This is a genomic window from uncultured Anaerobiospirillum sp. (assembly GCF_902485895.1).
GTDB lineage: Bacteria > Pseudomonadota > Gammaproteobacteria > Enterobacterales > Succinivibrionaceae > Anaerobiospirillum > Anaerobiospirillum succiniciproducens.
Genome location: NZ_CABTML010000028.1, coordinates 57,672 through 115,342, shown reverse-complemented (window position 1 = coordinate 115,342; position 57,671 = coordinate 57,672). Strand labels below are relative to the sequence as shown.

31 protein-coding genes (1 of these 31 only partly in view) are annotated in these 57,671 nt (G+C 43.2%); 21 read left to right on the top strand and 10 right to left on the bottom strand.

Annotated elements, in window-relative coordinates; translation table 11 throughout:
- On the bottom strand, positions 1 to 170 hold the 5' portion of the coding sequence (gene ycaO, locus RDO37_RS02875) for a 30S ribosomal protein S12 methylthiotransferase accessory factor YcaO (RefSeq protein ID WP_308498034.1). Its footprint begins 1,606 nt before the window's first position; only the first 170 of its 1,776 coding nucleotides appear in the window; the start codon lies at positions 168 to 170; the stop codon falls past the left edge of the window.
- A gap of 652 nt (positions 171 to 822) precedes the next feature.
- Between ycaO and RDO37_RS02870 the strand changes: the two genes are divergently transcribed.
- The 4 genes from RDO37_RS02870 to RDO37_RS02855 all read left to right on the top strand — a co-directional run bounded on the left by RDO37_RS02870 (position 823) and on the right by RDO37_RS02855 (position 6,289).
- Entirely contained in the window at positions 823 to 2,235 is a 1,413-nt protein-coding gene (locus tag RDO37_RS02870; RefSeq protein WP_308498033.1) for a hypothetical protein, read from the top strand.
- 113 nt (positions 2,236 to 2,348) lie between these two features.
- The gene (gene asd, locus RDO37_RS02865; protein WP_308498032.1) at positions 2,349 to 3,491 is read left to right on the top strand and encodes an aspartate-semialdehyde dehydrogenase; all 1,143 of its coding nucleotides are present in this window, start codon (positions 2,349 to 2,351) and stop codon (positions 3,489 to 3,491) included.
- Between the two features lie 240 nt (positions 3,492 to 3,731).
- The gene (locus tag RDO37_RS02860) at positions 3,732 to 4,991 is read left to right on the top strand and encodes a hypothetical protein (protein ID WP_308498031.1); all 1,260 of its coding nucleotides are present in this window, start codon (positions 3,732 to 3,734) and stop codon (positions 4,989 to 4,991) included.
- 767 nt (positions 4,992 to 5,758) lie between these two features.
- Positions 5,759 to 6,289 carry a VC2046/SO_2500 family protein gene (locus RDO37_RS02855; RefSeq protein ID WP_308498030.1) on the top strand — a complete coding sequence of 177 codons (531 nt, stop codon included), beginning with the start codon at positions 5,759 to 5,761 and terminating at the stop codon, positions 6,287 to 6,289.
- A 331-nt stretch (positions 6,290 to 6,620) separates the two neighbouring features.
- On the opposite strand, the gene RDO37_RS02850 is transcribed toward RDO37_RS02855, so the two are convergent.
- From RDO37_RS02850 to RDO37_RS02825, 6 genes are all read right to left on the bottom strand, one after another.
- Complete coding sequence (locus tag RDO37_RS02850; protein WP_308498029.1) at positions 6,621 to 10,736, bottom strand: S6 family peptidase; 4,116 nt, start codon at positions 10,734 to 10,736, stop codon at positions 6,621 to 6,623.
- A 16-nt stretch (positions 10,737 to 10,752) separates the two neighbouring features.
- Positions 10,753 to 10,983, bottom strand: coding sequence for a hypothetical protein (locus tag RDO37_RS02845; protein ID WP_308498028.1), 231 nt, complete (start codon positions 10,981 to 10,983; stop codon positions 10,753 to 10,755).
- A 782-nt stretch (positions 10,984 to 11,765) separates the two neighbouring features.
- Positions 11,766 to 15,863 (bottom strand): S6 family peptidase, encoded by a 4,098-nt coding sequence (locus RDO37_RS02840; protein ID WP_308498027.1) that lies wholly within the window; start codon positions 15,861 to 15,863, stop codon positions 11,766 to 11,768.
- An 856-nt stretch (positions 15,864 to 16,719) separates the two neighbouring features.
- Positions 16,720 to 17,364, bottom strand: a complete 645-nt coding sequence (locus tag RDO37_RS02835) for a Smr/MutS family protein (RefSeq protein ID WP_027938903.1) — start codon at positions 17,362 to 17,364, stop codon at positions 16,720 to 16,722.
- Between the two features lie 65 nt (positions 17,365 to 17,429).
- The gene (locus RDO37_RS02830; RefSeq protein ID WP_308498026.1) at positions 17,430 to 18,575 is read right to left on the bottom strand and encodes a cobalamin biosynthesis protein; all 1,146 of its coding nucleotides are present in this window, start codon (positions 18,573 to 18,575) and stop codon (positions 17,430 to 17,432) included.
- A 262-nt stretch (positions 18,576 to 18,837) separates the two neighbouring features.
- Positions 18,838 to 19,545, bottom strand: coding sequence for a 5'-methylthioadenosine/adenosylhomocysteine nucleosidase (locus RDO37_RS02825; protein WP_027938902.1), 708 nt, complete (start codon positions 19,543 to 19,545; stop codon positions 18,838 to 18,840).
- A 1,556-nt stretch (positions 19,546 to 21,101) separates the two neighbouring features.
- Here RDO37_RS02825 and glgC point away from each other — a divergent pair.
- The 5 genes from glgC to RDO37_RS02800 all read left to right on the top strand — a co-directional run bounded on the left by glgC (position 21,102) and on the right by RDO37_RS02800 (position 34,904).
- Positions 21,102 to 22,421 carry a glucose-1-phosphate adenylyltransferase gene (gene glgC / locus RDO37_RS02820; protein WP_303073580.1) on the top strand — a complete coding sequence of 440 codons (1,320 nt, stop codon included), beginning with the start codon at positions 21,102 to 21,104 and terminating at the stop codon, positions 22,419 to 22,421.
- Positions 22,422 to 22,640: 219 nt separating this feature from the next.
- Positions 22,641 to 24,812 (top strand): dGTP triphosphohydrolase, encoded by a 2,172-nt coding sequence (gene dgt / locus RDO37_RS02815; protein WP_308498025.1) that lies wholly within the window; start codon positions 22,641 to 22,643, stop codon positions 24,810 to 24,812.
- Positions 24,813 to 25,392: 580 nt separating this feature from the next.
- The gene (locus tag RDO37_RS02810; protein WP_308498024.1) at positions 25,393 to 26,613 is read left to right on the top strand and encodes a 1-acyl-sn-glycerol-3-phosphate acyltransferase; all 1,221 of its coding nucleotides are present in this window, start codon (positions 25,393 to 25,395) and stop codon (positions 26,611 to 26,613) included.
- 592 nt (positions 26,614 to 27,205) lie between these two features.
- Positions 27,206 to 31,999 carry an autotransporter outer membrane beta-barrel domain-containing protein gene (locus tag RDO37_RS02805; RefSeq protein WP_308498023.1) on the top strand — a complete coding sequence of 1,598 codons (4,794 nt, stop codon included), beginning with the start codon at positions 27,206 to 27,208 and terminating at the stop codon, positions 31,997 to 31,999.
- 1,258 nt (positions 32,000 to 33,257) lie between these two features.
- Positions 33,258 to 34,904 (top strand): phosphoethanolamine--lipid A transferase, encoded by a 1,647-nt coding sequence (locus tag RDO37_RS02800; protein WP_308498022.1) that lies wholly within the window; start codon positions 33,258 to 33,260, stop codon positions 34,902 to 34,904.
- 369 nt (positions 34,905 to 35,273) lie between these two features.
- On the opposite strand, the gene thiI is transcribed toward RDO37_RS02800, so the two are convergent.
- The 3 genes from thiI to RDO37_RS02785 form a co-directional block, all read right to left on the bottom strand.
- Complete coding sequence (gene thiI / locus RDO37_RS02795) at positions 35,274 to 36,734, bottom strand: tRNA uracil 4-sulfurtransferase ThiI (RefSeq protein ID WP_027938897.1); 1,461 nt, start codon at positions 36,732 to 36,734, stop codon at positions 35,274 to 35,276.
- 294 nt (positions 36,735 to 37,028) lie between these two features.
- On the bottom strand, positions 37,029 to 37,796 hold the full coding sequence (locus tag RDO37_RS02790; RefSeq protein ID WP_281710777.1) for a peptidylprolyl isomerase: 768 nt from the start codon (positions 37,794 to 37,796) through the stop codon (positions 37,029 to 37,031).
- Positions 37,797 to 38,267: 471 nt separating this feature from the next.
- Positions 38,268 to 39,059 (bottom strand): hypothetical protein, encoded by a 792-nt coding sequence (locus RDO37_RS02785; protein WP_308498021.1) that lies wholly within the window; start codon positions 39,057 to 39,059, stop codon positions 38,268 to 38,270.
- A gap of 702 nt (positions 39,060 to 39,761) precedes the next feature.
- Here RDO37_RS02785 and RDO37_RS02780 point away from each other — a divergent pair.
- The 12 genes from RDO37_RS02780 to RDO37_RS02725 all read left to right on the top strand — a co-directional run bounded on the left by RDO37_RS02780 (position 39,762) and on the right by RDO37_RS02725 (position 57,246).
- On the top strand, positions 39,762 to 40,616 hold the full coding sequence (locus tag RDO37_RS02780) for an aldo/keto reductase (protein ID WP_281710779.1): 855 nt from the start codon (positions 39,762 to 39,764) through the stop codon (positions 40,614 to 40,616).
- Positions 40,617 to 40,953: 337 nt separating this feature from the next.
- Positions 40,954 to 42,297: an FtsX-like permease family protein gene (locus RDO37_RS02775; protein WP_308498020.1), complete on the top strand. Its 1,344-nt coding sequence runs from the start codon at positions 40,954 to 40,956 to the stop codon at positions 42,295 to 42,297.
- Between the two features lie 151 nt (positions 42,298 to 42,448).
- Positions 42,449 to 43,225: an ABC transporter ATP-binding protein gene (locus RDO37_RS02770; RefSeq protein ID WP_303073589.1), complete on the top strand. Its 777-nt coding sequence runs from the start codon at positions 42,449 to 42,451 to the stop codon at positions 43,223 to 43,225.
- A 176-nt stretch (positions 43,226 to 43,401) separates the two neighbouring features.
- Positions 43,402 to 44,880 (top strand): FtsX-like permease family protein, encoded by a 1,479-nt coding sequence (locus RDO37_RS02765; RefSeq protein WP_308498019.1) that lies wholly within the window; start codon positions 43,402 to 43,404, stop codon positions 44,878 to 44,880.
- Between the two features lie 359 nt (positions 44,881 to 45,239).
- Positions 45,240 to 45,794: a DJ-1 family glyoxalase III gene (locus RDO37_RS02760; RefSeq protein ID WP_308498018.1), complete on the top strand. Its 555-nt coding sequence runs from the start codon at positions 45,240 to 45,242 to the stop codon at positions 45,792 to 45,794.
- Between the two features lie 661 nt (positions 45,795 to 46,455).
- The gene (pheS, locus tag RDO37_RS02755; protein WP_044121181.1) at positions 46,456 to 47,439 is read left to right on the top strand and encodes a phenylalanine--tRNA ligase subunit alpha; all 984 of its coding nucleotides are present in this window, start codon (positions 46,456 to 46,458) and stop codon (positions 47,437 to 47,439) included.
- Between the two features lie 173 nt (positions 47,440 to 47,612).
- Entirely contained in the window at positions 47,613 to 49,991 is a 2,379-nt protein-coding gene (pheT, locus tag RDO37_RS02750) for a phenylalanine--tRNA ligase subunit beta (protein ID WP_308498017.1), read from the top strand.
- 805 nt (positions 49,992 to 50,796) lie between these two features.
- Entirely contained in the window at positions 50,797 to 51,051 is a 255-nt protein-coding gene (xseB, locus tag RDO37_RS02745) for an exodeoxyribonuclease VII small subunit (RefSeq protein ID WP_044121179.1), read from the top strand.
- 220 nt (positions 51,052 to 51,271) lie between these two features.
- On the top strand, positions 51,272 to 52,225 hold the full coding sequence (locus tag RDO37_RS02740; RefSeq protein ID WP_273326081.1) for a polyprenyl synthetase family protein: 954 nt from the start codon (positions 51,272 to 51,274) through the stop codon (positions 52,223 to 52,225).
- Between the two features lie 597 nt (positions 52,226 to 52,822).
- Entirely contained in the window at positions 52,823 to 54,925 is a 2,103-nt protein-coding gene (dxs, locus tag RDO37_RS02735) for a 1-deoxy-D-xylulose-5-phosphate synthase (protein ID WP_308498016.1), read from the top strand.
- A gap of 94 nt (positions 54,926 to 55,019) precedes the next feature.
- Complete coding sequence (locus tag RDO37_RS02730; protein ID WP_027938887.1) at positions 55,020 to 55,514, top strand: YajQ family cyclic di-GMP-binding protein; 495 nt, start codon at positions 55,020 to 55,022, stop codon at positions 55,512 to 55,514.
- A gap of 88 nt (positions 55,515 to 55,602) precedes the next feature.
- A complete protein-coding gene (locus RDO37_RS02725; RefSeq protein ID WP_308498015.1) occupies positions 55,603 to 57,246 on the top strand; it encodes an AmpG family muropeptide MFS transporter in 1,644 nt (547 codons plus the stop codon).
- The last annotated feature ends 425 nt before the right edge of the window (positions 57,247 to 57,671 follow it).

The window sequence follows — 57,671 nt, the reverse complement described above, 5'->3', positions numbered from 1 at the left end:
TTGGAGTAAATGGCTGGACACTTAGCTAAAGAAAGGTGAACTGACCACAGGTCAGGCAGTGGGTTTAACCAGGTGTCTTCAATCATTTCAAGCTTGAGCTGAGCTGCAATTTGCTTAAAACGACTGAGAGAATCTTCTAAAGATGCATCTTTGCCTGCAATTGTTGTCATAAGAACCCTGAAGAGAATGAAACGATAAGGCACCTTACCTAAGTGACTGACTAAACAGAACTAACAGTGTTATGTGTAGGTGCAAATAAAGAAATCTTTGAATAAGTAAGCGCAGTTGTCGATAGCTTTAGCAATGAGGCTTTATGAAACCAGAGAAGATAGGTAGCTAACTATTTGCCAATGCCAAAAACATTTTTCAATGAAAAAGTTTGTAAGACCAAGGGGCAGCAAAAACAGTTAATACCAAAGCGTAGATAGTAACAACTTGTCTAGAAATCTACTTGTGTTTAGGTGCCAAGAGAGCAGATAAATAAGCCCAAAATACCTTGTCAAAGACATGCTAAAACTAGCTTTTGCCTTACTCAAAACGACCTAAGATCATAGCATATTAGCCCTGTATTTTTGTTAAAAACAGCAAACAAATGCTGTTTTGCCATCAGCTATAAGTTTTATTTGGTAGCTATCTAACTAAGCCTTGATATCAACACCTCCATGCAAATGCCTAATTAAACATACTTTTTTGTGAGCAAAACGATGCTCTTTTGCATAAAGGTGCTGCATCAGTACTTCCTAAGCTAGTTCTATGTATATCTTTGGTACAATGGCTTGCCGTTATAAATTATTTTCCATCAGAAAGTATCAGGGGTTTCAGATGAGTCATACCGATAAAAGCGTGACAGACAATGAGATCAAGCAAAATGATGACGCTATTAGCACTAGCGATGTGGCTCAAGCTGAGGGTCAAGATGCAGTTGCTGCTAAGGTAGCTACAAGTGCTAGCACCACTGACTCAGTTGCATCTGTAAATGAGAGCGCCCAAGAGCAGTCTGAAAAGAATACCGATACTCTCGAGTCATCAGCTTCTACTGATGAGAAAGCGGCAGATACTTTAGCATCTGATGATTCAGCAGCTGAAGATCAAGTCGCTGCAGATACAGCCGAGGCTACTTCACAAGATGAGGTCGTAGCCGAGGATGCTTCAGAAGATAAGGATGTTGCATCAGATAAGGATGTAGCAGCAGAGGATCTAGCCATAGAAGACAAGGCATCTGATGCAAGTGCTGTTAATGAAACTGAAAGTGAGGCTGCTACCTCGGCATCAGCTTCTGCATCTGCATCGGCTGCAGTATCAGCCTCTAGCGTAGCATCAGCAAAAGATGGCTCTCATGAGGCAAGCGGCGTGAAGTATAAAGGAGAGGATGTCCCTAAGTTTAAGATGGGTGATGACGTCTCTGCTTATACTGGTAGACCACGTATTACTGAGGAGGAGAATAGAGCTTTAGCTGGAGGCAATCGCTTCTTCCATAAGGCTTTAGATACTGCCGCCCGTGCTCGTGGTGAATCCTATGAGCCATTTAGACTGCCTCCACATATGAGAGCAGCCCTAGCTAATATTGATGCTGAATCTGCGCAAGAGCGTATGGAAGAGAAAAAGCGTCAAGCTGAAGCTGAGGGTAAAGTTCTCACTGATGAAGAAATTAAAGAGAAAGAGGGCGCTATTGAGTCTTTCCATAAGCTTTCTTCTGAGGAGTTTGAAGAGCTGCAGAAGCTAAGAAGCGAAAAGGAAAGTATCAGTGCTGGTGGTGCTCGCTTCTATGGCAAATATCAGGCACTCATCGAAAAGCAGCAAGAGCGTCGTGCCATTGCTCAGGCTAAGGTAATGCGTAACGTTAAGATCATCGGCGTAGTCGCATTAGGTTTAGTAGGCTACATGGCTTATAGCGAGTTCTTTGTTGACCGTAAGGCTGAAACCATCGAAAGCTTAAAGGCTGCATTGCCTTTAACTATTGATCAGCATACTTCTATGGTTCGAATCGATGATCGAACTGAAGATTTTAAGATCTACTTTGAAAAAGATCCTGCAGCTTATGCAGGTTTAGATGAGCACCAAAAAGAGGCAGCGCTGGATCAAGTTCAGAAAAATGCACCTGGCTTGTGCAAAAATCCATTGCTGCACAGTATTATCTCATCAGGACGCAAAGTAACTGTATTATTAGAGGCCACTGACAGAAGTTTCTTCCGCCAATACAGCATTGATAAGTGTCCAACTTCTAACCCACAGTAGTTAAAGTTTAGCTACGCTTAAGTGTTACACCACTTGCTAAACTAATCTAGTTAACTGCGAGCTTTAAAGGACGCTGACATTACTGAGGCGGTCTATTTTGAGGTTCACATTTCATGTTAAAGCTAGGTTTAGTTGGTTGGCGTGGTATGGTTGGCTCTGTTCTCATGGATAGAATGAGAGCTGAGGGCGATTTTAATCTTTTCGATAACTACTTCTTCACCACTTCACAGGCAGGTCTTGCAGCACCTGCTTGTGTCAACTTAAAGTCTGATGTTCTTTTAGATGCCTACAGCATTGAGGCTTTAAAAGAGATGGACATCGTCTTAACCTGCCAGGGTGGTGATTACACCAACAAGGTATATTCAGAGCTCATGAAGGCTGGCTTTAAGGGCTATTGGGTAGATGCAGCTTCTGCCTTAAGAATGGCAGATGACGCAGTAATCATTCTTGACCCAGTAAACAAAGGTCTAATTGATCGTGCCTTAAATGACGGTATTAAGACATTCGTTGGTGGTAACTGCACCGTAAGCTTAATGCTCATGGCTATGGCAGGTCTGTTTAAAGCAGATCTCATTGAGTGGGTTTCTTCATCTACTTATCAGGCCGCATCTGGTGCGGGCGCTAAGAACATGCGTGAGCTTTTAGTTCAGATGGGCCAGCTGCACGATTCTGTAAAGGCCGAGCTTGCTGATCCAGCTGCCAATATTCTGGATATTGAGAAGAAAGTTCGTGCCACTATGAACTCAGAGTCTTTTGAGACTCAGTGCTTCGGCGCTCCTTTAGCTGGTTCCGTACTGCCATGGATTGATAAGCAGCTTGATAATGGTCAGTCTAAAGAAGAGTGGAAGGGCATGTCTGAGACCAATAAGATCTTAGGTCTTCCACCTGCAACTATTCCTGTTGATGGTAACTGCGTACGTATTTCATCCATGCGTTGCCACAGCCAGTCTTTGACTATCAAACTCAAAAAGACCGCCTCTGTCAGCGAGATTGAGTCTTTAATTGCCGCTCACAACAGCTGGGTAAAGGTTGTTCCAAACGAAAAAGAGATTACCTTAAAGGAGCTCACCCCTGCATACGTATCAGGTACCTTAACTGTACCAATCGGTCGTATCCGCAAGATGATGATGGGCGATAACTACTTATCTGCATTCACCGTAGGCGATCAGCTCTTATGGGGTGCAGCAGAGCCTCTGCGTCGTATGCTGCGTCTTATCGTTGATGCAACTGAGTGCAGTGGTTTTTGCGTTAAGTAATCGCCTATATACAAGGTAATTAGCACCTTACGCTTCAAAAAGATTTCAGCACTTAATCTAAAGGGGTTGTCTAGGAATAGACAGCCCTTTTTTACGCTCTTTGTAATCACAATAACGTAAAGGAGCGTATTGAATATTTAGTAAAAGCTACTAAAAGATAGAAATCTAAACCTTAGCTAAGGTTTAGTTTGTATACTATCGTCATGCTACCAAAACTTATGCTTGCTAAAGGAACTTACCATGTCTAGTAGCTTACGCAATTTATCCGTCTTATCTGCATTAGGCTGCAGTGCTGCCATACTTTTAAGTGCATGTGGCGCTGACAATATCTCTGTTGTTAGGGATGGATACTTAGACTTTGATGCTAAGAGGAGTATTGGTGAGGCTTTCTCAATGTGTGCTTATACCAAAGAGGGTAGTTGGCATGAGCGTACTTTAAACGGTATTGATGTGCCAGCAGTGGTATATACCGCGACTGTGCCTAATGAACTGGTCGTATCTTGGGTGATACCTGAAGCATCAGATGACAAGAAGCAAGCAGTTGTTAAACAGCTCAACAAAAGTGGCTTTACTCTTCAAACTGAGTTTGCCTTTAACGTCTTTAAGAATAACAGTTTTGATCTGACATACGCTCAGCTCAAGTTTAACGGCCAAGTGATCGCTGCAGATAAGCCAAATCAAGATTTGCTCATTCAAAAGGTCTTCAACAATGAAGACATTACCTCTATGCAAGTACATAGCAAGGCAGCAGATGCTTTCCACTATGCTATGGCTAAAGCGCTGATCAATGAGGATGTACGTTTAGCTAATGTGGTTGGCCCAAACTCACGCACCTTTAGCTCCACATTAACCTTGAACGAGCAGCAAGTGCAAAATGCTTTTGCTCCTTTAGTCTTAAGCGAGATCACTAAGCTTAGTGGTGATGATAAAGAGTTAAAACTCACTTTAAAGATGACAAGTAATGTCTTTAATATTAATGACATGGCTTTAAATGAGTACGGTAAGACTTTGTATGAAGATAATTTCGGCATCTTTGGTGGCACTAAGCTCAAGTCTAGCGATGAGATCACCACCCTCATCAGTGAGTATGACTATATGCCGCTGCTCAAGAGAGATATGACACTTACCAACGCGCCATCACCTAACGATAAGTCATCATTAGTTGCACTAAGTGATCTTGAGCTTGGCGATCTGATATTTACTGATGAGCATGAAAATGAAGTGCGTGTAGATTTATCTGGTGATCAAGCTTCATTAATCGTAAGCCCTGATGTATCAGGTCAAAGAGCTCTGCTTGAGTACTTAGATAAACAACAAGAGTTAATTGGATACACTTCTGTAGCTTACCCGATCATAGTGGGTGCATCATACATCAGTCAGCTTACTGGCATTGATTCACAAGAAAGTAAGGCCAAGAATCTCATTGAGCTACGTAATAAGCTCATGAAAGAAGACGGCTCACAGGCTCCAGAAGCGTTAAAGCAGTCCTCTCAGATCTAGACAAACAGTTGACTGAGCAATGTCTAGCTAGCAAGAGTAGGATTAAGCCATAAGTCACATTGAAGCAAGCCCAAGTGCATTTTATGCCTTGGGCTTTGCTGCTCTTATAGCTAGGCTAAAACCACTTGCCTTGAGCGGGCGATGACGCACATGCCAAGCCCAGATCCAAGTAAGAGGGAGGACGAACATGCCAAGCCCATCCCCAAGTAAGATGTAGATGAGCAAACCAAGCCCAGCCCCAAGTAAGATGGTAGCTTGGTAATCACCTGTGATCTTAGTGATGAGGCTAAGAAACATTACATTGAACATAAGAACTATAAAATAGCAGTGGTGATCTTGATGCAGCAGGGAAAAAAACGGTGATCTTTGAGACGGTGCTGGTTTATAAATTGGCTTATTTATCATGTTTGTGTGGTAAGGCTGCGTGATCTTTTGAGGCTGTATAGATGCACCTTTATGCTAATGGCAAAGCCGTGATCTTTGATCTTTGGTAAAGCTTAGAAAAAATGTTTGCTAAATTTTTTGCCAAAATTTGCCGCCATAAAGCCCATGTATATGGCAAATTGTGACCGAAACCGGAAACTTTTGTCACGGTGGTACTAAATATCTAAAAATGTATCCGTTAGAATAGTTAGGAAGACTCGTGTCTTCTTAGCAAACTAGAGCTTAGGACTTTAGTTAAAGCAACTACAGCTGCTAGCAACTCAGATACGTGCTGCAACACTGTGAGTGTGCTTAACAGCTTTATACTTAAAAGGGCTAAGACCATGATTTCAAAAGAACTACGTGACGTCTACCTTGTAGACGAACTGCAGCTAGGTCAAAGACTCAATGAGTCGCTGCACGAGGGTGATCAGACTGACTTTAACCTCATGTTAGCTATGTTATCCCCTGATGTAACCGATGCTGCTTGGACTCGTGGCCCAGATGAGGGTCAGGCTCCTGAAGATTTAAGAGCAAAGTTCTGTCTATTACCTGAGGTACGTAAGTATGCTCAGAGCGATGACTTCGAGCGCGGACAAGAGTTTGCCGACATTATTCATGGTCATGAAGATGCCGAGATTGGTCGTTCACAGGTTTTCTTAGCTGAATGCTTAAGACAAGAGCCTCTCGTACCATTCAAGCGCGACTTAGCACCTGAGGTATATGCTGAATTAGCACCTTTAAAGAGAGAGAAGGTTAGAAAGCAGTTTGCAGGTGAAATTCTGCAGTATGAAACCTTCCAAGGCTCAGGTCAGAACATGGATGTTCTTGCTGAAATTAAGCACTCCAAGGTTCTTATCGACTCTAAGGTCTAATCTAATTCTAGACAAATAGCCCTGTGTCTAAAGTAGTGGGTTGATGCCCACCAAATAAAAAAAGAGTACTGATCGTTCATGATCCGTACTCTTTTTTCGTTTTAGGCCGCCTAAATATCTCCACAGCGCCTGATATCGCACCGACTGCCATTAAATGAATGTAATGGCTGTACTTGTGCAAGGTCAAGGCAAACGAGCTAGGCCTAGCACTCAAATACAAGAGCACTAGGTTTAGTGGCGCAATACAAGATTGCAAGGCCTAGCGCTGCGAGGCAAGCCTAGAGAATCTAGGCTTGCTGTGGCTGTGGTTTGTGGGCCTTAGGCTTGTTGTTTAGAAGATCCAGCGGACACGGGTGCTTGCGTTAATGCCCTTGGAGCCGTTAGTGCTGGCGGTGGCACCTAAGCCTAAATCAAGCAGGATATCCTCACTGACACGCTTGGTGATCATGGCATTAGCTGCAAAGCGTACATCGTCCTTCTCGTTGATGCCGTAAGTGATGTAGCCATCGGAGTTCTTAAGGTTAATACCGATGCTGTCAGCTGAGCTGTAGATGTTCTTCTTAGCAGTAAATTGTAAGAGGTAACCCATATCCTCATTAAAGCCTTCAATCTCAAGACCAGCACCGAAGTCAACGGTGGTGTCATTGAGGCTGTCGCGCTTAAAGTACTGAGACTCGCTATTTGAGGTGTGGCTCCAACCAAAGTCAGCTAATAACATTGGCTTAATGCTCAGGTTGCCAGTTCTAAAGTGATACTTAAAGTAGTTGGAGCTCATTAAGATCCAGCTATCCTCGTCAAACTTTTGCTCACCGATGAAGATATCAGGAGTGAAGGTACGATCATTCTTTAAGTAACCTGCAGTCAGATAAGACTGGAACTCAAAGCCTTCCTTTTGCTCGAAAGACAGATAGCCAGTAGCGCTGTACATGAGGCCTTCATCTTTAGAGCCCACATCTTCCTTATTGAGGCTAGTTACGCTACCAGCAATACCTAAAACTAAGCGCTGTTTGTCAAAGCTAAAGAGGTGGTCATAACCTAAGTTAGAGCTCAATACGTTCTCTTTGAAGGTACCGTTCTTCTCAAGACCGCCGCTGAAATCCACATAGATGGACTGGTTAGCCATTTGGGCATCAGAGATCTTGGACATCTCCATGAAATCACCGACACCAGCTACTGGCGCATACTGAGCCACGCTCTTGTAAGCTGCACGACGTAAGGAGGCTAAACGAGAGTCGACCACATTACGAATAGGCTTAACGTAGCTGTCTGGATTGATGGTCTTAGCAGTTTGATCGAAGATCTTTTCAGTACGATCTGCAATCTTGTTTAAGGCCTCAACACCTGCATCCACATCAGCCATGGATAAAGCATCAATTACGGCAGCCTCTTGGAACTTGTCCTCAGACTTATCATTGTTCTGTACGATAGCGTTAATGATAGCCTTTTGAGTGTCTGATTTAGCCTCTTGCATGTACTGATAGCCAACTGGGCTGTAGAAAGTATCATCATCTAAGAGACGATCATCCTGCATCGCAGCAAAGCCATAGCCCATGCTTCTAAAGCCGGCATTAGACTTTTTCACATAGCGGTTATCAGTCAGAGTAAATACGACCTTATTGCCCTCAATCTTGCTGTTTGCACCCACGGCCTCACCCTTAAGAGTGAAGGCAATGTCATGGCTTGAGCGCTCATCTTTAAGCTCGTTGGCCTGAATTAAAGTATGCTGCTTGTTGAGGCTTAAGTTAGCAATCGACAGGAAGTCGTTAGAAAACTCTGCAGTAACCTTGGAGTTTTGCTTTAATGTAAGGTTGTTAACACTCAGTCCCACCCACTCATGAGCACCTGGCAGTGGCTTATTTGGGTTAACGTCGCTCATGTGGAGCAGCTTATTAACGGTGATGTTGGCGCTCTCAGCTTTCTGCATGCCTGCAACATTGAGAGTATCGATGTTGATCATGCCGTTGTCGCTAGACTCTAAATTGCCATCATGCAAGTTCCACTGATCAACAAAGACATTAGCATTTCTATTAGCTGCTAAAGTGCCTTGTACAGACAGTCCAGGCAGTCTAACTGTGGCGTTAGTTACGTCCACGTTCTGCATGGTAAGGGTAGCTTTTTCATCTTTTTCAATGACCACTTCATTTTTAGCTTGGCTGATAAAGACATTGCCAAGTTCTAATGAGGAAGTGTCCTTAACATGGATACCCTTGTCGAGGATACGAGTAAGGCTGTTCTTATCCACGGCTGTAAACTTAGAGCCATGTGATAGATCAAAGCTTGCGGCCATCATCTTCATGTGAGAGGTGATGGTGGAGTTGTCAGCCTTGATATCACCCTCAAAATAGATGCTTTCATCTAAGATGGATTCACCTTCTTTGAGGTCTTGTCTAAAGTCAAAGCCAGTTACGTTGTCGCCAGCGTAGTTGTCACGGAAAGTCTTGATGTTGCCACCAAATTGAATCTTAGAGTCTTTAGCATCAATATTGGTAAAGAGATTAGTGTTGCGACCCACAGCTAAAGCAGCACCATCAAGCTTTAAGTTATCGAACATGAAGGTGCGTTGCTTCCAATCAGGCTGACTAAAGTCATTGCGCTGATTGTTGCTCATGTAGTGAGAGTTGTGCTTGTTATTAGCCTCGTTCTCTTTGTTCTTGATGTCGCTTACATAGTCTTTAGCACAAGGGATTTGGAATTGGCCTAGATTGCACTTCGCCTCACCAAAAGTTGCATGAGTAACAGGCAGACCTTGCATGGTGATCTTGGCATTCTTAACTGAGATATCGCCCTTGATCATCACGTCGCCATCTAAGATGAGGTTGCGCTTATTGTGCAAGGTCTCATCGTCGACCTTATCGTTAAACTCATGCTTAACGTTGAGGTTGCCGTTAAAGTTGCCGTGATAGGCGTAAGGTGCCTTTAGGTTAAAGTTAATGTCAGCGCGAGTGCTCTCATTGGTGTTGGTGATAGTCGCACCGTCATCTGCTGCAGCGATCTGCTCAAAAGTTAAGCTATGGCCATTAACGTCTAAGGTACCGCCATGACGCGCAAAGTAGATACCGTTGCGGCCGTTATCAGTATTTAAAGCCTTGTCATGATCGAGCTTTACAGTGGCGTAGCCATTGGTCATGTGAATGTTGTTAAAGCTCTTTTCAGCCTTAAGCACCACAGTACCATCGCCAACCTTGAGGTTGTTGCCCTGAGTGACGTTAACATTCATGGTGCCTTGGCCAATCTTATGGAGATTGTCACCCTCAACACCCTTCACGTTCCACTCTAAGGTTGATCCCTTGCCAATGTCGATACCAGCGCCCTTGTAAGAGAAGCTCTCGCCTTTGACTACATAATTGTTGTCCTTATCAAAGATAAGGCCGCCAATACCTAAATGCAGGTCTTTAGTGAGGTTAATGGTACCGCCACCAGTAAAGGAGAGATCTTTGCGATCTTCAAACTGACCAGCGATCCCTCCAATGGTGTACTTGTGGATATCGTTACTATCAAAAGTCAGCTCGCCCTTGTTAAGCGCAATAGAATGAGTATGTTTTTGCTTAAGCTCATCAACGGCTTTTTGATTCCACTTAGCATAGATGAACCAAGTAGCTTGGCTATTGCCAGCAATGCCATGCAGAGCACCAGCTGATACCCACTGTTGGTTTTGATTGTCCCAAATCATGACACCTGAGCCACTATCACCGGTGGTGGTGATATTGCTAAGGGAGGTCATGTTTTCAAAATTAATCCACTCTGAGCCTTTGCCTAAGCCCTTAAGAGTGTAGAAAGAGGCACCTAAAAGTTCTGGACGGTATGAGATGTCCTTATAGTCTACTCTACCGTTCTTATCTTGGATTGACAGCATGCCAGCACCAGCACGGTAGGCAATAACTTGCTTTTTGCCATCAATCATGACGCCATAGCGGTCGACGAAATCCTCATAGCTTAAGGAAGTGTCTATTCCACCAACGCCACGAGTTTCAACCACGAACTTATCTAAGCGTACAGCAGAAAAGTCAGCGCTCTTAATGCCGTAGTCGACTGAGACTTCACCTGCTTGTGCAGTGTAGGTAGTGTTGCCCCATGATGGATTTAGTACAGAGTGATGCCATGGGCCGAATTTCTTATTGTGGGTAGCTGTAACCATGTAGGCACCACCAATTGAGGTGACTGAACCTTGGTTAGAGACAACACCCATATCAGGGTAAGGTACATTAGGCAGCTTTAGAACAGTGCCGTCTTTACGCTTGATCTCAAGACCGGTAGCGCCACGCTCAAACATGCCTTTGTTTTGCGCCATATCTAAGTAGTCGCGCATCCAGTGATTTTGGATGTTGACCTGCAGCGCATTAGCGTCATTAACGGTGGCAACTAATAAAGTAGGAAGAATTAAGAGCCATGGTTTAAAAGGTAGTTCTGGCTTAATACGGACGTATTGTGTCTTAGGAGCGGTCTTCATATTCAATCGGGCCTTATTACTGATCCCGCGCCTCTTTAGCTGACGCGAGAGCAAACTCTGAAAACTCAATACCAAACAGCAGTAAGGTGATCACCTGCATATACTCAGCAGCTAGAACTAAAGCAAGCCCAAACGTACTAAGAACAACAACAAGAACAAGAGTCTTAATCACTTTTGAATCTGCTGAAGGCGTGGCGGCACTGATTAACTCATAAGCGATTAAGTGCAAGCATTGCACTTCACTCATGCAGTAAGCTCTGAAGTTGCCTAAGTGGTAAAGCAAGCTGCTTTATTCCCATATAGGCATATGTGTCTTACGAGGGAGTGTCTATCAGGTACCTTGCAAAGATTCAAAGCTGTCGTTTTTGACAGCAAAAAAACGGATAAACCCAAGCGGAGTACGGATAACCACACGAGGAGTACGGATAACCTCCATGAGGAGTACGGATAACCTCCATGAGGATAACGGATAAAACCACGAGGGTTAGGCATGGCTAAAATAATGGCTTATATGCCGTATGAAAGGCTTAAAAAAAGCGCATTCAAACTTTACACATTAAAAGTGATACAAAATTGCAATAAAAGCCGTATTAGTGCCATTTGCCAAACTCTTTTGAGTGTAACAAAGACCTAGATATACACAGAATAGACTACATAACATTTGTCTAAAAATGATTGCATTAATGCTATATTTTATATCTAGTTTACATACAAACGGCTTAATAACGTCTGTACAAAAGCCAAATTTTGGGAGTGGATATAGAACTTATATGTAGCCTTCAAATGTCAGTATGCGATGAGCAATGTAAGTGGTGTGATCAACTTGATAAGTTTGATGATTTGCTAGATAAGTGAGGCGATCAGTTTGAAAGGCGTTGAGAGCAGGAGGGGCTTTGAGGTGTTTAACAAAGGGGCGCAAAAATAAAGATTTGCAAAAATAAAGAGGTGCTGCCAAGACACAGCCTTAGCTGTGGCTAGCAACACCTCAATTAGCAATAAATAGTTTCTTTAGGATGTTATGGTATAGCGTTAGAAGAGCCAACGGATACGGCTGTTGGCGTTGAGGCCGTAAGCACCGTTAGTGTTGGCTGTAGCACCGATACCAAAGTCCATCATAATATCGGTACTAATACGCTTGGAAATCATGGCGTTGGCAGAGAATCGAATGTCGTTACGTTCTGATAAGCCATAAGAGATAAAGCCATCTGAGTTCTTGAGGTTAATTCCAACACTATCTTCTGAAGAGTAGATGTTCTTCTTGGCAGTAAATTGGAAGAGATAACCCATATCCTCATTAAAGCCTTCAATCTCAAGACCAGCACCAAAGTCTACCGTAGTCTCAGCAAAGCCCTCACGCTTGAAGTAAGTTGATTCACTGTCAGAAGTCTTATTCCAGCCCACATCAGCAAGAAGCATAGGCTTAATGCTTAAGTTGCCAGTTCTAAAGTGGTACTTAAAGTAGTTGGAGCTCATTAGTACCCAGCTCTTCTCATCAAACTTCTGTTCGCCTAATGAGATCTCTGGTATGAAAGTACGATCGTTCATCAGGTAGCCAGCGGTCAGATAGCTTTGCAACTCAAAGCCTTCTTTTTGTTCAAAAGAAAGATAACCACTTAGTGAGTACATCAGACCTTCATCCTTTGAACCCACATCTTTCTTGTTAACCTGAGTTACAGTACCAGCAGCACCGAGGACTAGACGATCATTGCCAAGCTTCAATACGTGGTCATAACCTACGTTTGAGCTAAGTACGTTCTCCTCATAAGAGCCATTCTTCTCAATACCGCCACTCATGTCCATATAGACGCTATTATTAGCAATCTTGTGATCTGAGATCTTGGCACCATCAAAGCTGTCTCCTAAAGCAGCTACAGGAGCGTATTGAGCTACACCTTTATAAGCACCACGACGCAGTGAAGCTAAACGTGAGTCAACTACATTGCGAATCGGACGGGTTAAGGTATCTTGGTTAATGTTCTTAGCTGTCTTATCAAAGGATGTTTCAGTACGGCTAACAATGTTGTTTAACGCTTCAACACCGGCCTCAACATCAGTCATGGATAAGGCATCTTTAATTGCTGCTTCTTGGTACTTATTTGGTGAAGATGCATTGTGCTCAAGAATAGAGGTAATTACCTCAACAGCATTTTCTGACTTGTTCTGTTCTAAGAACTCATAGCCAACTGGGCTGTAGAAAAAGTCGTTGAGCAGTTTGTCATCTTCAGGTTTACCAAAGCCTGGACCACCATTGCCGTGGTCTGGATCGAAGTAGCTATCCTTAAGGGTAAAGCTGATCTTGTTGCCATCTATTTTGCTAATGGCATTAACAGCCTTACCTTGAAGGGTAAAGTCGATCTTTGACTTTAAACGGTCATCAGTAAGTTTGTTGGTCTGAATTAAAGTATGTTCCTTATCTAAGCTTAAGTTAGCTAATGACAGGAAGTCATTGGAAAACTCAGCTGAGATCTGAGAATCGCGACCAAAGGTAAGCTCATTGACGTTAAGACCAACCCACCCGCTGTCATTTGAGTTGAGAGAGTTAGGGTTAACATCCTTCATCACCATGCGATCTTTAACATAGATATTGGCGCTGCCAACGTCTTGTTTACCGAGCACTTCTAAGGACTTGATGTTAATGACACCATTGTCATGAGAGGCTAGGTTGTTATTAGTTAAAGTCCAGTTTTTTACATTGATGGAAGCATCTTTGTAAGCATTAAGACTTCCTTTAACCGCGCCATCAGGTAAGGTTAAAGAGGCCTCAGTGACGATAACATCTTCAATTGAGAGAGTGGCGTTATCATCTTTTTCGATGACGATATCTCTTTTAGTCTTCTCAACAAAGATGTCGCCTAAGATTAACTTGGAGCTGTCCTTTACCTTAATGCCAGCATCTAAAATGCGGGTAACGCTATCCTTGTCTTTAGCCTCAAATACTGAGTTATCGCTAAGATCAAAGGATGCTGCCATGGTTTTAGCATAGGAGGTGATCTTAGAGTCTCTAGCAGTGATTGCACCTTCGTAGTAGATGCTCTCATTGTCTATAGACTTACCCTCAATGAGGTTTTGTCTAAAGTCAAAGCCGGTAACATTGTCACCTGCGTGATTGTCACGGAAAGTGGCTACATCACCACCAAATTGAATGGTGGAACTGACCGCATTGATGTCAGTTAACAAGGTGGTATTACGGCCAACGCCTAAGGCTGCATTGTCTAAGTTTAAGTTCTTAAACTTAAAAGTACGCTGCTTCCAGTCAGGCTGATCAAAAGAGTTGATCTGATTGTTGCTCTTATAATGACTGCCGTATTTATTATTATCTGCCTGCTCTTTATCCTTAATATTTTGGACATAGTCTCTTTGACATGGGAATATTGCAGGATTACCGCATTTAGCCACACCAAAGTATGAATGGGTAACAGGCAGACCCTGCATAGTGAGCTTGGCATTTTGAACAGAGAGATCGCCATCAATATCGACATTGCCATCTAAGATCAGATGACGTTCTTTATGCTTAATCTCATCGCTAACTTCATCAGCAAACTTATGATTTACATTTAGCTTGCCCTTGAATTGTCCATGATAGGCATATGACCATTTAGGAAGCTTAAAGTTGATGTTTGCAATTTGATTGGCAGTATTAGTGACAATTGCGCCTTCATCTGATGCCGCAATACGCTCAAAAGTTTGAGAAAAACCATTGATATCTAAGGTACCGCCATGACGGGCAAAGAAAATACCGTTGCGGCCATCGCCGGTATTTAAGGCGTTTTGTGTGTCGAGCTTAACAGTGGCGTAACCATTGGCCATGTAGATATTGTTAAAGCTCTTATCAGCTTTAAGAATGACCTTGCCATCGCCAACCTTTAAGTTGCCACCTTGAGTGACGTTGACCTCTAAAGTGCCTTCGCCAATCTTGTGGAGGTTTTCGTTAGCAACACCTGTAACGTTCCACTGTAAGGTACTGCCTTTACCAATATCAATGCCGGCACCCTTGTATGAAAAGGCATCGCCGTTAACAATATAGTCATTGTTGCTATCGAAGATCAGACCACCAATGCCTAAATGCAGATTCTGCTTTAAGTTGATGGTGCCACCGCCAGTAAATGATAGATCTTTCTTGTCCCCAAAGGTCTCTGCAGCGGCTTGACCAATGGAGTACTTACGCATCTCGGTATCATCGAAGGTAAGTGTTTGGTTTGCAAGAGCAATCTTATGAGTGTGCTTAGCTTTTAATTCATCTACGACTTTTTGATTCCACTTGCCATATCTAAAGAAAGTGACTTGGCTATTGCCTAAGATACCGAAAAGTACACCAGCAATTACCCATTTTTGCTTTTGATTATCCCAAATAAGGACACCAGAGCCGCTATCGCCAGTGGTAGTGGTATTAGATAGTGACTTAAAGTTCTGGAAATCAATCCATTCAGAGCCGCGACCTTGCCCTCTCAAAGTTAAGAAAGAACCACCGAGGAGCTCAGGCTTATATGAGACATCACGATAGTCGGTCTTGCCATTCTTATCTTGCAAAGAGAACATGCCAGAGCCGGCACGATAAGCAATTACTTGCTTCTTGCCCTCATACATCACACCATAGCGCTCGACAAACTCTGCATCAGTAAGATTTGTCTCAATGCCTTCAACGCCACGTGTTTCCACAACAAACTTGTCTAAGCGAATAGCAGAAAAGTCACCTCTGCCGCTTTGGTGGTCTACATGGATGTCTGACTGAGCGTAATAGGTAGTTTTGCCCCAGTCTGGTTTGCCAACAGACACATGCCAAGGGCCATATTTTTTGTTATGTGTGGCAGTAACGGAGTAGGCTCCGCCAATAGAGGTTGATGAGCCTTGATTGGCAACAACACCCATATCAGGGAATGGTACATCTGGCAGCTTAAGGATGGTGCCATCCTTACGCATGATCTCAATACCAGTAGCGCCGCGCTCAAAAACACCTTTATTTTGTGCAAGGTCTAGGTAGTCACGTACCCAGTGATTACGTATGTCTAGTTGCAGCGCATTGGCATCATGCACTGTAGCTACCAGCAAGGTAGGCAGAATAACAGCCCATGGCTTAAAAGGGATCTCTGGCTTAATACGGACGGACTTTGACTTTGTTGGAATCTTCACAGGACAAGCCTTAATAAATCTAGCTCTAATGCCTACTTAGGAAAGGCATTAGTACAACTCTCTCTTCTTTGCAAAAACAGCAAACCTAGAAAAAAGGCTATAAGTCGCATCCTAGCAGAGAGTGTCTGCTCGCAAGACAATAGAAGGCACGACTGAGTAGTGACGCTTTAGTATAAAAAGTGCATACAAGCCAACAACTATGAGGTTGCTGTGAAATGGTACGCGGAGAGTACCAATTATCTAGATACACACTTAAGCTTACGGTGCGAGATTCTTGGTTAAGAATTGTTTTAAGGCCATCGATTTCTTGATTTACATTCATATCTAAAATATATGACAGTCGGTATATTTATGATTGACAGTCAAAATATATAAAACAGTATGTATGTTATGTTGTATCAAGCACGGTTTTGTCTTTGTCGTATCAAAAAAGGCCTGTATATCTGTTTTATTTGCAGTAAATGGTGGGTGTCTTAAGAATCACTAGCAACTGACGTGATCTAAGTCAGTTTTTGCCCATATCTAAAAATGCACAAAGTATTTATCAGTATTGTCTAGGTACAACGATTTAAGTGATGTTTTCATCGTCAAAGATGAGTGCGCCGATATTATTAAGACAATACGTAAATGGATAAAAAGATGGGCTTACTATGACGTGCAAAAGCTATGGCAGAAGCATCAATACCTTTGATTAGCAGAGGTTAGGGCAGACGCATCGATACCGTTGATGCGCAAAGGTTAGGGCAGAAGCATCAATACTGTTGATGCGCAAAGGCTAGGCAGGAAGATTAATACCTTAGATGCCCACAGGCATCTAAGGGGATAGTCTCATTTATATAGAGGCTCTAGGCGTTAGCTAGCGAGTTCTTAGTGCGTGTAACTCGCGGTTGTCATCTGACTCTTTATCGCCTTTCTTTAAGATCACCATAACAGCACCAGTACCACCTTTCCATTCAGGAGCAGAGTGGTAGGCTAAGACTTCAGGCATTTGTCTAAGCCAGTGAGCGACGTAGCTCTTTAAGGTTGCTTTACGCTTTAAATGCTCTCGTTCACCCTTACCATGAATGATCAGAACACAGCGGAATCCTTCTTTGCGAGCGTGCATGATAAAGCGACGGGTAAACTCGTAGGCCTCTTCAGTAGTCTTGCCATGCAAGTCGATAAAGTCAGCCTCACGGTATTCTCCGTTTTTAAGCTTTTTAAGAAGGAAAGGTTGGGCTCCATTACTTCTGTATGCAAGTACCTCGGTAGGCGCAACCATTGGCACATGGGTAGAGGAGAAATAGTCGATGCTCTCCTCTTTAGTGTCACGTACAGCCGCCTCCTTTTTGATTCTGGACTCTTCTTTGTCCATGCTTGGAGCGCGTACTTCGATCTTGTCTTGTTCAATCCTAGTGACTTTGCCTAACTGTTCAGCAAGATCGATATTGTCGATATTTTGAATGACTTCCTCTTTAAGCAGATCCTCAAAGGAAAAGTCGTTATTTTCTGAATTTGCCATGAATAGTATCCAGCTGAAGTTATAGGAATTAAGCTATGAACAATCGTCTTGATTTGGTATCTATCTTAGATATTAAGGTCGATGATAACGCTTAATACTAAGAGAATCAGACCGCACATTCTAATCTTTCGCATAGAGTAAAGTATAGACTGACGATCTGGATTAAGTTCACCTCCAACTTTTGGTAGGCGCAAGATTTCACCTTGGTAATAGCGAGGGCCTCCCAAAGTGAGATTTAAAGCACCGCCTACAGCGCCAAGTACCATACCTGATACAGGTGCAGGGTATCTGGAAAATCCATCAAAGCCGCATACTACATGTCTAATTGGGTTTTTAGAAAATACTAAGACGAACATGAGCACTATGGCAGGAATAAACAGTAAAGTCTGGTGCACAATAAAGAGTGGTTTGCCAAAGCGATAGTTGCCTTGTAACTTATAGTTAAAGCTGCGGGACATGATATTTACTGTCTGCATCAAGGTAGCGCCCTCAATGCCAGCGATGAAATACCAGACCATTACTGCAAACCAGCCGCTAAAGATGCGCAGAATGGCACTCTCGCTACAAGCTTTAGCAATGCCCATTTCAGATAAAGGCTGAGTCTCTCTGAGCACAATATCCGACAGTAGGTCTTTAGCTTTATCTTTAAAGCCCTCATGAAGCGCACGATACACTACGACTGAGCGATCTTGAACAAACTTAAGATCAAGAACTAAGAACATCACAACTAAAGATATGATGTAGTCAAAGTCAGAGATGATGTCCAGGGTAAATACCAAGAACATGACTACAAACAAAATCAGCGTAGGCAGAATAAATCCTGCAAAAGCTCTTTGTGATGTGGAGATGCCTGGGCGGTTAACCTTACGTGCAAGTCCAGTGAAGATAGGGGCTAGACCCTCAAGCTTTAAGCTCTTAGGAATAGGTATGAGCATCTGCAGCACTACGGCTACAGCTAAGACTAAGGCAGGCTCTTGAATTAAGATCCATGGATCAAATTGTCCTTGATTAAAGAGTTGTTCCCAAGCGATCTCTGTAGAGGTGCTAGATTGTACGGTGCTCGGTTGAGTTTGATAGCTACCAAGAAGATCAGCCTTGCCTGATCCCATGAGATCAACTGATACTTCATCAACTTTGCTAGAGCCTAGATTAAGAGCTGCTGATACATCCTCAGCATCAAGCGGTAAGGTGAGATTGATCGATGGATTCATATTCTAAAAGACCAAATTATGCATAAGCTCTTCGCTATGGGCACTAATGGTCTTTCCTCATTGTTAGCTTTACCTTAGATGTACAGCAAAGCTCAAGCGCATCAAAACAGCTTATGATCTTATGTATAGAGCGATAAGCTGTTGAGCTTTCGCTCATCAATCAAGATCTTAAATCACGGGCTAAAAGCGCCATGTTAAAGCCATATACCGTGTGAGCTTGAGCCTTTAGTAGTTATAAAAGCTTGCTAAGAGCCAGCTTTGATTACATGGCCTTGATTAAAGCTAAGAGCAGCTTAGCACTGTTATCAGCAGCAAGCTGTACGAACTCATCAAAGACCTTTGGACTATCGCCATCAGCAGTGTCAGATACAGAACGGATGACTAAGAAAGGAACCTTAAAGTCGCTGCAAACATGAGCAACTGCAGCACCTTCCATCTCAGTAACCATAGCCTCTGGGAAGTCTTCGCGCATAGCAACACACAGTGGCTTATTGGCAATGAACTGATCGCCAGTTAATACGTCACCAGTGCATACATTTGGCTCAAATCCCTCATCAGACTTGAGCTTAGCTGCAACAGCCTCAGCCTTAGCGATCAGAGCATGATCAGCATTGAAGTACTGCTCATATGATGGCACCTGACCACGCTTGTAGCCGAAGATCTTAAGATCAAAGTCATGGTAGGCAAGCTTATTGGAGATCACGATATCGCCAATCTTAAGGCCTGGACCAATACCACCGGCGCAACCTGAGTTAATGATAGCGTCGCACTTAAAGTGCAATGCTAAGGTTAAAGCAGCCTCTGCAGCACAGACAGTACCGATACCTGACTTAACTAAGACAACTTCATGTCCGCTGTATGAACCACTGATGTAATCACGGTTGCCGATATTTACGACGCTCTGATTCTCAATAGCTGCTTTTAAGAGGGTAACCTCTTCTTCCATAGGACCAATAATACCGATACGCATACGTGTTTCCTGATTAAGTGGCAGTCTAGCTAGCCAGATACCAAAGACAAACAGATAACTGACTAAGATCTTATTGTAGATGGTGTCAGTTGATAATTTAGCCTTAATAGCTTAGCTGTTATTGTATGTTCTAAACGGTACAACATAAAGCCCCGTAGTATAAACAGTAGCCAAAACACCACGACTATATGTAGTTCTGTTGGTAGCAAAATGCCTTGGCTATATGTATCTGCGTCAGTGGCTAAATGCTTTGGCTATACGAAGTTGAACCGCTTGGCAAAATTCCAGGGCATTATGCTTGATAGCAGTGGCCATAATCGCATCAAGAACGCCGCATCTGTTCTCTTGCTTTGTCGTGAGTTGTAGTGGCGATCTTGGCTATAAGTATTAAGTTGCTATTAAGAGTGGTGATCTTGCCAGACTTTTCTTAGGCTAGCCTTGAGAGCACGAGGGAAAAGGGGCAGCTGCTCTGCAGTTTTAGGCATTGAGATCGTGAGTGGTTGTGCGGGCGATAGAGGCTATGAGTTTCTTAGGCTCTGACATGGCCGGACATCTAAAGAGAACTCTTGTGAGGAAGTGTTGAAATTGTGTGCAAGATCGGTGCGCTACTTACGCCGCAATGGCTTTGATTGTTCTCTAGTTGATAATTTTTTGCATCTTTGTGGTGGGAGGATATACAGTTCATGTGCTCGTGCACATTTAAAGACTTTGTGGCCAATAGCGGTGCGATTATGTTTCAGATCTGAGTGTATTTTTACATGATGTGCTAAAGGCCATTGTAGCGCTTGGATGTGATAGCTATCAAGTTTTTGCATGCCTTAGAAAAGATCAAAATGTAGCTTCTCAGGTTAAAAAAGGAGCCTTTTTCCCTTATTTCAGTGATGATGATCGCAAGCTGAAATGATGAATTTGACAAAAGCGCTCATAGCTCCAACAAAATTGCTAAAAAATCCCAAAGAGTAGCCAATTTTTCTTGGATCCAAGAAAGCTACATGATTCTTTGAGTATTCTCACAAAAGGAGTGTGCTGCAATAGCTTATTTAGTATTGATGTTGCACAATCAGCATATAAGTTTCTTACATCTGCTAATAACAACTGTAGTTTTCATTACTCAAAAGCCTGTCAGATGCACTAGAAGATTACGCTAGTGGAGCTCTTACGACTTTTTGGTCAATTGGAACACAACTGACAAGCGCCATCATATGCGCTGTGTCTTTAGCACTTAGATAAGATCCCATAAAGATACGAAAAGCACCGCCCAAAACGGTTATATAAAAAAGCCCATCTGATCTTAAGATCTTAAAATAAAGGGCAGATAGCGAGTGCAAGATCAAGGTGATCTTATCTATAAAAGAAGTTTTATAAGCATGGCAGCGTAAAGTTTTAACTTACCGCTTGCTTTATGCTTAACTTAAGACAGGCATGATGGCAGAACAAACACGCTGTACTGACAGCAACGCAAGGTAACATCGCATCGCTAATCAATTACAACAAGATGTTGCCTATAGGATGTTGAAACCAAATTTATAGAAAGCTGAAGAAAAAGAGGTCAATTGATGGAAAACGCACGTGAAGTGGCTAAACAAACATTAGCTCTGGTTTTAGCAGGCGGTCGTGGAAGCCGTTTGCACATGTTGACTGATTATCGTGCAAAGCCTGCAGTCTTCTTCGGCGGCAAGTTCCGTATTATCGACTTTGCTCTGTCCAACTGTGTAAACTCAGGCATTACTCGTATTGGTGTTGTTACCCAGTACAAGTCACACTCTCTGCTTCGTCATATTCAGTCAGGCTGGTCATTCCTTCGTGGTCAGTTCAATGAGTTCATTGATCTTCTCCCAGCTCAGCAGCGTATTGATGAGGAGCACTGGTACCAAGGTACTGCAGATGCTGTTTACCAGAACATCGACATCATCCGTAACCACAAGCCAAAGTACATTGTGATCTTATCTGCTGATCACATCTACAAGATGGACTACACCGCAATGGTCATGGACCACATCAAGAGCGGTTGCCCAGTTACTGTTGCTTGTATTGCTATTCCTCGTTGTGATGCTTCAGCTTACGGCTGTATGCAAATTGACAACAATGCCATGGTTACTGACTTCCTCGAGAAGCCAAAGGATCCACCAGGCATGCCTAATGACGAGAACCACACCTTAGCCTCAATGGGTATTTACGTCTTCAATGCAGACTACCTGTATGAGGTATTAACCGCTGATGCTAACAACGAAAACTCACGTCGTGACTTCGGCTTTGACATCATTCCTGCATTAGTGCAGCAGCATAAGGTTCACGCTCACGACTTTGCTCTGTCATGCATCCGCAACCAAGGTTGGAAGGACATCTGCTACTGGCGTGATGTTGGTACTATCGACGCTTACTGGGAAGCAAATATGGATATCGCAGCTGTTCAGCCACAGCTGGACGTTTACGATACCGTATGGCCTATTTGGACTCATCAAGAGCAATTACCACCAGCTAAGTTCGTACAGGACATCTCCGGTGCTTCATCAGTGGTTATGAACTCCGTATGTTCCGCTGGCTGTATCATCTCAGGCTCCTCTTTATGCCACAGCGTGCTGTTCACCGATACTCGTGTGCACTCTAACTGCTGCTTAAATGAGACTGTAGTTCTGCCTTCTTGCGTAATCCACCGTGGATGCCGCTTAACTAAGGTAATCTTAGACCGTGGTGTTGAGCTGCCACGTAACCTCATCATCGGTGAGAACGAGTCTCTTGATGCTAAGCGTTTCTTCCGTACCGATGCAGGCGTTGTTTTAGTAACTCGCGAGATGCTGGATAAGCTGCGTGAGAACGAGCCACACCTTTACGAAGGTTTTGATGAGTACAGCGCAACTAGCTCACCAATTTACTAATGTTAAAACCTTGTTTTAACTAACTTTGCAAAGCAGCGGCTCTCTTAGAAAACTAAGGATGCCGCTGTTTTTATTTGTGCATCTTGCAAAAGCTTGAGTCTTAGAGGCTGTGGCAAGATCTAAGTATTAGATAACGACGGCCAAAGTGTTAACGCTATTGCTGTAAGTCACAAGATGCGAGCTTGGTGACCACAGCATTAAACTGATTGGTATATGTACATGGAACGTATTACATCAGCAGAGATCTTTATAAGTTTGTTTTGTCGCGATCGCTTTTATTCCGCGACTCATATGCCATTCTTTACACAGCACTTCTCGCCACATTTCTTTAAGCGCTCTGTGTATGAAGACATGTCTCGCGCTTTATTGCGTCGTGCCTCTTTAGATCCAAAAGCTGATTTATCCGAAACAGTTGAGCCGCTCTCAAGCGACTCTACCTTGTTTTCTAAAGACATAGATAGAGACGATACTTTCGTTAATCACTTTAAGCCATACTCATCTTTGTACAGCCATGAGAACGTCAAGATGACCACTCAAGAGGCTGCAGATAGGGCGGTGACCAACGTTAAACGCGACATTAATAATCGTCGCTATAGTGCAGCTGATGGTGATCGTGAACAGGTAGAAAAGTTCTTGAGCAGTGACGATCTGCAAAATCGACGACTCTTTGCTCAGTACCGCTATGCAGTACGCTACAACCTTGAAGAAGACCGTGCTAGGGTGATAACTAGTGCGCCATTTCGTCGTATGCAACAAAAGACGCAAGTCTTTCCTTTAGATATAAATGCCTCTTCAAGATCCCGTTTGACTCACTCAAATGAGGTGGCTGCTTTAGCAAGGTATACTCTCTACGCTATTGCAGGACAAATTCATAACGTTAATCCACTGCTCAATGAGATGGTTACCTGTGTTGAGACTGCAGCTTATCTGCATGATATAGGCAACCCTCCATTTGGCCACTTTGGTGAACAGGTAATTCGTGATTGGATTACACAAGAGGTTCAAAAGCACGCCGATAAGATCAGCGCCGAAGAGAGCGATGATCTGAGAGCCTTTAATGGCAATGCTCAAGGCTTGAGACTTGCTCACACTGTTTATAAGCTCAATTTGTCTTTAGGACAGATTTCATCTTGTATCAAGGTTCCATACACCTGCAAGGAACTTAGAGAAAGCTCTATTAGTGAGGATAAGATCCACGCTAATGTAGGCTGCTATATCAGTGAGAAAGAAGTGCTTGATATGATTCGTTCAAGCAATCTTTCATCTAAGCGTCACCCGCTGTCCTTGATCATGGAGCAATGTGATGATCTTGCATATGTGCTTGCTGATCTTGAAGATGCCTATGATCGCCATGTCTTAAAAGACAAAGAGATTTATCATCTCTTTGATAGCCTCATTACCTTCATCAAGTTCAATGCTTGCAGCACCACATGCGATAAATGCATTAGTGCTTGTACCTGCGCAAATGGCTATAAGAAGCTATCTTACGGTCTAAGTAGTGAGATGGTAGCCTCACTAAAGTTTGCTGCACCTGCTAAAGATAGCGCATCTAACAAGAATGCAGCTAAAGAAAGTGGCTCTGCAAATGGCAGTAACAAAACCGCTGCTCAGCAAGAGGCAGTAAAAACACAAAAGAGTAAGCAAGATAAGAAAGGCAACTGCGGCAAGAAGGTGCGCATCAATCGCAAAGGTGAGAGTGCTTGTGTCTATGAAACAGTTGATTACTCTGATGAAAAGGTCAGCTTAGATGTGGTACTTGAGGACATGATTAAGCACGCTTACACCCGCATGAAGAATGATTCATTTGGTGTACTGCAGCTTGTGCATGGCAACAATCCTATCCCTCTGACTGAGATGATGGAGCAGCTTGGTGTTAGAGCACTGCTTGCTCTCTTCAAAGAATGTATTTCCACTTACTACATCTTAGACATAGTCAATACTATTAAGGAAAATGAGCGAGAGTTCTTTGAAGAGGGACGTCTAAATATTACTTATTACGGTAATGATGCTCATAAGGCAGTTGAGTTTATTCGCCTCTTTGAAGAAAAGGCCATCTATACGGATAATGAGGTCATGTCCTTAGAGATGCAGGGCGCTGCTTGCATCAAGGGCTTATTCAATGCCTATAGTCATTTATTGGGACTGAGTGAAGATGCATTTTACAAGTGCCTCAGTGCAGATGAAGGAGATATGTACTCTAGACATTTAATGCACCGTATTCCAAGGCGTTGCAAGGAAGGCTATTTAGATGCCGTAAAGGCTGGTACTAGCTCCGAGATGTATTCACGTATTCGTATGCTCATTGACTATATTTCTGGTATGACTGACACCTTTGCTGCACACGAGTTCTCCATTCTCTCAGGTTTGAGATCGCCATCATCGATTGTCTAAAGGCCTTTGCCCATTAAGTTCAAGTGAGTTATTGGCTAGATTGAAGCATATATATCCTGTCAGGCTGTCAACATGGCAGGGTATCTATACAAGCTGTTAGGGAAGATTGGTTGTCCTTAAATCTTTGGGGAGAAGAGTTTTTGTGTATTTGTGGCGTGAGGTGATGTTTTACAGACCAAAAAATATGGTTTGTTGAAGATCAACGTTGCATATAACTCAACTAGTTTTTGTCTGAATTTGTTGCGTGCGTCTAATTTACGAGAAAAAAACATCTCTCAAGGCACTATACGCACATGATGTGCTTTGTTTGATTCATGATTGCTGTTATGATCTTTAGATTCGCTTTTACTAGATATGTAAGCTAGTGAAGCTAAGAGTTATCGGTAATTATGCTTTTAGCTGTTCTTGCAAGCGCTGATGTTTTGGCTACATCAGTGTTTACAGCTAGAGGCTTTGGTGGATTGTAAGCACATTTATAAGCTTTAAATGCTGCAAATGTGTATGGCTTATATTAAGCTCAAGTTTAAGGCCTGTAGGCCGTGCTGGTAACTTTAGAGTAGTTATGCAGGAGTATTGACTGATGAGTGAACAAGTCCTCGATGTAAACGCAGAGGTTACGTCAAGTGAGGATGCAATTTTTGATGATATTCGTCCATGTCGAGATGACGAAGCTCATCATGAGTTGACCGTTATTCAAAACGATGAGTCCTTGGTCAATGGCATAGTCAGGCTCCGCTACCCACGTTTAAGTAAGTGGATCGGCCCGATTCTGCGTATGCGCGTGCGTGCGTACATTAAGTCTGCCGTTGCGAATATCCACTCTATTCAAGACTTCCAGTTACAGGTAGCTAAAGCTGTCGATCGTATGATCGAAACTACCACTGACGGCATCACTTACAAGGGCTTTGAAAAGTTAGATCCTAATCAGGGCTATCTGTTCATCTCCAATCACCGTGATATCTCTTTAGATCCTGCTCTGATCGATTATGCATTGCATAACTATCACAACAACACCATGCGCATTGCAATTGGCGATAACCTCTTAAAGATGCCAGCTGCTACTGCCCTGATGCGTTTGAATAAGAGCTTCCTCGTAAAAAGAGCAATCACCTCACCACGTGAGCTTTTAAAAGAAGTTACTCATCTGTCTCATTACATCGGTCTTTCTTTGAAAGAAGGTCATTCTATCTGGATTGCACAACGAGAAGGTCGTGCAAAGGATGGTAATGATTGCACTGAAGAGGCAGTACTCAAGATGCTGCACATGTATGGCCGTAAGCAAAATAAGGGCTTTGGCGAGTACATGCGTTCACTCAAAGTCGTTCCAGTATCCATTACCTACGAGTATGATCCAGGTGATTTAGCCAAAGCTGCTGAGCTTTATGAAAGAGCTCAGAACAATGGCCAATATAAGAAGGGCGAGTTCGAGGATATCCGTAGCATCATAAAAGGTATTAAGGACTACAAGGGGCGTATCAGCATCGTAGCTGGTAAGCCTATTGATCAGGACTTTGAAACTCCATCACAGCTTGCTGCGATTATGGATAAGTTCATCTATGAGAACTATGCCATGTACCCAAGCGTGCTCTTAGCAGCTAAAGCTTTAGGCTATGCTAATGAGAGCGATGTAGCAGACATCAGCTCTGAAGATAAGATTAAGTTCAATAATCGTATGGACAGCTTCCCAGAGCACTTACGTCCAACTATCTTACAGATGTACGCCTACCCATTTGTAAATCGCAACCGCGCTTTAAAAGGCGAGCTTGATGAGGCTATTGCTGCAGAGAGCAAAGCTAGCTAAGTACTAGCACCAAAGTTTATTTCCTCAACAACAGTGCTGCTTACGTGGCACTGTTGTCACCACCCTACATAACCCCCGCCCACTTACCAAGCTAATCTTAGTCACCTTTCTTTTGCCGTACGAAAGCTTTTGGCCACCTTTTGATCCCGAAGATATTATTGCTAGCTAACAAGACGAGCTAAATCAGGGTAAGGGTGAGAGAGTAAAATGAATCCACGGCCCTTATTCTGATAGCTATACCTGCCTTAAAGTATCTGTTTACGCTTCTAGATTTAAGAAAGTAGCTATTGACGCCAAGAGATTTAAGATCTCGTTGAATATGGCCCTCATATAGTGGTCTATACATAATTCTTTGATTTAGTCATCTAAGATTAGTCTTATTGAGATCTGTAGCATCAAATAGAAGCACGATTAACAGAAAAAACTCAAATGTGCTAATCTATCTCGTACATTTGTATGCACTTTTTACTTTAAAAAGTCATATTTTGAATGTCTCAATCTGAGCCATTCTGTTTACATGCTTATCTTACAAGCTCAATCTCCTGTGCCATTTACTCAGGATCTATTTTGACAGCTTGTTCGCCTACTTTATATGTATATGAAACAAACAAATCGAGCAATTACTTTCTTAATGGCTCAGTATCGCGCCATTTTCCGTAACGCCAATTTGGCTCTTTTTGCTGCGCTCGCTACTGTAGCAGCATCTGTTGTATCAGTTGCACCAGAACCAGCGCAGGCGGCCATCTTGGATTGGGACAAACTTGCAGATGGTACTTTAGACGGCACGGGAGAGAACGTCTTAGCAATCGTTGGCAACAGTTCTTCAGTTAATCAAAATGGTTTCAAACTTACCCTTACCGATGGTCAGCACTCCATTAAGGGTAATGGTAGTGAACCAGGTGTATTTACCGTACAGCAGGTCTCCTCAATCAGCCTTAACTCTACGGATGGAAAGAAATCACCAACTCTTACTATTGGTGAGAATGTTGAAAACAATACTGCAAAAGTCACGATTGATAGCTTCACTAATGCAGGCGGTACCTTAAATATTAGCGGATTTTCTCAGGATGGCACGTCAGAACTCCAAGCCGGTTCTGTGATGATTGGCGGCAAGGATGTTGGTGAAGATCAGGCAGTAGTTATTTTAAATAACTATGGCTATTTGAAGGCTTCTGGTAGAGATGGCACTCTCACTATTGCTGATGGTGCCAAGATTGTCATTGGAGAGAATTCTGATGTTACGTCATCAAGAAGGATCAACATGACTGGCGGCAAGGTGCTCTTAAATGGCACTGTTGACAATGCTAAGCTTGGTGGCGGATACGATTATATTTATCTGAATCTCACCGGAGGTGTCATTGAAAACTATGATTCAGATCATGGCGGCACCATCGCGGCTGATACTCTTAACCTCTTAGCAGGAGGAACCATCAATGCCAAAGGTGACCTCAACATAACAGCAAATGATGTTTTTAAGTTAGACGGTGCGAATATTAATGTTGCCGAAGGCAAAACGCTGACTATCAAACATGATTATGATGGTCAATTTTCTGCTGGTTCCATCAATGTGTCTGGCGGCACAGCTAAATTAACTGGCAATGGACTTCAGGTATTAGCGCTAAGAGGCAGTGGCAAGATTGTTCTCACTGGTGGTTCTGCACCATCCAAGCTTGAAGTTGATAAGGTTGTGGAGGCAAGAGAGGACTTCAATCTTTCCATTGGGTCTGGAGCAGAAGTTACTTTCAAAAAGAAAGCTTCTTTTGCAAAGGGTACATTGACCACTGTTGCTGGTTCTAAGATAAAGTTTGATCCGTCAAACACTACTAGCATATTAAATGTGCATAGTTCTGATATCAGGCCAATGCTAGGTACCACAGGCGCTATTACGCTGACAGGAACTCCATCTGGACTCCATACTCTGGACTTTAACGATGTTGGCACTATTGATCTTGGTGCAAGTGGGTTAAATCTTGTTGACAATACTTCAGGCAAGCTAACAGACGTTATATCAAGCAACAACAAAACTCTATTAATTGCAGGCGGAATGGCCAATGCTAAGTTTCTAGGCTCGCAGTTTGATGGAGCTGTCAAATATGCTTTCAAAACTTTTGAAGTAGGCTCTGGTGCACATAATGAAAAGACCTTCTCCATTACCGGAGGGGCTCAGATAGAAGTAGATCATGCTATTAGTGCAGAAAATGGCGCTACGCTCAAAACATTATCAGTTTCTAGCGGCTCTTTAACACTAGATGGTTCTGGCGATAATAATGTTGTTAAAGCATCAGATCTTATCCTGAATTCATCAGGAGATGCGTCGTTTGCAAAGCTTTATGTAAATACAGCAAATTGGAGTGTGTCTAATTTGACCTTAACTAAAGGTCAAGCTGAGCAAGACGGAGACAGCTTCCTGAATGTTGGCGGTACTTTAAGTCTTGCCATAGATAGCAGTTACACACTTAAAGCCGGTACATTAAGTACCTTAGGCTCAGGTAAGTTAGATTTATCTTCGGCATCAAACAATTCTTTTATTGTGAAAGAAGGCGCATCAGCAGCATTCGACTTTGATGACATCTTTAAGAAAGATGGAGCAGGGGCTAATCTTAAAAATATCTTGGACACTTCTAAGGTCAAGGCATCTGCCATAAGTGGTGATGGTCTTATTATTATCAATAGCACAAAGGGAGAGAGCTTGACCAAGAGCGACTATGATTATTTCGCTCAACAGCTAGCTAATTTCAAGGGTTTTTATAATCTCGATATCGATAAAAGTGATATTCCAGAAGATTTAACCTTAAAAGATCTTCCAGTACGACTTCAAAACGATACATACAACAATAAAACTGTAATAGTATCCGCCAACGAAAGTTTAGATACCAATTACTCAGTAGGAAATGTTCTTCTTAGTGATGATTCACCATTAAAGTTAGGCCAAGGTGGAAATCTTATTTTAACTAATGCTAGTGCAGATAAGAACAAGAATACTAACAACTTCGTATCCGTAAAGACTGATGCTCCTTTTGCGACAGCGTTCCGCTCCGTTAAGCGTGATAACGGTTTAAAGACTGGAGCGGTATTGTTTGAAGACGTTGACAACACCCTTACCCTGCTCGGAGATGGCAACATAGGATCAATAACTGCTTCTGCCACTGGTGGTTCAAAAGGAACTGTAAATATTGGTCGAAATGCGAAAGGTTTAATTACTGCTGCTTCTGCCAATGTAGTTGTTAAGGACACGCTAAACGGAAGTGCAGGAATAGGCAGTGCTAGTGCGGCAGTTAAGAATCTTAATATTGCCAATAACTCATCATTGATGGTTGAGTCTGGCGATGTTTATGCTGACAGTATTAATGTATTTGCTAACGGATCATTAGATGTTAATGGTTCTGTAACCACAGCTGCCATAGAATTTAAAGGTAAATCCTTGAAAGCAGATAGGTTAGTATTCAGTGATCTTTCTAAGCCACCTTTCGATAGTAACTCAGGCAAGATAAATTTCAACTATGTGCCATCTGTTGTTGATGTAGGCACTTTATCTCTTGGTACTAATCAACTCATGCGCATTGGTTACAATGGTACCACTGGTAATTATTCGCAAATGTCTGCTGATAAGCTAGTACTCAAGAATGACTCAATTATTCAAGTTGGTACAGGCTATATGACTGAGCCTTCTATGCTTGTCGTCAAGGATATTGCAAACTCCGAAACAGCATCAACAGGTTCTGATACTTTAAAGGCGCATATTGGAGTAGGATTTAACGCGGTTCTTGGCATTGGCTTAACTAAGGAAGAACTTAAAGAAGGCTTGCAGCAATATATGTCAAATGCTGGAGGATTTGAGCAGCCTGCTTCATTTAATGACCATATTCAAGATTTCTCAGGAGTCGGTAATGCAGTTTTTATCAATAAGCCTCTAAAGATTGATAGTTTAACAGGCGGTATCTTGGCGGACGCTGCTAATGCTAATCTGAATATAAAACCTAATGAGGTGCAGCTTGTTGGAGGATCTGCTCTTGTTCTGACTGATAAGGCTTTTGGTCCAGATAAGAAATCTGCTGCAATCCAATTTACTGGATCAAATGGCAAAATCGTAGGTGCGAATGCAGATGATATCTATGGCTCTAAGATTATTCTGCTTGGCGACTTTGTTGAGAATGACGATCTAACCATATCAACATCTAATGGTGCTAGCTCTCTAGTTGATGGATCGTTTAAAGTCGAATCCCTTGGCGGCTTGCTGAGCGGAACCTTAAGTGCAGGTTCATCTTCATCTGTCAAATTAGAAATCAATAAGAATTTGGTGGCAGATCTAAACGCTGGCATCTCAAGTCCAGTTTTAGTCCTTATTATGGATAGACTGCAGGGCAAGCTTGACAGTGATGCTCAGGGGTATAAGTTTGTAGAGGCTATGCTTAAAGCAAAGAAGTATAAGCAACTTGATGCTGCAGTACATGCTGCAACATATGCTGGTGCTCAGCAAGCTGCTATGGCATCTGTAAACTCTATGTCTGAAGCTATCCTTGCTCGCACTGGTTCGTTAGATGTTGCTTCTAATTCTATTATCGCCACTGGCTCTGAGGTAGATCGTGGTGTATGGCTGACTCCAATGTACAAGTCAATTGGATCAGAGGGCTTTAACGCTCAGGGTGGAAAACATGGCGCGGATATCGACATGAAGGGTGTAACCTTTGGTGCCGATACTGTTTATGCAAACATGTGTTTTGGTGCTACCTTGAACATTGGCTCAGGTGATTCTGAGGGTAATAGCAATGGCTACGGACTGAAAAATGAGTTCGATTATTATGGCTTGGGCGTCTACTCAGCAACTAACTTTGGCAGCTTTGCTTTAGTTGGTGATGCATCCTTTACTCATATCTCTCACGATGTAGAGGGCTTTGATCTCAATGCGTCAACTAATACCACTGCTTTATCCATGGGTATTACAGGTCGCTACAAGATCTCTGTTGATGCGCTTGATATAACACCGCACATTGGCGCTCGTTATGTGCGTCTTGATACAGACTCTTACGACTTAAGCAACAAGACTGGAGTTCAGGCTAAAACTGACTTTGATGTTCAGCATGTATTCTCTGTACCAGTGGGTGTAACCCTCTGTCACATGATTGAAAGCGATGGTTGGACCTTAGCACCAACAGCTGATTTCACCATTACATTTAATGCAGCTGGAACCGATGCCGAGTACAACACCTTGATAGCTGGTAAAAAACTTAACCTAGAAGCAGAGGTGATAGATGATGTTGCCTTTAGTACAACGGTTGGGTTAAATGCTCAGTATGGCGCATTCAATACCAACGTAGGTATCAACATCTCTGGCGCTGAGAACACAAACTCATTTGGCCTAAAGGCTCAAGCTAGCTATATGTTCTAAAAGGACGAGAAACTAGTTTTCCAAATATAGCTTGAGGTCTAGTAGCTACTTAGACGTGATTTAGTCTAGAAGCACGATACTATGCGTAACAATGCCATGGGGCTAATTGCGTCTAAAAGGCACTGACCTCTGTTAGGCTAGCTTGTAGATACTAGATTGTTTCTCATTCATGATTAGCGTAATAGATTAAAAAAGGGGAGCTCGTGTAGCTCCCTTTTTAGTTGCTGTTCAAAGACATATGTAGTGAGACGATCTGGATGAATATGCACTTACTTACGAACTATTAAGCGGCTGTGAAGTTTTGATTAATACTGTGGAAAATTGCACTGATGACAATTGATGCATCAGGTGGTATTAAACAATGCCTTAAATACAAGCTTGCTTACAAAAGTGATCTTGCATGCAATACACAAAATACACTAATGTATCTAGTCATTTCTTAATATAGATTTAACAAAGTATCTATAAAATTGAACATACAAAAAAACGGATAACACCCATGAGAAGCTTGCTGTTTGAGAACGGATTAATCAAATGGCAGGCTTTTCTCTTTTTTGGGCCGTCTATATTAAAAAAGAAGCCAGTTGGCTCATCTAAGTCTCGATTATTTAAAGCGGATCCTGTATAAAAAGAGCTTTGCTTTTGCTAGATGGCGGCATATAGATCTAGAGTTCTTCCCACCTCACACCATATAAGTACGATCTTTTGTACATCATATAGAGCCTAATAACTAACTTATAAGCATCAGATTGACTAGATTGCATCCACGGCCTATGCGGTACTAAGCGTTTTCATGCAACTTGTTGAAATGATCTAGGTCATAAGCTCAATCTTTCAAGTAATGACTGTGGGCTATGATGCTGAGCATAGCGATTTACTGGCAGTGTATATGATTAAAAGTTTGTATGGATTACACTCGTTTTTTGGCCGTTAAATTGATAATTATTTTTGAGTTATAGATTAAAGATTTGTTTGCTAATAAATCCCTAACATTATGCAAGTACACTTACACGTGCACGCTAAATCAGGGCTTTACCAAGGGTTTTGAGAGCTTATTGTGTTATGGCCAATTGCAGTTTGTGTGTGGATTTCGTTAAGTAGAGACCAGCCTCAATGCTTGATAAAGATTTATGGTATTAACCCATAAGCAGGCATTAGCAATCTATCTTCCTGTCATGAAGATAGTAGTTTCAGATTGAATCCACAATGCTTTAGTGGGCGTTAGAATCGTTTACCTTCTTTATGTGTGGATTGCAAAATGTTTAGTCTGTACAGCAAGATGCCAAAGATAGTGTTTAACAATATTGTCTTTACTGGCATTGTGGCACTATATTTCTTATTAGTCCTTAACTTGCCGCTCATTGAGCACATGGTTGACATCTATAAGAAGTCCAATGCAAATGGTGCAGAGGGTGTGTCTGTCTTCTTCATCATTATTGGACTATTTGCTGTTGGTGTACTGCTCTACTCTATCTTCCTCATTCTCTTTTCTTGGCGCTATGTGCTTAAGCCAGGTCTGTCTTTCATCACTCTGCTTGGTGCTTTGTGCACCATTGGCACCTTAAAATACGGCGTCGTCTTTGATCAGGACATGGTTCGTAACTTCATGCAGACTAATACTGCCGAGGCCTTGTCTTATCTGTCATTTAGTTCGGTACTGTCATTTACACTGCTTGGTATCATCCCTGCTTTTATCATTATTACTGCCCCGATTACTTATCCTCAGGGCTTAGTGCGCTCTAATCTCATTCGTATTGGCGCTATTGTGGGTACCTTAGCGCTAGCCGGCACTATTGTGCTTGCCTACTATCAGCAGTTTTCGTTTGTGGGCCGTAATAACAAGAGCCTCAATCGAGAGATCAATCCAACTACAGTGCTCTACTCAACTTATCGCGTAGTAAAGCAAGACTACTTTACTACTCCACCAGAGCCAGTGCTGTTAGGCGAGGATGCTAAGATCATTACTAAGCGTAAAGAGCCAATGGCCATGATCTTAGTTTTAGGTGAAACCGGTCGTGCTGCAAACTATCAGTATCGTGGCTATGATCGCCAGACTAATCCATACACCTCTAAGCTGCATATGTATGGCTTTAACAATGTAAGCTCATGTGGTACAGCCACTGCTCGATCAGTGCCATGCATGTTTTCAAATTTAACTAGAGATACTTACAAAGATGAGCTCGTGATTAACCGCGATAATGTCCTCGATGTTCTGAAAAAGACCGGTGTGGATGTTACCTGGATTGACAATCAAGGCGACTGCAAGGGCGTATGTGATCGCCTTAATGTAGTCAATATCAAGCCTGAAAAGAGTCCTAATTGTGTAGGTGGTCGCTGCTATGACTCAGTCTTAGCCGAGAAAGTAGAACCATATCTTAAGGACATCAAAAAGGATACAGTTATCGCTGTGCATCTGATGGGGTCACATGGTCCACGCTATTATGAGCGCTACCCAAAGAACTTTGAGACATTCACCCCTGCATGTAACCGTGCCGATGTAGAGAACTGTTCTACTGAGGAGGTTATCAATGCTTATGACAACACTATCCTTTATACTGACTATGTAATCTCCAAGCTCTACACAGCTTTAGAAAAGGCTCCAACTGAAAATAAGGCGCTGTTATATATTTCAGATCATGGTGAGTCATTAGGTGAAAATGGTGTCTACTTACATGGACTGCCATATGCTGTAGCTCCTGAGGTACAAAAGCAAGTTCCAATGCAGCTTTACATATCAGAAAATGCCGAGAAAATGCTTGCTTTAAATGAGAAGTGCCTTGAGCAACAAGGTAGTGCTGGAAAGTTTAGTCACGACAATCTCTTCCACACTCTGCTTGGTATCTTTGATGTGAGCACTAAGGACTACGATCCAAGCTTAGATATCTTGAGAGCCTGCCGCGCCTAATGCAAGTGTGGCCCTTTATCTCCGCTCATCAGCATGCAAAGGAGCAATTATCAGAGCATCGGCACTTTGCTGCGCGATAGCATGCAAAGGAGAGCATCAGCACTTTGCAGCGCGATAGCATGCAAAGCAAAGGTGGCTCTTTACTGCCATGCAAAGCTTTATGCTAGGCGTGAGTGCCTAGCAAGCTAAGCTTAAGCATCTGATGATGGCTTAAGATACAAAAAGGCCAGTAAGCGCATTACTTATGAGTAGTGTTCTTACTGGCCTTTTGCATGATCTACCGTGGCTACGTTTGTGGTCGCTACGGATACGGCTGCTACGGATAGCGCTTCTATGAGCGGCTTTTGGTAGCCATGGTGCTTTTAGATCTTAGTCTGGGCGATAGACCTTAACATTGTGGTGGCCTTTTTCTTTGAGCTCATGAGCCTGCATGGTGCTCATAACGCCCTGATCGCAGAATAAGGCATAGGTCTTAAGCTTATCGAGATTGCCAAACTCTGAGGCTACCTTGTAGAAAGGTAGCTCTATGACTTGATGGGTCTCATCTTTAAGCGGAGCCTTGGCTGCATCATCAGGTGAGCGCACGTCTAAGATCACATCATCTTTAGCCAGCTCTTTAACGGTCTCAACCTCGATCTCAAGCTTAGAGGTATTCTCAGGAATAGCCTTGATATCAAGAACAGCTGCAGCTTCGACGGCTTCTTCAACTAAGTTTGCATCCATCTTAGCCTCTTCTTCCTCAACGAAAGAGCGCTCTGGGCAAACGTTAGGATGATCAGAGATCACACCGCAATACTCAGGAATGCTCTCTGCAAAGCCGGCAGTGCCGATTTCCCAAGCCTTATCTACGATATCTTGCTTATCTTCCATAACTAATGGACGTAATACTAAGCAGTCGGATACGCGATCAATATGGTTTAAGTTAGTTAAAGTTTGGGAGGATACCTGACCAACGCTCTCACCAGTAACTAAAGCCTCAGCATTGAGCTTACGGGCAACTTGAGAGCCTACACGCATCATCATACGCTTTAAGATCACACCACGGACGCCATGGTGGGTACGCTCTAAGATCTGGCCTACGATGCGCTCGAATGGAATGGTGACAAACTTAACCTTGTGGGAGGAACCAAAGCGATCCCAAATGAAGTAGGCCTCTTGCTTAACACCAATCTCATGAGCAGTACCGCCCATGTTAAAGAACAGGTAGTTAACCTTCATGCCACGGTGGATAGCTTTGTATGTTGATACACCAGAGTCAAAACCGCCAGAGATCAAGCTTAAGGCCACACCCTGTGAGCCTACTGGATAGCCGCCTAAACCCTGATACTTGTTGGTGACCACAAAAGCCTTATCCTGTTCAAGCTCAATATTAATGGTCACCTCAGGCTTGTTGAGGTTAACGCCTAAGTTAGGATAGTGAGCCTTAAACATGCCGCCAATCATGCGCTCTGCCTCTTGAGAGGTGAAAGAGTGATTGCCACGACGACGAACACGTACAGCAAAGGTCTTACCGTTTAAAGAAGGGCCGTAGATTGGGCCGGCAACTTCAAAGATGTCTTCAAAGCGCTCAAAGGTAAACTCTTTTACTTCTAAGAAAGAGTGGATGCCAGGGATACGGGATAACTCACGTACGGCTTGGGTGCGAGTCTTTTCGCTCTCATCACTACCAAAAGTAGCCATGAGCTTATCCCATTGTGGCTGCACTTTGATCTCGAAGCCGTGGTTAGCGGCGATATTGTGCAGGTTCTGGGTTAAGACCTTGATTAAGCGGTTACGAACAGGTTTGCTTTTGATGGATATTTCAGGGAAAAGTCGGAGAATAAACTTCATAGATAAGAAACATCAGAATAGGTAGAAGATCGTTGTTTATTAAGCAGCAAGGCTAAAAAACAACGTGATGGGAGCTTTGTTTATAGCTTAGTTGATTAAAGATTACTGCTTGCATGCAAGAGGAGTGAATTAACTTTAATCAGATTGGGCATAAATACAAAGCCCTCTTAAGCTTTAAGCATAAGAGGGCTTATTTAAGCGCTAAAAAGCACTATACAAGCTCGGCGCATAGTGTACACCAAAATGATGTTATTAATGCGTTTTGGTGAGCTTAGAAGTTTTGAGCATCAAATCTTAGTTGTGTCTGCAACCGCAGCCGCCGTGACCGTGGCCATGACCACCGCCGCAGCACTCATGCTCTTCATCACCGTGGTGATGACCGTGACCGTGGCCGTGACCACCACAGCACTCGTGCTCTTCATCATCGTGGTGATGACCATGACCTGAGCAACCGCAGCCGCCGTGACCGTGCTCATGACCGCCACCGCAGCACTCATGATCTTCCTCATGGTGATGGTGGTGACCGCCGCCACAACCGCAACCATGACCACCGTGACCGCCGCAGCAGCCGCCGTGGCTTTCTGATGGGCACAGGCCATCTGGATGAGCGTGACCGTGAGCGATTTCCTCAGCAGTAGCCTCACGAGCATCTTCAACAGTGCCCATGAACTTTAAGGTCTTACCAGCTAATGGATGGTTACCGTCTACAACAACAGTATTTTCCTTGATCTCGGAAACGATAACTAAACGAGGGCCAGTGCTAGTGTCAGCCTCGAACATGTTACCCTTCTCAAGAGGATAGTTGCCAAATAAACCGCGATCGATTTCCTGAATGAGCTCCTGCTTGATCTCACCAAAAGCATCTTTTGGCTCAAGAGTAGTTACGAACTCATCACCCTTGGAAAGACCGATTAAGGCATCTTCAAGACCCTTAACTAATTGGCCTTTACCTAAGAGAGCAACCATAGGCTGGTTAGTGTCTGTACGACCAACAACTTGATCGGTCTCATCAGTTACGTAATAGGAAACACTTACGACTGAGTTTTCAGCAATCTTGTACATAATTTAGGTCTTCTTACCGTTGGTTTGGATATCTGTTTGATTATACACCATTGGCTAATTTGAGTTAGTTTGTTGAAACTCCATCGCAACAAGTTAAAAAGACACCATCAATGAGTGCGCCATTATGATGGCCCACTTATGCACTAAAGGCCGAACAATAGCCATTTTATCCGCATGGCATGCTAGAACACTGCCGCTTTTATTGCGATTTTTAGTCAGATGATACAGTCGCAACAAAGCCCGTATATAAGGCAATCTAGCCATCAGTTATAGCATCTAAGCCACATGAGCTATGTAATGAGCTAGTAGCACGCTAGTTAGTATTTAGATTTCTAAGTAAAAAGATAGTGGGATTGGATCAGATGGTGGGGAAACAACAAACTAATGCTAATTAGGCTGTATAGATAAAGATGCGGCAAGAGCTTGATGAGGGTGTGGTAGCTGCAGCTCTGAGGCTGCAGCTTAGAGATCTTAGTTAGAGGCTAATCCGCTTTGAGAATTTGAAGAGTGGACTTGATCTTCATTGTTGCGGATAGATAGAACCTCTGAGCTCTTAATAGAGCTACCAAAACACTTGTTGTTGAGGGCACCATTGCGATCAAAGGCTTGATAAACGCCCTCAGAGTTAACTACAAAACGGGAGCAACGATCAGAAAGCTGATTGCCCTTTGCAGTTAAGGTGAGCATAAAGCCATCATCAGCAGCTTCTACAGTGCTATCAAAGTTCTTTTGAATCTTCTCGGAGAAACTAAAACGGCAGCCAATATAACCAGAGTTAATGTTGCCGCAGGCTGATAAGAAAGCAGCTCCGTCGATGATCTCGCTAGCAGCAGCTTTACGGTTAGCAGCAAGCTGTTGCTTCTTTTTACGCTCTTCATCGCCAAAGCCGAACATGTACCAAGCGCTCTTAACTTCCTCTTCTTCCCACTCTTCATCAACTGCAGCAGTTTGCTGAGTGCTATTCATGCTCATGAGATTGTTGCTCTCATGGCCTTGGCTCATGGAGCCACGGGATACAGAGGTTTGAACGGGTACGGCTTGTGCGGTGGCATCGGCTCTTGTTGCTACCAAGGAAGGATCTTGATAGTCAGTACCGTTTGGTTTGAGTGCTACGTGTAAGAGCAGTGACAGAGCGAAAAGGCTCAGGCAGCTCACACGAAAACGACTCACAGTGCCATCGTGATTGAATAAGGCCCAATCCTGGAATGAGTAGAAAAGCTCACCGATGGATAGGCGCTTTGAATGGGATTTAGAATTCTTCATTCTCAAACTAAGCGTGAAGCAAAAACACGCTTTTATCTCTTGCACATAGCTAAATGCTTAGCGATCTTCTTTGTAGGTTGCACGCCTACAATAAACAAAAATGCGCTCTAGCATTACGTGCGTCTCACTAACATTAAGGTCGCTATTGTAGCGTATAGATTGAGATTTTTTGTCGTTCACGCCAAAATTTTACTGCCTAAAGATCACAAAATGTCTCATAAAATCGTGGAGACTGTGGTAACAGCTAAGATCTTAGATACAACATAGAAATATGCCTTACGTTCACAAATGGGGCAAAGATCTTAGTGATTTAGGTAAATGCACTTTAAGATCTCAGTGATCTAGGTATATGCCACTAAAGATCTCAGTGATCTAGGTATATGCCACTAAAGATCTCAGTGAGCTAGGTATATGCTACTTAAAGATCTTAGTTAGCTGGGTAAATGCCGCTTAAAGATCTTAGCTTTAGGATAAGAAGATGATCTTTTTGTACTAATTTAGTTGTAGCTTGAGTCTTTTCATCAAAAACCTAGATGGCAACACAGAAAGTGTTTTAACTTTCGGCTAGAATCGTCACTTACTTTGGCAGTAAATGTCTTTACCTGAAGCTATCATATGCTAAAAGCAGGTAAGAGATTATGTTGATGGAACTAGACTTTAACTGCAGCAAGGATCTGATTGAACTAGTGAGTAGGAGCCAGGATGCACAATATTGTTTTGAACAATGGGGTTAAGATACCAGCATTGGGCTTTGGTGTGTTCCAAATTCCTGATCATAATGAGTGTGTTAAAGCCGTATCCGATGCTATTAGCGTGGGTTATCGTTTGATTGATACAGCTCAGGCCTATCACAATGAAGAGGCTGTTGGCATGGCTGTAAAAAAGTCATCCGTGCCTCGTGATGAGTTCTTTTTAACTTCTAAGATCTGGGTGGCTCATAGTGGTGAGAATTTAGCTGCAGCATCGATTGATGAGTCGCTCAAGCGTTTGCAGACTGACTATATTGATCTCATGCTGATCCATCAGCCATATGGCGATTACTATGGTACGTATAGAGCTCTGCAAAAAGCGCTTAAAGATGGCAAGATTAGAGCCATTGGCGTCTCTAATTTCTTTGCCGATCGCCTCGTTGATCTGTGCAACTTTATGGAGATCAAGCCTCAGATCAATCAGATGGAGACTCACGTATTTCAGCAGCAAGCTAAGCTGAGGCCTTATATGGATAAGTTTAAGGTACAGCTTGAGGCATGGGGGCCTTTTGCCGAGGGTAAGAATAGCTTCTTTGAAAATCCAGTTTTATTGAAGATCGCCGCTAAATACAATCGCACAGTAGCTCAAATTGGTCTGCGCTTTTTAGTGCAAAGTGGCATTATCGCCATTCCAAAGTCTTCGCATATCAAGCGTATGGAAGAGAATATTAGTGTGTTTGATTTTGAGATCTCAAACTCAGATATGTCCTTAATTCGTATGCTCGATACGGGGCGTTCTGCATTTTGCGATCATTCTGATCCTGAGTTTGTTCAGGCTGTTGCTGATCTTAGTCATAACCATCCATAAGTTAATGCGCTATAACATTATCAGAGCATGAACTTATCAAGGAGAGGTTTTCTAGCTGCTGTTAATTGCTTTTAGCGCTACGGTCTATTAGGAATGTAACTCTGTTACTGCCTTGGTCATGTTAGGTTAAGTTGGTCGTTAGATCTTTTTACGCTGAGAGATATGTGTGGTGGCTCGTGCCACTAAACTATTTGTGATTGATGTTGTTTTGAACATCATTCGGCTGTTAAAGCTTACCTTTATGATGCAATAGCGGTTTTATTAAGATAAGTGTTATTAAATCTGATATGCTCACAACTTCAATGACTGTGGATGACATGTTTTAGGTTTTTATAAAGTGAGTTTATTTAGTAACTCGATATTCTTCATTGCTGTACGCTATACCAGAGGCACCAAGAAACAACGCTTCGCATCGTTTGTGGCTACATTGGCTACTTTAGGTATTGCCATTGGTGTATGTGCCTTGATTGTAGTGAGCTCTATCATGCAGGGTCTGCAAGAGCGCTTGAAAGAAAACATCTTGAGTGATTGTGCTCATTTGGTGGTCAAAGCACAGGTACAAGACATCCCTTACTTACTCTCGTTAAATAACGTCAATGCCTTGGTTCCTTTTGTTCAAGGCGAGTCCATGATGCAATTTGGTAGTGAAATTGCCATGGTTACATTGCAAGCTACCGACAATAACTCTTTGTACCTTTCTAAGGACTATGCACAAAAGCTTGGCATTAGTGAGCAGGATGCGGCTAATTTTGAACAAAGAGGTGTGCACTCAGGTGATGATGTTAAGAGCACTGATGAGCCTTTAACCTACACTACAGGTGAGAAGGTAATTAAGATTCCGCTTATGGAGTTTGACTCTTTAGGCTATGCCTATGGCAGCTTGTTCAATTTTGAACCAGGCTCCTATCATCTAGCTGTGAACTATATGCAAGTCTCGCAGATGGGTATAGAGCTCTCTTACGATAGCAAGGTAAGACTTATCAGTACGCAAAATGCTCGCTACACTCCATTTGGCATCACCCCAGTTGCACGCAACTTTGAAGTAAGTGCGCTTATAAATAGTCTGGATAAGTCACCTGCCCCAACTGTAGTTGGCAACTATGATGATGTCAGTCGTTTTCTTCGTCTAGGCAAGGGCGAGCATTACTACAGACTGTATTTAAGTGACCCTTTCTTAATTGAAGAGACCCTCTCCACATTAGACAAAAAATTTGCTTACACCGATTGGCGCTCGCGTTATGGCGACTTCTTTAAAGCCGTGGGACTTGAGAAGATCTCTATGTCCTTAATGCTATGTCTTATTGTTGTAGTGGCCGCTTTTAATATTCTCTCATCACTGACCATGATGGTAAGTTCACGTGTTAGTGAGATCGCTATCTTGAAGACTATTGGTATGCCTAGCTCATCTATCCTTGCTATTTTTGGATTGCTGGGAATGTCATCAGGCATCATAGGATCTTTAGTTGGTGTGATTGCCGGCATTCCGCTGGCTTATAATGCGCAGGCTATTTTAAGCACTATCGGTATTAGTATTGTTCAAGGTGAATTGCCAGTGGTAGTAAACCCAATGAACATCGTAGTTATCTGTGTTTTAAGTTTAGGCGTGTCTTTGCTGTGTACTTTCTACCCATCTTATGTGGCCGCAAAAGCTGACCCTGCCTCAAACTTAGTGAATAGCTAAAACAATAAACTTAGTGAATAGCTAAAACAATGTGCAGCAGCTTATCGTAAAGAAAGCTATGTAGGTACTTATATTAGATAGCTATCTTGTACTAGCAAACTTCACACATTGATTAATGTAAGTTTAGAGTGACCGTAACGGACTACTAACAATGCACAAGATTTTATATAAAGGACGCGGCATCGAGCACGCTTATGACGAAGGCAAGATCAAGACAGCTGTGCTCAAAGGAGTCGATTTAGATATCGAAGCCTCAAAGATGACCGCAATTGTTGGTAAGTCTGGTTCAGGTAAGAGTACCTTGTTACATATCTTAGGTACCTTAGATACTCCAGATAAGGGCGATATCTACTTTCAGGATGTGCTCATCAATGGCCTTTCAAGCAGAGCCAAAGCACGTTTTAGAAATCGTCATTTAGGCTTTGTCTATCAGTTTCATCATCTTTTAGGTGACTTTACTGCGCTTGAAAATGTAATGCTGCCTCTGCTTATTGATAAGGTAAATCCATCCTTAGCCAAAGAAAGAGCGCAGTATCTTTTAGAGCGAGTAGGTTTAGTAAGTCACATGCATCACTTGCCATCCGAGCTCTCTGGCGGTGAAAGACAGCGTGCTGCTATTGCTCGTGCTTTAGTGTACTCACCAGAGATGGTTCTTGCCGATGAGCCAACGGGTAATCTTGATGAGACTAATGCAGCTAAGGTATTTGAGCTGTTACAAGAGCTAGTGCGTGATGAGGGCTCAGCTGTAGTCATGGTTACCCATGACATGTCTTTAGCTAAGCAATGCGACACTATCTATGAAATGGCAGGCGGTGTCATTAAAGATGGCACCTTTAGCGATTCTGACAGCGAGGTTGCCTCAGTAGTTAGCAAATTAGCTCTTAGCAGAGCCGCAAAAGAAGTAAAGTTAAAAACTAAAGGCTCATAAGTAAGCAAGGTCTGTTAGATTTGTCTTTAAAGACTTAGTGCTGATAGACGAAAAGTCGTGATGGGAGCAATTAACAGCTTACCAAACGCTAAATGTAACCAAACTTGCCAAGCTAAGCTCTTAGCAAGGTAAGTCATGGTAGGCATTGAACCACCTTAAGAATGCAGGAGAAATCTGTGGCTGATAATTTAGGCATGATGCTTTCGTTACGTTTCGTTAGATCGCGTCGTAAAGGTGCCTTAACCCGTTTCATCTCTTTTGCCTCAACTTGCGGCATTGCAGTAGGTGTGTTTGCAGCTATTGTCGGTTTCTCTGCTATGAATGGCTTTGAATCTGAGCTAGAAAACCGCGTCTTATCCGTAATCCCTTCAGCACGTTTAACCGCATCTGACTCGCACTTTAAAGATGTTGAGGGTATTGAAAGTGTGCTTAAACAAGATAAGCGCATTCAATCTACAGCACCAGCAGCAGAGGTAAGAGCCATCCTCTCAGCTAATCGTGCCTTTGCCCCTTTGCTCATCACTGGTATCGAGCCACAAGCTGAAAAAGAAGTAGTTGCGATTCAGCGCTTTATCAACGTGGACATGAATTGCCTCAATCACGATGAGTTCAAGTCTATTGCCGGACATTGTTCAGTTAATACCCCAAAGGCAGATGCCACTCAAGATACCGCCTTGGCCAAGGTCAACAGGTCAGCAGAAACAAACACTCAGACAAATGACAGCAACACAGCTAAGGTAAGCGATGTAGATACTAAAACTAGTATAGCTGCAGCAGGTGATAGTGCTAGTGAGCAATCTAATAGCGCTTATGACAAGATGCCACGCATTATCATTGGCTCTAGCATCGCTAAGAAGTTAGGTGTTGGTGCGGGCGATGTCGTGACCATGATGGTCATGTCTAATGTGCAGCAACAGCATGATGATTTTAAGGATTTTGAAAGCTCTTTAAAGGCACCTAATCGCAACAAGGCTTTAGTGATAGGTGTGATTCATTTAGGCGGTCAGCTTGATGGATCGCTTGCCTTAATGGATCTTGATGAGTTGCTAACTATATCCAAGCTAGAAGGTCCAAATGCTATCCATATTCGCACTAGCGTACTTAAGGATACCAACCGCATTATTTACGATGCTACTTACGGCAAGATCAGCGAAAACGCGATGCTCTCAACCTGGATTAACTCACAAGGCAAGCTTTACCATGATATTCAGATGGTAAGACAGATCATGTTTATCGCCATGTTCTTAGTCTTAGCTGTAGCTTGCTTTAATATCGTCTCAAACCTCATGATGATGACCAGTGAAAAGCGCCGTGAGATCGCTATTTTGCTTACTATGGGTATGCCACGATCTCAGATCGTGCGTACTTTCTCACTGATGGGTATTATCACCGGACTTTACGGCACCTTATTTGGTCTTATTCCAGGTATCTTATTAAGCTTAAGCCTAAGTCCAATTACTTCCTCTTGGAAAGAGTGGTTTGGCTTTGATTTGCTTAATGAGGATGTCTATTTCATCAACTTCATTCCAAGCGATCTTAGTTTCATCGACGTTTTAATTGTTGCTCTAGCATCATTGCTAATGAGTTGGCTAGCCGCTATATATCCGGCCATGCGTGCCTCCCGTGTGCAGCCAGCACAGGAGTTAAATCTCTAAAATAGGGTAGTGGCAAGTTTGCCTAACAAGAGTATTGCAGCTAAGAGCGAAGCTAGATGATATCTACTCTAAGAGCGAAGCTAGATGATATCTACTCTAAGAGCGAAGCTAGAAGATATCTACTCTAAGAGTGCTGCAAAGTGGAGCAGCCTTTAAACTAAACGAGTGACTTTTGCATTGCAGGGCGACTTGCTCTGTGGACGTTTTGTGTGCGTCCTTAAGGTGAGCTTGTGTGTTTTTTATCTCACAAAGACAAAGTCTTTGATGCAAAAGCTTGCATTTTTCAATAGCATAGTCAAAGTTGCACTGGCTTTTTTTGATTGTGTTTGGTCAGTGATTGTAATGTTGAGGATTTAGCTATGCCTGTTGCATTAGTAGCTTATGCAAATGGTTCTGAGGATATGGAAGTTACCTCAGTTGCCTCCATCTTAGATCGCGGTGGTGTTAAGGTAATTCGCGCTGCAGTTACTGCAGATGGTTCAAAAGAAGTGACCCTGTCTCACGGCATGAAGGTCGTTTGCGATCAGCACATTAGTGAGTGCGTTGGTCCTTATGACATGATCGTGATCCCTGGTGGTTTAGATGGCTCAAATAACTGTGCTGCTAATGAACACCTTGTTACACTCTTAAAGGCAAATAAGGCACAGGGCAAATACCTTGGCGCTATTTGCGCCGCTCCAGGTTTAGTTTTAGGCGCTCATGACTTAGTAGGCGAGGCAAAAGCTACTGGCTATCCAGGCTGCCATGCAAGCATCAAAAACTACACTGCAGAGGGTGTAACTATCGATGAACAGCACTTATTAGTAACTGGTAAGGGCCCAGCTTACTCTATCGACTTTGGCTTAGCCTGCCTTAAGGTGCTCATTGGTGCTGAGCAATTTGATAAGGTTAAGCAGGGCATGCTCTACGAATAGTAGTTAACTATTCAAACAATGATCTTTTAACAAATAGGCGTTTGGCCTATTGGTTAAAACCTAAGCATAGATCGTTGATCATGACACTAAAGACGGCTTGTATTTGCAAAAGTACAAGTCGTTTTTTGTTTTTAGCCATGGCCTGATGTGGGTTAGGCGTTGATGCTGAAGATGCTACGTGCCTAGTAATGATGCGGCGGTGTAGGGTGATGGCGATGATTAGTGCAGATTTTTTTCTGCTCAAAAGGCCCAAGATGCTTAGCTTGCATCTAGGCTTGTGCATAGCAAGCACGGGGTGCTTGAGAATGTAAAGGTATGGGGCAAAGATGATGGCTCAAAGATTAAGATCCCGCTTTTTTTGCGATTTATGCTAATGCATGAGATAATTGCAAGCTTAACAACTTTTGACAAAGTGACATCTAAAAAGATGTAAGAAAGGCTCATCAAATAGCGTCTTTGGGCGCGATATGATCTGGCCTTAAAGTTTTTCATACCGCAGGCAAGTGCAGCACTAAGGGTATTTAAGCCATAGTCTTTTATGAAAATGGTTTATTACGTAAGTTGGCACTATAGCTTGGGCAGATAATTGCTGCTGATACGGTAGTCAAAGGTAGATTAACTGCCTTAAACATTTGTTTGTAATTAACACGGTTTTTTGTTCATGGATAAGCTAGTTCAGGCGAAACAAGACGGTATTGCTGCCGCTCAGGACGTCAAGAATCTTCAGGATTTGGACGCAGTACGAGTAAATTTCTTAGGCAAGAAAGGCTTGTTTGCAGAATTTATGAAGGAGCTTGCTAAGTGTGATCCTGCTGAGCGTCCACAGCGTGGTGCGGTGATTAACGAGGCTAAGCAGGAGGTTGTCGCTGCCATTGAAAAACGCCGCGCCGAACTTGAGAAGGCTGCTCTTGATGCCAAGCTTGCAGAGGAAAAGGTTGATATCACTCTGCCAGGTCGTCACCGCGATGTAGGCACTCTTCACCCAGTTACTCGCACTATCGAGCGCTTAACTGAGCTGTTTGGCTCCATGGGCTTTGAAGTTGCGCAAGGTCCAGAGATCGAAGATGATTACCACAACTTCGATGCGTTAAATCTGCCACCTCACCACCCAGCTCGTGATAGCCACGACACCTTCATGTTCCCTAACGGCCTGCTGCTCCGTTCTCAGACTTCATCTGTACAGATTCGTACTATGGAGAAGAGCGAGCCTCCTATCCGTATTATCTCCCCAGGTCGTGTATATCGTAACGACTACGACATGACCCACACCCCAATGTTCCATCAGATCGAAGGTCTGTATGTGGACAAGAATGTGTCTTTTGCAGAGCTTAAGGGCGTGTTATACGAGTTCTTACAGAAGTTCTTTGAAGAAGAGCTTGAGGTTCGTTTCCGTCCTTCATACTTCCCATTCACTGAGCCATCAGCTGAAGTTGACGTGCGCCGTAAGGGTGGCAAGTGGCTTGAGGTTTTAGGCTGCGGTATGGTTCACCCTAACGTGCTGCGTAACGTTGGTATCGATCCTGAAGTCTACAACGGCTTTGCCTTTGGTATGGGCATCGAGCGTCTGACTATGCTGCGCTACGGTGTTAAGGATCTGCGTGCTTTCTTTGAAAACGACTTACGTTTCTTAAAGCAGTTCGCTTAAGCATTCAACACGACTAGATCACAGACCAAATGTGGATGTGGTTAGTCTCCATAGCCTTTGCCAAAAGCTAAGGTTGGTACAGATTTTTTAAGGGCATAAGACATACACACAGCCAAAAGCAGCGATTTAAGCTCTATAAGGCGTGAGTGATGTGTAGGCCCTATGGATTTAGTATGAAGTTCAATAAAAGCTGGGTTGATGAGTGGGTTGATAACACCTTAAGCGCTCAGGAAATGTCAGATGCCATTACCATGGCAGGCCTCGAGGTGGATAGCACTGAGGGTGTTTGCGCTGAGTTTGATGGCGTTGTAGTTGCTGAAGTTGTTGAGTGCGTAGATCACCCAGACTCAGACCACTTACATGTAACCAAGATTGATGCAGGTACAGGCGAGTTACTGCAGATCGTTTGTGGCGCTGCTAACTGCCGTACTGGTTTAAAGGTAGCTTGCTCCAAGGTTGGCGCTCACTTACCAGGCATCACCATCAAAGAGGCTAAGCTACGTGGCGTTGAGTCATTCGGTATGCTGTGCTCATACAAAGAGCTTGGCATGGCTGAAGAGTCTGATGGCATCATTGAGCTGCCAGCAGATGCTCCTGTAGGCACCGATTTACACGACTACTTACAGTTAAAAGATCACGTTATCGACGTTGATCTGACCACCAACCGTCCAGACTGCCTCTCAATTCGCGGCATTGCTCGTGAGGTTGGCGTATTAACTAAGTCTCCATTAAAAGAGGTTCCTTTTAACAAGGTTCCTGAGACTATTAGTGATACTTTCCCAATTGCCATTGAAGATTTTGAGGCATGCCCACGTTATGTTGGTCGTGTTATTCGTGGCGTAAATCAGAAGGCTCAAAGCCCTCTGTGGATGAAAGAAAAGCTCCGTCGTTGCGGTATTCGTGCTGTATCCCCAATCGTTGACGTTACTAACTATGTAATGCTCGAGTTAGGTCAGCCACTGCACTCATTTGATTTCAACCGCCTCACCGATGGTATCGTTGTGCGCTTTGCCAAAGCTGGTGAGAAGCTGACCGTGCTTTCTGGTGAAGAGCTTGAGCTTACCGAGAAGACCTTAATCATCGCTGATGCAAAGGGCCCACTTGCTCTTGCTGGTATCTTCGGTGGTGCAGACTCCGGTATTAACGATGAGACTGTAGATGTCTTCTTAGAGTCTGCATTCTTCTCTCCACTGGCTATCAAGGGTCGTGCACGTCACTATGGCTTAAAGACTGATGCCTCCCACCGCTTTGAGCGTGGTGTAGATCCTCAGCTGCAAGTTCGTGCTATTGAGCGTGCTACTGAGCTGTTAATTGCTATCGCTGGTGGTAGCGCAGGTCCTGTAGTTGAGTGTGCTGATGAGTCTAAGCTTGGTCTTGGCAAAGAGATCGTGTTACGTATTGCACGTTTAAACAAGATCTTAGGCTGTGAGATCCCTGTTGACGAAGTTGAGCGCATCTTAAAGGACTTAGGTTTAAACCCAGTTGCTATTGAGGGCGGCTTCAAGACTACTTCCCCATCATTCCGCTTTGACATTGAGATCGAAGAGGATCTGATTGAGGAAGTTGCACGTATTTACGGTTACAACAATATCCGTAACACTCTGCCTGTTGCAACCATGATCATGCGTGCTGACAAGGAAGAGGTCTTAGCTGAGAAGGCTTTACGCAACTGCTTAGTTCTCTCTGGTTTCCAAGAGGCTATCACTTACTCTTTCACCGATCCTAAGGTGCTCAAGGTTTTCAACGACAAGGAGCCTTTAGTCTTATCCACCCCAATCTCAGTTGAGATGTCTGCAATGCGTACTACTCTGCTTGCAGGTTTAGCTGTTGTTGCTAAGTACAATGCTAACCGCCAGCAAAAGCGCGTGCGTCTTTTCGAGTTAGGTCTGCGCTACATCCAAGATCAGGCAGCTGAAAATGGTGTTGCACAAGAGCCTATGATCGCTGGTATTGCTATTGGTGATACTGAGGTTGAGTCATGGAATAACAAGGCCCGTCACGTTGATTTCTTTGATATCAAGGGCGACGTTGAGGCACTGTTAGCTCTGACTGCTCGTGCTGATGACTTTGAGTGGAAGGTAACTGACGAGCCATTCTTACACCCAGGTCAGGGTGCAGATCTGTACCTTGATGGTAAGAAGGTTGGTGTTGTTGGTATGCTCCACCCTCAGGCTCAAAAGGATCTTGGCTTTAAGACTCCTGTTGCTGTATTTGAGATTGAGCGTGCTGCATTAAGCCTACGTATCATCCCTCAGAGCAAGGAAATCTCCAAGTTCCCATCTGTACGTCGTGACTTTGCTTTCGTAATCGATAAGACCGTTTCAGCTTCCGCTCTGTTAAAGGAGATCAAGGCTGTTGGCGGTAACATCGTGACCGATGCTGGCATCTTCGACGTATTCGAGAGCGAGACTTTAGGTGATAAGCGTTCTATCGCCTTAGGCGTAACCTTACATGACAACGACCACACTCTTGAGGATGCTGAAGTTGAATCTGTAGTTAACAAGATTCTTGAGGCTGTTAAGAGCAAGTTCGGTGCTGAGTTACGTCAGTAGTTATTTAGCTAAATAGCCCAGGATAGGGCCAATGACCCTATCCGCTCTTTAGAGCAAACTTAAATCATATTGCAAAATCACTTGATAAGCTGTTGTCTGAGCTCTAATGCGCAACTAAAGCGCAAGCTTCCAAGGCAGTATTAAGCGCACGCAGCATAGCGCAAACAATCTTGCGTATGCTTTTGGTTACGCTAGGTTAGCTTAAAGACAATCACGATGCCGCGTGGTTCGCACTATTGTGTAGCTTTACAAGTGATAAGGCTTGCATAAGTTTGATCTGTCTTGAAGAGACACAATTAAGGCCGTTACAAGAGAGCTGTTTTGGTGTATCTTGCAACGGCCTTAACTTTAATAGTTTCTTCGTCAAAGGCTGTTTTTATAAGCTCTGGCACTAAATTATCCCGCTTGAGGCGGTTAGTTCTAAGTTTTGCATTAGACTTGTTTGCTAGAGTTTATGCAAATTTTTGATAGCCATAGTTGAGCGTTTGCTAAAAAGCTATCAAAACATGCATCTTTACTAAATCTCACAGAAAGCAAGTTTTTGACTTCACGTCAAAGCCGTGAGCTTAGTCAAAAAATAGTGTTTTTGTTCTGTGCTTTGTGATTTTTTGTTGCATTGGCAAGATGCGCATGGAGTGCATACAGGTAAGATATGCTCAGATTATTCTGAGTAAAGTGTTTTTTCTTAACCTGTGCTGACCCTTGTCTTAAGAGCTGTGCAATATCAATTTGAACCTGCTTTGTTAACTAAGCTGTAAGCTTTAGTACAAAAACAGAGTTGGGTAAAAGTAGATAGGAGAGTCTTATGGCTGAAGAAACTGGTTTAAAGAATCTAGATGAGTCTCTATCTAAGCTTGAGAGCGTAGTAAAAGATCTTGAAGCTGGTAATCTCACTATCGATGAGGCCATTGATAAGTACTCTGAGGGTATGAAGCTAGCAGTTGATTGCCGTCGTAGTCTCAATGACATGTCAAAGAAGGTTTCACAGGTTCGACAGAGCGCTATGCAACAGATTAACGCTCTAAACCAAGAAGAATCCGAGATGCAAAGTCAGGGCTAAGCTAATAGCTGTAAGCTTATGCTAAGTATCAATCTATCTGTATTGCAAAAACGTAAAGCAATGCAGCAATGCGCTTTAGCCTTAGTGTAAGCATGCACACAGATTAATCTAGGCCTGATTAAAATCAAAGCCCATTAAACATATGCGGCTATTAAATACTTCAAAAGCAGCTTTAGTTTTACGCTAAAGCATGTGCTTAGGATGGATAAGAGAGCTTACTATGCAATTGAGTGAGTATTTCAAGCTTATTCAGCAGCGTGTTGATGAATGTCTCAAGAAGAAGTTAGACAGCATGCCTGCTGAGCCTGCTACGTTAAAAGAGGCCGTCTCTTACGCACTGTTACTTGGTGGTAAGCGTGCTCGTCCATTCTTAGTTTACGCAACTGGCAGTGCCTATGGTGCTGACATGCGTTCATTAGATTATGTTGCAGCAGCTATCGAGTGCATCCATGCTTACTCTTTAGTACATGATGATATGCCAGAGATGGACAATGACATGCTGCGTCGCGGCGAACCATCTGTGCACGCTAAGTTTGGTTCAGCAACTGCGCTTTTAGCAGGCGACACCTTACAAGCTCTAGCTTTTGAGCTGTTAACCGATTCAAAGTGCCGTCTTTCTGGTGAGGTTAAAGGTAGAATGTGCGCCTGCCTTGCTAAAGCGGCTGGTTTTGAGGGTATGTGCGGCGGTCAGGCAATTGATCTTGCATCCGAGCACTGCACCTTAAAGCAAGAAGAACTAGAGAAGCTGCACTCATTAAAGACTGGTGCTCTGATCGCTTGTGCCGTAGAGCTTGGCTTTATTGCAGGTCGATATGAGGCTGCTTTCTCTCATCACAGTAACGATATGATCGCCAATGCCTTAGGTATTGTTGAGGCACCAGAGGTTGGTCATGATCTTAAGCACTTAACTGACTATGGCCGCAAAGTAGGTCTGGCATTCCAAGTGCGTGATGATGTTCTAGATGTTACTGGTGACTCTAAGATCTTAGGAAAGAACGTAGGATCAGATGAGTTACTTGAAAAGAGCACTTATGTAACTCTACTTGGTGTTGAAAAGGCTGACGAGTACGCTCGTAGCTTATGTGAAGATGCCATTAAAGATCTCGAGCGCATTAGTGTTGATACTGATTTATTAAAGCAATTTGCAAGGTTCTGCATTGAGCGTGACCACTAATTGCTAAAAGATGCAGCCATGCGCTATCTAAGATCATCTCGCTAGCAGTATGGATAGCTTTCCTTTTAGCTGAGGCTTAAATGCACTAGTGCTTAATGCAGCTATTATCAGCAACAAGATACTTGCAGCTAATAGCTAAGTGTCTAGACTTTGCTAAGTGCAATCAGCTAAGTTACAGCGCTTAAATTATTTAAAGTGCGCTAAAAATTTAGTACTTAGGCTCAAGGGCCTAAAGACAAAAATACTGCTTAAAGGATGTCACTTTTAGCAGTATATGAATATCTGTCTTATGACTTTGTCATGGCAGGCTCAAAGCTCTTAAGAGCGATGAGACTTGATGTTTTTGCCAGTAACAATAGTGGCGCATGTCATCGTAAGGATCTGTTATTTTTCTAAGTTGCATTGAGTGGCTTTAGTTAATTAAGAGGCATGCGATAACTTAGAGCTCTATTGTAAAAGGCTTGGAAATAAAGCATTACCAAGCACCTGCGTCATGTGGGCTGGGTATTAAAGATGAGGGGATTTCCTGGATATTTAGCTAAGTTTAGTAGATTTAAATCTATCTGACTTTAAATGAGATTCAGGATCTGATGATTTGTGGAAGATACTTCTACCAACACTTATGAATTGCTAGAGCGTATTCACGACTCTTGTGACGTGCGTTCCTTGCCCAAGGAATCCTTAGTTGATCTTTGTTCAGAGATCAGAGGATGCCTCATTGACACTGTGAGTAAGACAGCAGGACACTTTGCCTCTGGTCTTGGCGTAGTGGAGCTAACTGTTGCTCTACACTATGTTTACGATACTCCAAATGACAAGTTAGTTTGGGATGTTGGCCATCAAGCATACCCTCATAAGATGCTAACTGGCCATCGCAAAGAGCTAGGCACCATTCGTAAGAAAGGTGGTCTGCATGCATTTATTTGGCGTGGTGAAACCCCTCATGATCTGATTACCACCGGCCATGCATCCACCTCCATTGGTTCAGCCTTAGGTCTTGCCGTAGCAGAAAGCACCAAAGATCGTAAAGATCGTAAAAAAGTTGTCGCTGTTATTGGCGATGGTGCACTCTCAGGCGGTTGTGCCTTTGAGGCTATGAATCATGCTGGTTCTTTTGAAGATCTCGACCTTACCGTGATCTTAAATGACAATGAGATGAGTATCTCTGAGAACGTAGGTCGCTTACATCAAGGACTGTCTCATGTGCTCTCCTCTCCTCATTATGTCAAGATGATTGAAGGTGGTAAGCGCATTTTAGAGCCGCTGCCAGCCTTACGTGATTTAGCCTTACGTGCTCAAGAGCACTTTAAAGGCATGCTCATGCCAGGTACCTTATTTGAAGAGTTCGGCTTTAACTATATCGGCCCAGTAGATGGTCATGACGTTAATAGCCTCGTGAGCATTTTGCAAAACATCCGTGATATGCCTGGCCTTACTTTCTTGCATGTAGTTACTACTAAAGGTAAGGGTTACGAGCCAGCAGAGAAAGATCCAATTTGCTATCACGGTGTACCTGTATTTGATCCAGATGAGGGTATTCAAAAAGGCGCTCCAAAAGAAGACCTTTCATACTCAGCAGGATTTGGTCGCTGGATGTGCGACAAGGCAAAAGAAGATCCTAAGCTTATGGCTGTTACACCAGCCATGCGCATTGGTTCTGGTCTAGCTAAATTTGCTGAGCTCTATCCAAAGCAATTTTTCGACGTGGCTATTGCTGAGCAGCATGCCATGGTCTTTGCCTCAGGTTTAGCAGCAGGCGGTATGCGCCCTGTAGTGAATATCTACAGCTCCTTCATGCAGCGAGCTTATGATGGCTTAATCCACGATATGGCAATTCAGAATTTACCAATCATTCTGTGCCTTGATCGCGGTGGCTTAGTTGGTGCTGACGGTCCTACACACAATGGCGCTTTTGATATTGCCTATACCCGTACCGTACCTAATTTAACCATCATGGTGCCAAGCTCACGTCATGAGCAGTACACCATGTTAAACACTGCCTATGCGCTAGGCTCTCCATGTGTCATTCGTTATCCACGAGACAATGGTGAGTCTTTAATGATTAAGAAGGGCGATAGTTTTGAAGATGCTCCTATGAGCTTGGAAAAGACTATTGCAGTAGGTAGTGTTGAAATCCGCAACTTAGCTTCATCTCATGTCAATGAGCTCGTAAGAGCGCTTGATAGTGCTTCTTTTGATGGTCATGGTGCTGAGGATCAAGTTGAACATACTATTAAGCTGCTTGGCTTTGAAAGCCGTGAACAGCTTGAGCATATGCAGGTAGCTCAAAGCTCTCATGAGCAAGAACGTGTTGATGCTTTAGGCAAGCAACATAAGATCGCTCTGTTAGTCTTTGGCCCATTAGTTAACTCTCTACAGAGTGTTTGTGAAGAGCAAGATATCACTCTCATTAACATGCGCTTTGTAAAGCCGCTTAATGAAGAGCTAATTCAATACTTAAGCTCACAATACGATCTGTTGGTCACTGTAGAAGAGGGTGCTGTACTAGGCGGTGTAGGCGAGCATATTAGCTCAATCGTTGCCTCCATCTCTCATAGCAATGCAAAGGCTCAGGTGCGCAATCTTGGTATGAGTGATTCTTTCGTTGGTGAAGGTAATCGCGGTGAGTTACTTGCAGACTTAGGCTTAGATCGTGATGGCATCATGTCATCAGTAAGAAAAGCAGCATCTGAGTTATAATGACAGTTTAGCTTGATTTTATTAACCAAGCTTTCTGCATTCAAACTAACTAAAACTTTGGTTTTGCGTTAGTTAATTAACAGGGGAGAATGACATGCCGTCTTTTGATATTGTTTCTGAACTCAAGAAAGATGAGCTGCAAAACGCAGTGGATAACGCTAATCGTGAATTACAAACACGTTATGATTTTCGCGGCGTTGAAGCATCATACGAGTTAGTAAAGGCTGACAATCTCGTTAAGCTTGAGGCTGACGAAGAGTTCCAGATTCAGCAGATGGATGATATTCTGACCCAAAAGCTCATTAAGCGCGGTATCGAAGTCGGCTGTGCTGAGTTTAAGGACATTACTCGTTCAGGTAAGAAGTCACTGCAGCAAGTACAGTTCAAAGAAGGCATTGATAAGGATCTTGGCAAGAAGATCGTTAAGCTCATCAAAGATGAGAAGATCAAGGTAGATGCCAAGATGAATGACGACACTGTACGAGTTCAAGGTAAGAAGCGCGATGATCTGCAGGCTGTAATTGCCTTAGTTAAGTCCAAGATGAGCGACTTAGGTCAGCCTCTTCAATTCCAAAATTTCCGTGACTAAGCACTAATCACTTAGTTACCACGGGCCGCCGGTCAAGCACCTGCGGCCCTTTTTATTTAGCTAAAGCAACCTCATTTATGTATGCACCATGGTAGATAAAGCTAACACCAAATACTCTTCTGAAGATTCAGAATCTGCTTTTAGCAATCATAAGAACGAAGAGCATGCTAATAGACAAGGTCAAAGTTCCTCTAGCAAGGACATGTATGATTTAGCAGCTCAAAATTTATTTAGCAAAGACGTGTATGATCCAGCTGATCAGATTATGGAGAGTGCTGCAAAGTTTCATGAGCATGCACAAACGCTCAAGAAAAGTGCTGCAAACGAGCAAGATAGTAATGAGGCTGCCAAAGAGCAAGATAGTGATGAGGCCGCCAAAGAGTATGGCGCTTATGCATATGCAAATTTAAGTGCAGATACTGCTGATGCTACGCCACAGGATGCAACTGCTAATACTCAGTCAGAACAGATAGAAGAAAAATCGCTATTAGTGCAGATTTTCTCTAAGAGAATGGGTATTTGTCTGGTGACCGGTTTTGCCTCAGGCATGCCGCTATTTGTGCTTATCAATTTGCTCTCTGCATATTTGCGTAAAGAGGGCTTAGATCTCAAGGTGATTGGCGCATTCTCCTTGATGATGGTGCCATACACTTGGAAGTTTTTGTGGGCTCCGTTCGTTGACCGCTATCAGATCTTTAGATTAGGTAGACGTAAAGACTGGATTATTCTCTCCCAGATAGTCTTGATCGGCGCTATTGCTGCTATGGGATGGTTCTCGCCAAAAGAGAATATTGGCATTATTGCAGGATTAGCGATCTTAGTGGCCTTTGCCTCTGCAACTCAGGACATTGTGCTCGATGCTTACCGTCGTGAGTTCTTACCAGATGTTGAGCTTGGTTTAGGCAATGCAGTGTTTGTTAATGCCTATCGTGTCGCAGGATTAATCCCAGGCGGTGTGTCCTTGATCATGGCTGACTATGTATCATGGCAAACTGTATTTACCTTTACTGCAGCATGTTTGATTCCTTGTTTTATCCTGTCCTTATTTTTACGTGAACAGAATGTCAGCAATGCACCGCGCACTTTAAAAGAGGCAGTAGTAGAGCCTTTTTCTGAGTTTATTGGCCGCCGTGGTGTTAAGGCTGCACTGTTTATCGTGTGCTTTGTCTTCTTGTACAAGATTGGTGATTCCATGGCTTTAGCTTTGGCAACACCTTTTTACATGGATTTAGGCTATAACCTCACCACCATAGGCATTGTGGCTAAGAATGTTGGCTTGTGGTCGACTGTAGCCGGAGGCCTGCTAGGCGGTGTGTTCATGTTAAAGCTTGGCATTAACCGCGCACTGTGGGTCTTTGGCTTTATTCAGGTAGTCACGATCTTAGGTTTTGTTCTTTTAGCCTACTTAGGTAAGAGTGGCACTCCATCAGTGGGGTTGCTCTCTTTAGTGCTAGTGTGTGAGTACGGTGGCGGTGGTTTAGGTACGGCAGCTTTCGTAGCATTCTTAGCCAAAGAAACTAATCCAGCCTACACCGCAACGCAGTTAGCGCTGCTTACAAGTTTCTCGGCCATTCCTCGTACTTTCTGTAATGCAGTAACAGGTTATCTTGTAGAGGGCTTAGGTTGGCAGAATTTCTTTATCTTCTGCACCATCATTGCGATCCCAGGTATGTTGCTTTTGTTTAAGGTAGCCCCATGGTCAGCAAAGGATGAAGTCGCTAATAAGGCATAAAGTTCACAACACATGATCCCCTCCATAGTGGAGCCACAAAGGGAACACATCCCACTTCACTTGCCATGCCTGTATGTGTGGCAAGCGTTGCTACGGGAGTTTGCTAGAAGGTGCGGCAGGTTAGTTAGATCTCATATTGCGCTGCAGCAGGTTAGTTTGATCTCTTTTGCGCTGCAGTAGATTAGTTTTAGTGCTTATTGCTTTGAGGCAGGGTTGTTTGATCTCTTTAGGCGTTGTGGTGATCTTAGATAGCCTCTCGTGATCTTAGATTCTTGTATGGTAGTTTGGCAAAAAAATCATAATTGTGACCTGAGCAAGGGTTAAATTGGTATGGTCAAGCTTGTATGCAAGTTAGTCTATTTGTGTAAGTTTAACCGTGTATTTTGAGTGTATTTGAGCCATGGTGAGGCATAAAGACTTTCCAA

Bases quoted from the DNA above. Each gene is read 5' to 3' on its own strand.
- RDO37_RS02870 (WP_308498033.1), top strand. From the start codon at position 823: ATGAGTCATACCGATAAAAGCGTGACAGACAATGAGATCAAGCAAAAT.
- asd (WP_308498032.1), top strand. From the start codon at position 2,349: ATGTTAAAGCTAGGTTTAGTTGGTTGGCGTGGTATGGTTGGCTCTGTT.
- RDO37_RS02860 (WP_308498031.1), top strand. From the start codon at position 3,732: ATGTCTAGTAGCTTACGCAATTTATCCGTCTTATCTGCATTAGGCTGC.
- RDO37_RS02855 (WP_308498030.1), top strand. From the start codon at position 5,759: ATGATTTCAAAAGAACTACGTGACGTCTACCTTGTAGACGAACTGCAG.
- RDO37_RS02850 (WP_308498029.1), bottom strand. From the start codon at position 10,736: ATGAAGACCGCTCCTAAGACACAATACGTCCGTATTAAGCCAGAACTA.
- RDO37_RS02845 (WP_308498028.1), bottom strand. From the start codon at position 10,983: ATGAGTGAAGTGCAATGCTTGCACTTAATCGCTTATGAGTTAATCAGT.
- RDO37_RS02835 (WP_027938903.1), bottom strand. From the start codon at position 17,364: ATGGCAAATTCAGAAAATAACGACTTTTCCTTTGAGGATCTGCTTAAA.
- RDO37_RS02830 (WP_308498026.1), bottom strand. From the start codon at position 18,575: ATGAATCCATCGATCAATCTCACCTTACCGCTTGATGCTGAGGATGTA.
- RDO37_RS02825 (WP_027938902.1), bottom strand. From the start codon at position 19,545: ATGCGTATCGGTATTATTGGTCCTATGGAAGAAGAGGTTACCCTCTTA.
- glgC (WP_303073580.1), top strand. From the start codon at position 21,102: ATGGAAAACGCACGTGAAGTGGCTAAACAAACATTAGCTCTGGTTTTA.
- dgt (WP_308498025.1), top strand. From the start codon at position 22,641: ATGGAACGTATTACATCAGCAGAGATCTTTATAAGTTTGTTTTGTCGC.
- RDO37_RS02810 (WP_308498024.1), top strand. From the start codon at position 25,393: ATGAGTGAACAAGTCCTCGATGTAAACGCAGAGGTTACGTCAAGTGAG.
- RDO37_RS02805 (WP_308498023.1), top strand. From the start codon at position 27,206: ATGTATATGAAACAAACAAATCGAGCAATTACTTTCTTAATGGCTCAG.
- RDO37_RS02800 (WP_308498022.1), top strand. From the start codon at position 33,258: ATGTTTAGTCTGTACAGCAAGATGCCAAAGATAGTGTTTAACAATATT.
- thiI (WP_027938897.1), bottom strand. From the start codon at position 36,734: ATGAAGTTTATTCTCCGACTTTTCCCTGAAATATCCATCAAAAGCAAA.
- RDO37_RS02790 (WP_281710777.1), bottom strand. From the start codon at position 37,796: ATGTACAAGATTGCTGAAAACTCAGTCGTAAGTGTTTCCTATTACGTA.
- RDO37_RS02785 (WP_308498021.1), bottom strand. From the start codon at position 39,059: ATGAAGAATTCTAAATCCCATTCAAAGCGCCTATCCATCGGTGAGCTT.
- RDO37_RS02780 (WP_281710779.1), top strand. From the start codon at position 39,762: ATGCACAATATTGTTTTGAACAATGGGGTTAAGATACCAGCATTGGGC.
- RDO37_RS02770 (WP_303073589.1), top strand. From the start codon at position 42,449: ATGCACAAGATTTTATATAAAGGACGCGGCATCGAGCACGCTTATGAC.
- RDO37_RS02760 (WP_308498018.1), top strand. From the start codon at position 45,240: ATGCCTGTTGCATTAGTAGCTTATGCAAATGGTTCTGAGGATATGGAA.
- pheS (WP_044121181.1), top strand. From the start codon at position 46,456: ATGGATAAGCTAGTTCAGGCGAAACAAGACGGTATTGCTGCCGCTCAG.
- pheT (WP_308498017.1), top strand. From the start codon at position 47,613: ATGAAGTTCAATAAAAGCTGGGTTGATGAGTGGGTTGATAACACCTTA.
- xseB (WP_044121179.1), top strand. From the start codon at position 50,797: ATGGCTGAAGAAACTGGTTTAAAGAATCTAGATGAGTCTCTATCTAAG.
- RDO37_RS02740 (WP_273326081.1), top strand. From the start codon at position 51,272: ATGCAATTGAGTGAGTATTTCAAGCTTATTCAGCAGCGTGTTGATGAA.
- RDO37_RS02730 (WP_027938887.1), top strand. From the start codon at position 55,020: ATGCCGTCTTTTGATATTGTTTCTGAACTCAAGAAAGATGAGCTGCAA.
- RDO37_RS02725 (WP_308498015.1), top strand. From the start codon at position 55,603: ATGGTAGATAAAGCTAACACCAAATACTCTTCTGAAGATTCAGAATCT.